44 protein-coding genes (1 of these 44 running past the window's edge) are annotated in these 57,096 nt (G+C 71.3%); 26 read left to right on the forward strand and 18 right to left on the reverse strand.

The window, feature by feature from the left end; translation table 11 throughout:
* Positions 1 to 37: 37 nt before the first annotated feature.
* Both ACWTPI_RS24775 and ACWTPI_RS24780 read right to left on the reverse strand, forming a co-directional pair.
* Positions 38 to 1,300, reverse strand: a complete 1,263-nt coding sequence (locus tag ACWTPI_RS24775; RefSeq protein ID WP_020201524.1) for an MFS transporter — start codon at positions 1,298 to 1,300, stop codon at positions 38 to 40.
* Positions 1,301 to 1,656: 356 nt separating this feature from the next.
* The gene (locus ACWTPI_RS24780) at positions 1,657 to 2,517 is read right to left on the reverse strand and encodes a fumarylacetoacetate hydrolase family protein (RefSeq protein ID WP_454733028.1); all 861 of its coding nucleotides are present in this window, start codon (positions 2,515 to 2,517) and stop codon (positions 1,657 to 1,659) included.
* A 286-nt stretch (positions 2,518 to 2,803) separates the two neighbouring features.
* Between ACWTPI_RS24780 and ACWTPI_RS24785 the strand changes: the two genes are divergently transcribed.
* From ACWTPI_RS24785 to ACWTPI_RS24800, 4 genes are all read left to right on the forward strand, one after another.
* A complete protein-coding gene (locus ACWTPI_RS24785) occupies positions 2,804 to 4,024 on the forward strand; it encodes a CaiB/BaiF CoA transferase family protein (RefSeq protein WP_020201522.1) in 1,221 nt (406 codons plus the stop codon).
* Positions 4,025 to 4,076: 52 nt separating this feature from the next.
* Positions 4,077 to 5,057, forward strand: coding sequence for a Bug family tripartite tricarboxylate transporter substrate binding protein (locus ACWTPI_RS24790; protein ID WP_231401564.1), 981 nt, complete (start codon positions 4,077 to 4,079; stop codon positions 5,055 to 5,057).
* A 9-nt stretch (positions 5,058 to 5,066) separates the two neighbouring features.
* Positions 5,067 to 5,891 carry an HpcH/HpaI aldolase/citrate lyase family protein gene (locus ACWTPI_RS24795; protein WP_454733029.1) on the forward strand — a complete coding sequence of 275 codons (825 nt, stop codon included), beginning with the start codon at positions 5,067 to 5,069 and terminating at the stop codon, positions 5,889 to 5,891.
* Between the two features lie 178 nt (positions 5,892 to 6,069).
* The gene (locus tag ACWTPI_RS24800) at positions 6,070 to 6,957 is read left to right on the forward strand and encodes a LysR family transcriptional regulator (protein WP_020201519.1); all 888 of its coding nucleotides are present in this window, start codon (positions 6,070 to 6,072) and stop codon (positions 6,955 to 6,957) included.
* 25 nt (positions 6,958 to 6,982) lie between these two features.
* Here ACWTPI_RS24800 and ACWTPI_RS24805 read toward each other — a convergent pair whose 3' ends face one another.
* On the reverse strand, positions 6,983 to 7,894 hold the full coding sequence (locus ACWTPI_RS24805; protein WP_020201518.1) for a LysR family transcriptional regulator: 912 nt from the start codon (positions 7,892 to 7,894) through the stop codon (positions 6,983 to 6,985).
* Between the two features lie 130 nt (positions 7,895 to 8,024).
* On the opposite strand from ACWTPI_RS24805, the gene ACWTPI_RS24810 reads away from it, so the two are divergent.
* The 3 genes from ACWTPI_RS24810 (at position 8,025) to ACWTPI_RS24820 (ending at position 12,914) form a co-directional block, all read left to right on the forward strand.
* Positions 8,025 to 9,707 (forward strand): GMC family oxidoreductase, encoded by a 1,683-nt coding sequence (locus ACWTPI_RS24810; protein WP_082079925.1) that lies wholly within the window; start codon positions 8,025 to 8,027, stop codon positions 9,705 to 9,707.
* A 306-nt stretch (positions 9,708 to 10,013) separates the two neighbouring features.
* On the forward strand, positions 10,014 to 11,786 hold the full coding sequence (locus ACWTPI_RS24815) for a GGDEF domain-containing protein (protein ID WP_059413982.1): 1,773 nt from the start codon (positions 10,014 to 10,016) through the stop codon (positions 11,784 to 11,786).
* Between the two features lie 198 nt (positions 11,787 to 11,984).
* On the forward strand, positions 11,985 to 12,914 hold the full coding sequence (locus tag ACWTPI_RS24820; protein ID WP_454733030.1) for a GntR family transcriptional regulator: 930 nt from the start codon (positions 11,985 to 11,987) through the stop codon (positions 12,912 to 12,914).
* Positions 12,915 to 12,957: 43 nt separating this feature from the next.
* Here the strand turns inward: ACWTPI_RS24820 and ACWTPI_RS24825 are convergent, their stop codons facing one another.
* Positions 12,958 to 13,383 (reverse strand): Lrp/AsnC family transcriptional regulator, encoded by a 426-nt coding sequence (locus ACWTPI_RS24825; RefSeq protein ID WP_454733031.1) that lies wholly within the window; start codon positions 13,381 to 13,383, stop codon positions 12,958 to 12,960.
* A 147-nt stretch (positions 13,384 to 13,530) separates the two neighbouring features.
* Here ACWTPI_RS24825 and ACWTPI_RS24830 point away from each other — a divergent pair, with 147 nt between their 5' ends.
* From ACWTPI_RS24830 to ACWTPI_RS24840, 3 genes are all read left to right on the forward strand, one after another.
* A complete protein-coding gene (locus tag ACWTPI_RS24830) occupies positions 13,531 to 14,595 on the forward strand; it encodes an ornithine cyclodeaminase (RefSeq protein WP_454733032.1) in 1,065 nt (354 codons plus the stop codon).
* The gene (acnA, locus tag ACWTPI_RS24835; RefSeq protein WP_454733033.1) at positions 14,595 to 17,240 is read left to right on the forward strand and encodes an aconitate hydratase AcnA; all 2,646 of its coding nucleotides are present in this window, start codon (positions 14,595 to 14,597) and stop codon (positions 17,238 to 17,240) included. The genes ACWTPI_RS24830 and acnA overlap by 1 nt, the downstream gene beginning before the upstream one ends.
* Before the next feature lie 73 nt (positions 17,241 to 17,313).
* Entirely contained in the window at positions 17,314 to 18,432 is a 1,119-nt protein-coding gene (locus ACWTPI_RS24840) for a succinylglutamate desuccinylase/aspartoacylase family protein (protein WP_454733034.1), read from the forward strand.
* Positions 18,433 to 18,495: 63 nt separating this feature from the next.
* Here the strand turns inward: ACWTPI_RS24840 and ACWTPI_RS24845 are convergent, their stop codons facing one another.
* The gene (locus ACWTPI_RS24845; protein ID WP_454733035.1) at positions 18,496 to 19,845 is read right to left on the reverse strand and encodes a tail fiber protein; all 1,350 of its coding nucleotides are present in this window, start codon (positions 19,843 to 19,845) and stop codon (positions 18,496 to 18,498) included.
* Positions 19,846 to 20,328: 483 nt separating this feature from the next.
* Between ACWTPI_RS24845 and ACWTPI_RS24850 the strand changes: the two genes are divergently transcribed.
* From ACWTPI_RS24850 to ACWTPI_RS24860, 3 genes are all read left to right on the forward strand, one after another.
* Positions 20,329 to 21,195 (forward strand): alpha/beta fold hydrolase, encoded by an 867-nt coding sequence (locus ACWTPI_RS24850; RefSeq protein ID WP_454733036.1) that lies wholly within the window; start codon positions 20,329 to 20,331, stop codon positions 21,193 to 21,195.
* Positions 21,196 to 21,300: 105 nt separating this feature from the next.
* Complete coding sequence (locus ACWTPI_RS24855; protein WP_454733037.1) at positions 21,301 to 21,603, forward strand: YciI family protein; 303 nt, start codon at positions 21,301 to 21,303, stop codon at positions 21,601 to 21,603.
* Between the two features lie 232 nt (positions 21,604 to 21,835).
* Positions 21,836 to 23,398, forward strand: coding sequence for a class I adenylate-forming enzyme family protein (locus ACWTPI_RS24860; protein WP_454733038.1), 1,563 nt, complete (start codon positions 21,836 to 21,838; stop codon positions 23,396 to 23,398).
* 519 nt (positions 23,399 to 23,917) lie between these two features.
* Here the strand turns inward: ACWTPI_RS24860 and ACWTPI_RS24865 are convergent.
* Positions 23,918 to 24,094: a hypothetical protein gene (locus ACWTPI_RS24865; RefSeq protein WP_454733039.1), complete on the reverse strand. Its 177-nt coding sequence runs from the start codon at positions 24,092 to 24,094 to the stop codon at positions 23,918 to 23,920.
* A gap of 72 nt (positions 24,095 to 24,166) precedes the next feature.
* Between ACWTPI_RS24865 and ACWTPI_RS24870 the strand changes: the two genes are divergently transcribed.
* Positions 24,167 to 24,889, forward strand: coding sequence for a helix-turn-helix transcriptional regulator (locus ACWTPI_RS24870; protein WP_020201506.1), 723 nt, complete (start codon positions 24,167 to 24,169; stop codon positions 24,887 to 24,889).
* A gap of 50 nt (positions 24,890 to 24,939) precedes the next feature.
* Complete coding sequence (locus ACWTPI_RS24875; protein WP_059414000.1) at positions 24,940 to 25,215, forward strand: hypothetical protein; 276 nt, start codon at positions 24,940 to 24,942, stop codon at positions 25,213 to 25,215.
* 30 nt (positions 25,216 to 25,245) lie between these two features.
* Here the strand turns inward: ACWTPI_RS24875 and ACWTPI_RS24880 are convergent, their stop codons facing one another.
* From ACWTPI_RS24880 to ACWTPI_RS24925, 10 genes are all read right to left on the reverse strand, one after another.
* On the reverse strand, positions 25,246 to 26,469 hold the full coding sequence (locus ACWTPI_RS24880; RefSeq protein ID WP_454733040.1) for a hypothetical protein: 1,224 nt from the start codon (positions 26,467 to 26,469) through the stop codon (positions 25,246 to 25,248).
* A gap of 2 nt (positions 26,470 to 26,471) precedes the next feature.
* Entirely contained in the window at positions 26,472 to 28,301 is a 1,830-nt protein-coding gene (gene glmS / locus ACWTPI_RS24885; RefSeq protein WP_454733041.1) for a glutamine--fructose-6-phosphate transaminase (isomerizing), read from the reverse strand.
* Between the two features lie 84 nt (positions 28,302 to 28,385).
* Positions 28,386 to 28,829, reverse strand: coding sequence for a hypothetical protein (locus ACWTPI_RS24890; RefSeq protein WP_020201502.1), 444 nt, complete (start codon positions 28,827 to 28,829; stop codon positions 28,386 to 28,388).
* A 13-nt stretch (positions 28,830 to 28,842) separates the two neighbouring features.
* A complete protein-coding gene (pgaC, locus tag ACWTPI_RS24895) occupies positions 28,843 to 30,165 on the reverse strand; it encodes a poly-beta-1,6-N-acetyl-D-glucosamine synthase (protein WP_059414004.1) in 1,323 nt (440 codons plus the stop codon).
* 29 nt (positions 30,166 to 30,194) lie between these two features.
* On the reverse strand, positions 30,195 to 32,240 hold the full coding sequence (pgaB, locus tag ACWTPI_RS24900) for a poly-beta-1,6-N-acetyl-D-glucosamine N-deacetylase PgaB (protein ID WP_454733042.1): 2,046 nt from the start codon (positions 32,238 to 32,240) through the stop codon (positions 30,195 to 30,197).
* Positions 32,241 to 32,246: 6 nt separating this feature from the next.
* Entirely contained in the window at positions 32,247 to 34,292 is a 2,046-nt protein-coding gene (gene pgaA / locus ACWTPI_RS24905; RefSeq protein WP_454733043.1) for a poly-beta-1,6 N-acetyl-D-glucosamine export porin PgaA, read from the reverse strand.
* Between the two features lie 686 nt (positions 34,293 to 34,978).
* Entirely contained in the window at positions 34,979 to 35,128 is a 150-nt protein-coding gene (locus ACWTPI_RS24910) for a hypothetical protein (protein ID WP_156173960.1), read from the reverse strand.
* A 60-nt stretch (positions 35,129 to 35,188) separates the two neighbouring features.
* Positions 35,189 to 36,022: a hypothetical protein gene (locus ACWTPI_RS24915; protein WP_059414008.1), complete on the reverse strand. Its 834-nt coding sequence runs from the start codon at positions 36,020 to 36,022 to the stop codon at positions 35,189 to 35,191.
* Positions 36,023 to 36,240: 218 nt separating this feature from the next.
* A complete protein-coding gene (locus ACWTPI_RS24920) occupies positions 36,241 to 37,476 on the reverse strand; it encodes an SGNH/GDSL hydrolase family protein (RefSeq protein ID WP_454733044.1) in 1,236 nt (411 codons plus the stop codon).
* Between the two features lie 270 nt (positions 37,477 to 37,746).
* On the reverse strand, positions 37,747 to 38,640 hold the full coding sequence (locus tag ACWTPI_RS24925; RefSeq protein ID WP_020201497.1) for a LysR substrate-binding domain-containing protein: 894 nt from the start codon (positions 38,638 to 38,640) through the stop codon (positions 37,747 to 37,749).
* Between the two features lie 104 nt (positions 38,641 to 38,744).
* On the opposite strand from ACWTPI_RS24925, the gene purB reads away from it, so the two are divergent.
* The 4 genes from purB (at position 38,745) to ACWTPI_RS24945 (ending at position 43,558) form a co-directional block, all read left to right on the forward strand.
* Positions 38,745 to 40,109, forward strand: a complete 1,365-nt coding sequence (gene purB / locus ACWTPI_RS24930) for an adenylosuccinate lyase (protein ID WP_454733045.1) — start codon at positions 38,745 to 38,747, stop codon at positions 40,107 to 40,109.
* 63 nt (positions 40,110 to 40,172) lie between these two features.
* Complete coding sequence (locus ACWTPI_RS24935; RefSeq protein ID WP_029043284.1) at positions 40,173 to 41,162, forward strand: Bug family tripartite tricarboxylate transporter substrate binding protein; 990 nt, start codon at positions 40,173 to 40,175, stop codon at positions 41,160 to 41,162.
* A gap of 61 nt (positions 41,163 to 41,223) precedes the next feature.
* On the forward strand, positions 41,224 to 42,333 hold the full coding sequence (locus tag ACWTPI_RS24940) for a mandelate racemase/muconate lactonizing enzyme family protein (protein ID WP_020201494.1): 1,110 nt from the start codon (positions 41,224 to 41,226) through the stop codon (positions 42,331 to 42,333).
* A gap of 163 nt (positions 42,334 to 42,496) precedes the next feature.
* Positions 42,497 to 43,558 (forward strand): alpha/beta fold hydrolase, encoded by a 1,062-nt coding sequence (locus tag ACWTPI_RS24945; RefSeq protein WP_454733046.1) that lies wholly within the window; start codon positions 42,497 to 42,499, stop codon positions 43,556 to 43,558.
* Positions 43,559 to 43,634: 76 nt separating this feature from the next.
* Here ACWTPI_RS24945 and ACWTPI_RS24950 read toward each other — a convergent pair whose 3' ends face one another.
* Both ACWTPI_RS24950 and ACWTPI_RS24955 read right to left on the reverse strand, forming a co-directional pair.
* Positions 43,635 to 45,440, reverse strand: a complete 1,806-nt coding sequence (locus ACWTPI_RS24950) for an IlvD/Edd family dehydratase (RefSeq protein WP_454733047.1) — start codon at positions 45,438 to 45,440, stop codon at positions 43,635 to 43,637.
* A gap of 177 nt (positions 45,441 to 45,617) precedes the next feature.
* Positions 45,618 to 46,307, reverse strand: coding sequence for a GntR family transcriptional regulator (locus tag ACWTPI_RS24955; RefSeq protein WP_059414019.1), 690 nt, complete (start codon positions 46,305 to 46,307; stop codon positions 45,618 to 45,620).
* A gap of 318 nt (positions 46,308 to 46,625) precedes the next feature.
* On the opposite strand from ACWTPI_RS24955, the gene ACWTPI_RS24960 reads away from it, so the two are divergent.
* The 7 genes from ACWTPI_RS24960 to ACWTPI_RS24990 form a co-directional block, all read left to right on the forward strand.
* Positions 46,626 to 48,071 carry an NAD-dependent succinate-semialdehyde dehydrogenase gene (locus tag ACWTPI_RS24960; RefSeq protein WP_454733048.1) on the forward strand — a complete coding sequence of 482 codons (1,446 nt, stop codon included), beginning with the start codon at positions 46,626 to 46,628 and terminating at the stop codon, positions 48,069 to 48,071.
* A 273-nt stretch (positions 48,072 to 48,344) separates the two neighbouring features.
* The gene (locus tag ACWTPI_RS24965) at positions 48,345 to 49,298 is read left to right on the forward strand and encodes a Bug family tripartite tricarboxylate transporter substrate binding protein (protein ID WP_454733049.1); all 954 of its coding nucleotides are present in this window, start codon (positions 48,345 to 48,347) and stop codon (positions 49,296 to 49,298) included.
* Position 49,299: 1 nt separating this feature from the next.
* Positions 49,300 to 50,079 (forward strand): HpcH/HpaI aldolase family protein, encoded by a 780-nt coding sequence (locus ACWTPI_RS24970; protein ID WP_029043283.1) that lies wholly within the window; start codon positions 49,300 to 49,302, stop codon positions 50,077 to 50,079.
* A 12-nt stretch (positions 50,080 to 50,091) separates the two neighbouring features.
* The gene (gene araD / locus ACWTPI_RS24975) at positions 50,092 to 51,831 is read left to right on the forward strand and encodes an L-arabinonate dehydratase (RefSeq protein ID WP_454733050.1); all 1,740 of its coding nucleotides are present in this window, start codon (positions 50,092 to 50,094) and stop codon (positions 51,829 to 51,831) included.
* A gap of 282 nt (positions 51,832 to 52,113) precedes the next feature.
* Positions 52,114 to 53,019, forward strand: a complete 906-nt coding sequence (imuA, locus tag ACWTPI_RS24980; RefSeq protein ID WP_454733051.1) for a translesion DNA synthesis-associated protein ImuA — start codon at positions 52,114 to 52,116, stop codon at positions 53,017 to 53,019.
* Positions 52,952 to 54,505, forward strand: coding sequence for a Y-family DNA polymerase (locus ACWTPI_RS24985; RefSeq protein ID WP_454733052.1), 1,554 nt, complete (start codon positions 52,952 to 52,954; stop codon positions 54,503 to 54,505). Before imuA ends, ACWTPI_RS24985 begins: the two co-directional genes overlap by 68 nt.
* Before the next feature lie 196 nt (positions 54,506 to 54,701).
* Positions 54,702 to 57,096: the 5' portion of an error-prone DNA polymerase gene (locus ACWTPI_RS24990; RefSeq protein WP_454733053.1), read on the forward strand. Its footprint extends 1,166 nt past the window's final position; 2,395 of the gene's 3,561 nt are visible here — the first part of the coding sequence; it begins with the start codon at positions 54,702 to 54,704; its stop codon lies off the right edge, out of view.

The following is a 57,096-nucleotide window of genomic DNA, read 5'->3' on the forward strand; positions in this document are numbered from 1 at the left end:
GGCAGGTTGGAATGAAGAGGCGAGGGCCCGGCGGCGCTCATGCGATGCCCGGCTCGAACCGCGGCTGGCGCTTGGGCGTGCGCACGCAGACCGCCACCAGGATCGCGCCGAGCGCGGCAATGAGGCCCGTGAGCAGGAACGCGCTCTTGAAGTTGCCCGACCACTGCACCAGGAAGCCCGTCAGCGCCGGCGCGACGATGCCCGCGAGGTTGGCGATGAAGTGGATGAAGCCGCCGATGGCGCCAACCCGGTCCTTCTCGACCGTATCGAGCACGATCGCGAAGTAGGTGTTGTACGAGGCGTACATGAAGAACACCCCGGTCGCCATCAGCGCCACGGCGCTGGTGAGTTCCGTGACGGTGCCCGTGGCCGCGATGCAGGCCGCGCCGGCGCCGAGACTGGTGATCAGCACGACCTTGCGCGCGAAGATCGCCCGGCCGGTGCGCCGGAACAGGTAGTCGCACACCACGCCGCCGGCGATCAGGCCGGTGGCGCCCACCGCCCACGGAATCACGCTGACCACCGCCATCTTCTGGATGCTCAGGTGATGCGCCATCGTCAGGTAGCTGGGGAACCACGACAGGAAGAAGTAGAGGATGTAGGCGTAGCCGAAGAACGCGAACGCGGTGGCGAGAATGGCGGGCTGCAGCAGGTACTCGCGCAGCGGCGTGACGGTGCCCGGGGTGGTCTCGCGCGGCGCTTCCGCGCTGGCCGTGGCGGGCTCGTCGGGCGCGACTTCGGGGTTGTCCTTGGCCATCAGCAGCCAGCTTATCACCCACAGCAGGCCGACCGAGGCGATGATGACGAACGACACGCGCCAGCCGACGCTGACCGCGAGGAAGCCGACGATCGGGCCGGCCAGCGCCGCGCCCAGCGACTGTCCCGAGTTGGCGATGCCGATCGCGCTGGCTTGCTGCGCGCGCGGGAACCAGTTCGAGACGAGCTTGTTGATGTTGGCGCAGAACGGCCCTTCGCCCATGCCGAAGACCACGCGCACGGCCAGCAGGCTGGCCAACCCGACCGTGGTCGCGGTGAGGCCGCAGAACAGCGACCAGACCAGCATCGACACGGTCAGCACGCGCTTCGGGCCGAAGCGGTCGGCCGCGTATCCGCCGACGAAGCAGAACAGCGCGTAGCCGACGAAAAAGCTGCTGAAGACGATGCCCAGTTGCGCCGGGTCCAGATGCAGTTCCTGCGCGACCAGCGGCGCCGTGATCGACAGCGCCGCGCGGTCGAGATAGCTGATCGCCCCGCCCACGAACAGCAACCATATGAGCGTCCAGCGCGAGCGTGTCTCCATGAGTGTCTCCTTTGTTGACTGCTTTGTTGACTGCTTTATCGGCAGATGCGCTGCCTGCGTCTTGATGTTATTTGGTACATTGCATCCAATGTGCATTCAGAGTAATGACGGGGTCGCGGGATGTCAATGTGGCGATGGCTAGTGATTACCCTTGGTGCGTGTCCGGATGCCTGCCGGGGGATGCCATGCGCCGTGGTTTGCGCGGTTTGCGCGGACGTGACGGAGCAGCGGCCCGCGCAGGTGCGCGGGCCGCCGCCGTTGTGCTCCCCCGTCCAGTTGTAGTCGTTTTGGCGGTTCTTGCCGCGTATTGCCGTATTGCCGTATCGCCGTATCGCCGTATTGCCGTGCCGGCGAGGTCAGCGCGCCACTGCCGCGCCGAACGCCACCACGGTCGAGCGCTGCTCGCCGAGGCCGGCGATGCCGACGGTCATGGTCTGTCCCGGCTGGAGATAGACGGGCGGCTTCAGGCCCATGCCGACGCCGGCCGGCGTGCCGGTCGCGATCACGTCGCCCGGCTGCAGGCTCATGAACTGGCTGATGTACGACACCAACTCCGCCGCGCCGAAGATCATGTCGCGCGTGCTGCCGTCCTGGCGCCGCACGCCGTCGACCTCCAGCCACAGCGCCAGCGCCTGCGGGTCGGGCACCTCGTCGGCGGTGACGAGCCACGGGCCCAGCGGGCCGAAGGTGTCCGCCGCCTTGCCCTTGTCCCACTGCCCGCCGCGCTCGAGCTGGAAGGCGCGCTCGGAGACGTCGTTCACCACGCAGTAGCCGGCCACGTGCGCCAGCGCGTCTTCCTTCGTCACGTAGCGCGCGGTCTTGCCGATCACGATGCCGAGCTCGACTTCCCAGTCGACCTTCTGCGCGTCGCGCGGGATCTCGACCGGATCGAACGGCCCGTTGATCGAGCTGGTCGCCTTCAGGAACAGGATCGGCTCCTTGGGCGCCGCCATGTTGGCTTCCTTCGCGTGGTCCGTGTAGTTCAGGCCGACGCAGACGAGCTTGCCGACCGCGCCGACGCACGGCCCGAGCCGCTCGCCCGGCGCGACCGCCGGCAGCGTGCGCGGGTCGAGCGCCGCGACGCGCGCGAGCGAGCCGTCCGCGAGCGCCGCGCCATGCCAGTCGTCGACCACGCCGACGAGGCTGCGCACCTGTCCTTCGTTATCCAGCACGCCCGGCTTCTCGGCGCCGGGCTGTCCCCACCGTACCAGCTTCATGTCCGCTCCTGTCTCTCTCTGTTGGTCTTTCGTGGCTTTAAATGTACATCGTGTGCAATGTGCGTTTCGAAGGTTATCGGCTGGAAAATCCGGTGTCAAGGAACATTTCGCGCGCGCTTCGCCGGACGGCATGTCGGCCAGCCCGGCCGGCCAGCCCGGCGGGCGATGCCGCAACGGCTTCTTAAGCATCGTTGATAAAGCTATTCATGGAATGTCATTGGACCGCCCCGACAGCGCTGCCTAGAATCCTGCCAACCGCAAGGCTTTGCGGCAAAAGACAGAGAACATGACAGAGCAGACATCCCAGAAGAACCAGGCACAGGCACTGGATGGCATCCGGGTCCTCGATCTCGGCACGTTCGTCGCCGGCCCTTTCTGCACGACCATCCTGGCGGAATTCGGCGCCGAGGTCATCAAGGTGGAGCCGCCCGGAACGGGCGATTCGCTGCGGCGCTTCGGCACCCATACCGACTGCGGCGACACGCTGATGTGGCTCAACGAGAGCCGCAACAAGAAGTGCGTGACGCTCAATCTGCGCGACCCCAAGGGGCAGGAAGTCCTCAAGCGCCTGGCCGCGCGCAGCGACGTGATCGTGGAGAACTACCGGCCCGGCGTGCTGGAGCGCTGGGGCCTGCCGTGGGAAGAGATCCAGCGGCTCAACCCGCGCGCCATCCTGGTGCGCATCTCGGCCTATGGCCAGGAAGGCCCGTACCGCGGCCGGCCGGGTTTCGCGCGGGTGGCGCACGCCTTCTCGGGGCTCGCCTATCTCGCCGGCGAGCCGGGCCGCACGCCGGTCACGCCCGGGTCCACGTCGCTGGCCGACTACGGCTCGGGTCTGTACGGCGCGGTCGGCGTGCTGCTGGCGCTGCGCGCGCGGGAGAGCACGGGCGTGGGGCAGGTGGTCGATCTCGCGCTCTACGAATCCATGTTCCGCGTCCTGGACGAGATGGTGCCGGTCTACCAGCAGACCGGCATGGTGCGCGAGCGGCAGGGCGCCGACACGGTGAACGTGGTGCCGCACAGCCACTACCAGACCCGCGACGGCAAGTGGGTGGCCATCGCCTGCACCAACGACAAGATCTTCGCGCGGCTGGCGGCGGTCATGGGCGAGCCGGAACTGGCGGCGCCCGAGCGCTGGGGCCCGGTCGGGCACCGCCTGGCGGAGCGCGCGGCGGTCAATGCGCGCGTGGCGTCGTGGGCCGCGTCGATCGATTGCGCCGACCTGCTCGCGCGGTGCGACGCCGGCGGCGTGCCGGCCGCCACGCTGTACAGCGTGGCCGACATCTTCGAAGACCCGCAGTACGCGCTGCGCGAGAACATCAAGACGGTGCCGTCGCGCGCGGGGCCGGTGGCGGTGCAGAACGTCATCCCCAAGCTGTCCGGCACGCCGGGCGGCATCAAGTGGCTGGGCCCGGCGCTGGGGGAACACAACGACGCGGTCTTCCAGGAACTGCTCGGCATGACGGCCGGCGAGCTCGACGCCATGCGGGAGGCCGGCATCATGTGACGCAGGCACGCGGCGGCGCCCGGACACATAAAAAAACATCAGGAGACAAACCATGAAGAGACGCAGGTTCATGCAGGCCACGGCCGCGGCGCTGGCCGCGCCGCTCGGCCAGTGGGCGGCGCAGGCGCAGACCTGGCCGGACAAGCCGGTCAGGCTGCTGGTTCCCACGCCGCCCGGCAACGCCCTCGACATCTCGGCGCGGCTGCTGGGCGACCGGCTGACGCAGCGCTGGAAGCAGGCGGTGGTGGTCGACAACCGGCCCGGCGGCAGCGGCCTGCCCGCCATGATCGCCGGCAAGACCGCCGCGCCGGACGGGTACACCATCATCGTGGCGCCGTCGTCCACGATGGCCATCAACCCCGGCCTCTATCCCAAGCTGCCCTACGATCCGCGCGAGAATTTCGACACGGTGGGCGGCATCTACCTCGCGCCGATCATGCTGGTGGCCGGCAATGCCTCGCCATACCATTCGCTGGCCGACGTCGTGGCCGCGGCGCGCAAGGAGCCCGGCAAGCTGGCCATCGCCATCGGCGGGCCGCCGGGCACCACGCAGCATCTCTCGGCCGAGCTGTTCCGCTTCCGCGCGGGCCTGCAGGTCATCAACGTGCCCTACAAGGGCAGCGGCCCGGCCATGCAGGACCTGCTGGGCGGGCAGGTCGGGCTGCTGTTCGACAGCGTGGCCTCGGCGCTGCCGCAGATCAAGGCCGGCGCGCTGCGCCCCATCGCGGTGGCCAGCGCGCAGCGCATGCCCCAGCTGCCGAACGTGCCGACCATCGCCGAACTGGGCTATCCCGGCTTCGAGGCGGTGAGCTGGGGCGGGCTGGCCGTGCCCAAGGGCACGCCGCGGGCCATCATCGAGCGCATCGGCGAGGACACCCGCGCCATCGTCAACGACCCGGCGGTGCGCGAGCAGATGCTCTCGCGCGGCCTGCTGCCCGACGCGCGCGGCGCGGCCGACTGGAGCCGCTTCATCGATTCGGAAATCGTCAAGTGGGGCGAGCTCATCAAGGCCGCCCACATCACCGTGGAGTAGCGCACAGACATGCCGGCCCAGCATTCCTTCCTGTTTGTCCCCGCCACGCAGCCGCAGCGTTTTCCCAAGGCGGCCGCGAGCGGCGCGCACGCCGTGATCGTCGACCTCGAGGACGCCGTGGCGCCGCCCGACAAGGCGCGCGCGCGCGCCATCCTCGCGGGCGAGGCCGCGGCCCTGCGCGCCTTGTGCGACGGTGCGGGCTGCGAGCTGCTGGTGCGCATCAACGCCCACGGCAGCGCGTGGCACGCGCAGGACGTGCAGGCCTGCGCCGGCCTGCCGGTGCACGGCGTGGTGGTGCCCAAGCCGGACGACCTCGTCGTGCTGGCGGCGCTGGCGCGCGCCGTGGGAGGCGCCCGCGCGCTCTACCTGCTGGTCGAGTCGGCCGCCGGCTTCCTGCATCTGGCCGACATCGCGCGCGCGCCCGGCGTGCGCCGGCTGATGCTGGGCGCGGCCGACCTGATGCTCGACATCGGCCTGCCCGACGACGACGCGCCGCTGCACTATTTCCGCTCGCAACTGGCGATGCATTCGCGGCTGGCCGGGCTGCCGCCGCCGGTGGACGGCGTCTGCCTGGCGCTGGACGATGCCCGGCGGCTGGAGCACGAGGTCGAGCGCGCCAAGCGCTTCGGCTTCGGCGCCAAGCTGTGCGTCCATCCCACGCAGATCGAGGCCGTCAACCGCGGCTTCCTGCCGCCGGCGGCCGAATGCGAATGGGCGCGCCGCGTGATCGAGGCGGCGGCCGGCGCCGGCGGGGCGGCGGTCAGGGTCGATGGCCGGCTGGTCGATGCGCCGATCATCGAGCAGGCGCGCCGCGTGCTGGCGGCGGCGGGATAACCGCCGGGCTGTCCAGCCGCCTGTTGGGGGATGCCCGGCTTTGCAGGCCCGGGAAGTTGTCCCAGAATGGCGCGCAGCGGTCCCGCGCGGGCGCTGCGCGGCACTTGCCGTGCCGCGCAGCGGCGCCGGGATCTTCCCGAACCGACTTCCGACATCTCCCTCCCGCATGGGAACGCCTGTGGACCTACAGCACTTACGCGCCTTCGAGGCGATCGCGCGTGAGGGCAATCTCACCCGCGCGGCCGAAAGCCTGCACCTGACGCAGCCCGCGGTGAGCATGCAGATCAAGAGCCTGCAGGAACTGCTGCAGGTGACGCTGTTCGTGCGCACCGGGCGCGGGCTCATGCTCAGCGCGCACGGCCGGGCGCTGGTGCCCGCGGCCCGCAAGATCCTGGAGGCCGTGGAGGAATTCGGCCGCGCCGCCGAGGCCATGCGCAGCGCCGCCTACGGCACGCTCGGCCTGGGCACCATCCTCAACCCCGAGGCCATCCGCCTGGGCGCCTGCCTGCAATACCTGGTCGAGCATCATCCGAACGTGCAGCCGCGGCTGCGGCACGGCATGTCGGGCTGGGTCCTGAGCCAGATCCGCGGCGGCGCGCTGGACGCGGCGTTCTATCTCGGCCCGCCGGGCGAGGTCGGCTCGGGCGACGACATCTGCGCGCTCAAGCTGCGCGCCATCCACTATTACGTGATCGCGCCGCGCGGCTGGGACGCGCGCGTGGCCGGCAAGAGCTGGGCCGAGGTGGCGCTGCTGCCGTGGGTCTGGACGCACGAGCATTCGACCCACCACCGCATGCTGAGCCGCAAGTTCGACGAGCTCGGCGTGCGCCCGCTGGTGGCCGCCGAAGTGGACCTGGAGGCGTCGATGGTGGACCTGGTGGTGTCGGGCGTCGGCCTCTCGCTGGCGCGCGACTCGGTGGCGCTGCGCGTGGCCCAGTCGCACGGGCTGGTGGTGGCGCAGACGCTCACGCTGACCGCCGATCTCTCATTCATCGCGCTGGCCAGGCGCATGGAGGACCCGGTGGTGAGCGCGGCCTTCGCCGCCGTGCGCGCCACCTATGGCTGAAGCGCGCCGGCGCCGGCGCCGCCCGTCAGTCCAGCCACACCCGGTTCAGCGCGCCCAGCGCCTCCACGATCAGCGCCTCCTCCAGCCTGGACGCCAGGCAGACGAACTGCAGCTCGCAGCCGATGCGGACCCGGTCCGCCACGGCCAGCCCTGACGTCTGGCTCTCGCGCATGGCGGTGGCATCGCGCACCAGGCTGAGCCCGACCCCCGACTTGATGAGATCGAGCATGGACGGCTCCTGGTCCACCAGCGCGGCGCGGCGCGGCGCCAGCCCGCGCGGGCCGAAGATGCCCGCCAGCAGGCGCGAATGCACGGATTCCGGCGGCGTCGCCAGCCAGGGCAGGGTGGCCAGCGCTTCCCAGTCGCAGCCCGTCACCTGCGGCCCCCAGCCGGCCGGCGCCACCACCCGGTACTCGAAGCGCGTCAGCGTGCGCACCGCCAGGTCCGGCTGCAACTGGTGCGTGGCTTCGCGGTCGGGGCTCAGGTAGAAGCAGACGTCCAGGCTGCCCTGCTGCAACTGGGCCATCACGCTGCCGCTCATGCCGTGGCGCAGTTCGGTCTCGATCTGCGGCGCCGACTGCACCAGTTGCCCGAGCCAGTCGCCCAGGCGGATGAACGACGGCTCCAGGATGGTGCCGATGCGCAGCTTGCCGCGCACGGTGCCGTGCAGCCGGCTCACGGCATTGGCCACGTCCTGGATGGCATGCAGGGCGCGCTCGGCCTGGGGCAGCAGCGCGGCGCCGTCGGCGCTCAGCACCAGCCCGTGGGCGGTGCGGTGGAACAGCGTCAGGCCCGTGATCTCCGCCATGCGCTTGAGCTGGAGGCTGACGGCCGGCTGCGAGCGGTGCATCTGCTCGGCCGCCTTGGAGACATTGCCCTCGCGCGCCACCGCGACGAACACCCGCAGCGTCTGCAGATCAAGATTGGCCGGATTCATATTTGTGAAACCTATATCTCAGATTGCCGAAACTCAATGGATTTCGGAATACCCCGGGAGGAAACTACGCGCACTCGCCACAACAATTTTAGCGCGGCAAATAAAGCTCGCGTTCCGGAGACACAGCGTCGTGACCCACAGCACCGATCCCGCTTTCGACTACATCGTCATCGGCGCCGGCACCGCCGGCGCGCTGATGGCCAACCGGCTCAGCGCCGACAAGGACCGGCGCGTGCTGCTGATCGAGGCCGGCGGCAAGGATGACTACCACTGGATCCACATCCCGGTCGGCTATCTCTACTGCATCGGCAACCCGCGCACCGACTGGCTCTACCGCACCGAGCCCGACGCGGGCCTCAACGGCCGCCAGTTGCGCTACCCGCGCGGCAAGACGCTCGGCGGCTGCTCCAGCATCAACGGCATGATCTACATGCGCGGCCAGTCGCGCGACTACGAGCAGTGGGCGCAGCGCACCGGCGACGACACCTGGCGCTGGGACAACGTGCTGCCGGCCTTCCGCCAGCACGAAGACCACTATCTCGGCGACACCCCGGAGCACGACGCGGCCTTCGCCGACTACCACGGCCACGGCGGCGAGTGGCGCGTGGAAAAGCAGCGCCTGCGCTGGGACATCCTCGACGCCTTCGCCGAAGCCGCGGCGCAGGCCGGCGTGCCGCACACCGGCGATTTCAACCGCGGCGACAACGAGGGCGTGGGCTACTTCCAGGTCAACCAGAAAGCCGGCTGGCGCTGGAACAGCGCCAAGGCGTTCCTGCGTCCCGCCTGCAGCGGCCGGCCCAATTTCGAACTGTGGACCGGCGCGCAGGTCGCGCGCCTGCTGGTCGAGCCGCGGGCCGACGGCAGCCTGCGCTGCACCGGCGCACGGGTGTGGGACGGCCGGCAGTTCGTCACCGTGCGCGCCGCATGCGAGGTGATCCTGTGCGCGGGCAGCATCGGCTCGCCGCAGATCCTGCAGCTCTCGGGCCTGGGCCCGGGCGCGCTGCTGCGCGAGCACGGCATCGAGGTGCTGGCCGACTTGCCCGGCGTGGGCGGCAACCTGCAGGATCACCTGCAGATCCGCGCCGTGTACCGGATCGAGGGCGCGGCCACGCTCAACGTGCTGGCGTCCAGCCTGTGGGGCAAGGCGCGCATCGGCCTGCAATACCTGCTCTCGCGCAGCGGCCCCATGAGCATGGCGCCGTCGCAGCTGGGCGCCTTCACGCGCAGCTCGCCGGAGCAGGCCTGGCCCAACATCCAGTACCACGTCCAGCCGCTCTCGCTGGAGGCGTTCGGCGAGCCGCTGCATGCCTTCCCGGCCTTCACGGCCAGCGTCTGCAACCTGAACCCCACCAGCCGCGGCACCGTGCGCATCCGCAGCGAGGACTTCCGCCAGGCGCCGGCCATCGCGCCCAACTACCTGTCCACCGCCGAGGACCGGCAGGTGGCGGCGGACTCGCTGCGCGTGACCCGCCGCATCGTCGCGCAGCCGGCGCTGGCCCGCTACAAGCCGCAGGAATACAAGCCCGGCCCGCAATACCGGACGGACGAGGACCTGGCGCGGCTGGCCGGCGACATCGCCACCACCATCTTCCACCCCGTGGGCACCGCGGCGATGGGCCGCGACGGCGACCCCGCGGCCGTGCTGGACAGCCGCATGCGGGTGCGCGACGGGCGCGGCGGCCGCATCGCCGGCCTGCGCGTGGTCGATGCCAGCGCGATGCCGTCGATCACCAGCGGCAACACCAACAGCCCCACGCTGATGATGGCCGAGAAGGCCGCGGGCTGGGTGCGCGCGGACGCCGGGCGGGGCTGAACGCCCGCGGCGCCGGTGGTCATTCCGGGGGGAGTGGCCGCCGCACCGGGCGAGGGGCCGGGCAAGGCGCGGTGCCGGGCATCCGGCGCAAATTGTGTCCAAGTCACCCCGCACCCGTGGGGTCGGGCCAGATCTGCAACACCGCGGGGGCGGCGCCCGCTAGAATGCAGGCCTTGTTCCGAGGATTTTCGACATTGCGGCCCGCCGGGCGGCAACGCCCGGATGCGGGCGCCGCGCGACCTCGACACGCCACGAAGCCCTGGCCCGGTGCCGCGCGCAGCGCTTGCGCCGGCGCCCCGTCCCACGATGCTAAAGATCCCCCTGCCAGCCTCGCCGCTGGAACGCCGCTTTGCGCTGCTCGCCGCCACCCTGGGCTTTGTCCTGCTGGCGCTGTCCATCTGGCTGTTTCGATACCAGTGGGTGGCTTATGCGAATGCCGAGCACGCGCTTACCGACCTGCGCATCTTTCGCGCGATCCTGCTCGCGATGGAGCAGGTCTCGGTCGAGCGCGGCCCCAGCAACGCCGCGCTCGGAGAGGCGCTGCCGCTGCCGCCGGCGCAAGGGCAGGCGCTGCTGGACGCGCGCGCGGAAAGCGACCGGCGCATCGCCGGGCTGCTGGGCCAGCTCGAAGCGCCGGAGTGCGGCAACTGCCTCAGCGAGCGCGACACGGTGCTGCGCGCGCGCGACGATCTCGCCCGCGCGCGCGCCGAGGTCGACGGCCTGCTGCGCCAGCCGCACGGCCAGCGCACCGGCGAGGCGCTGCACCGCGCGGCGGACGGCATGATCCGGGTGATGCCGCCGTTGTCCGCCATCGCCGACGTCAGCGCCGCCAGGGTCGACCGGGGCGTGCCCGGCGCGCTCAGCCGCCTGCTGGCGGCGCGGCTGGCGGCGCTGCTGCGGGAGCAGGCCGGGCTGCTCGGCTCGCAGCTCACGCCCGCGCTGGGCACCAACCGGCAGCTGAACAGCACCGAGCAGTTCGCCATCGAGCGCACGCTGGGCACCATCGCGCAGCTGCGCGCGCTGCTCCAGCCGCGCGTGCTGAGCGATCCGGAGCTGCCGCAAGGGGCGTTCCAGGTGGTGGAGCGGCAGTATTTCGGCGCGGGCCTGGAGTATTTCTCGCGCGTGCACGCGCTGGCGAGCCTGCCCGGCGACGCGGGCGTCTCGAGCGCCGAATTCGTCGATCACTATGTGCCCTCGATGGGCGCGATCACGCGCTTTCGCGACGAGATTCTCGATCTGGTCGAGCGGCAGGTGCGGGCTCAGCGCGACACCCGGCTGGCGTGGCTGGGCGGCATCGTCGCCATCCTCTCGGCGGTGATCGTGTTCCTGTTCCTCGGCGTGTGGCTGTTCCGCCGGCAGGTGGTCCGGCCGTTCGCGGACGCCGCGCGCGCGATCCGCGCCATCGCGGCCGGCAACCTCGCCGTGACGCTGTCGTCCAGACCGTACCGCGGAGAGATCCGCGAGCTGTTCGATGCCGTGCAGGTGCTGCGCGGCAACGCCGTCGAGCGCGCCAGGCTGGAGCGCGAGCGCCGCCAGTTGATCGCCGAGCTGTCGCGCATGGCGCAAACCGATGCGCTCACCGGGCTGTTCAACCGCGGCGCCTTCGACATCAGGCTGAAGGACGCCTGTTCCGGCGCGGGACGGCGCGCGGGCGGGCAGCTGCTGTCGCTGACGCTGTTCGACATCGATCACTTCAAGCGCGTCAACGACAAGTACGGTCATGCCACGGGCGACCGCGCGCTGCGGCGGATCGCCGAGCTGAGCCGCGAGGTATGGCGCGAGGGCGACATCGTGGCGCGCATCGGCGGCGAGGAATTCGCGGTGCTGGCCAGCGTGCCGGCCTGCCAGGATGCGCTGGACATGGCGCAGCAGCTGCGCGCGCGCCTGGCGGCGACGCCGCTCGTGGCCGACAGCGGCGAACGGTTCAGCATCCAGGCCAGTTTCGGCACCGCCTTCGTCATGCCGGGCGAGGCGCAGGACGCGGACGGGCTGATGCGGCGCGCCGATCTGCTGCTGTACCAGGCCAAGCAGGGCGGCCGCGACCGGATCGTGGCCGAGACGGTACCGCCGCGGCCATGACCGGCTGAAGCGGGCGGGGCTGTCCCGGCAAGACGACAAGAACGAGACCGGCCGGACCAGCCCGCACGGCACTTTCCGGCTAAGCTTGCGGCTGGCCGCCCTGTCCGCACGCGGATGGCGGGCGCGTGCCGCGGGCCAGGTTGTCCGCGCGGCGGTAATGTACAATTGTAAGTGTATTTTGATGAAACAAAAAAATAAATGAGCATGCCGAACGAGTCGGTGGGCCGCTCGCGCCTGGCGCTGCGGGACCGGATCGCCCAGTGGATCCGCGACGAGGCCCTGGCGGCGGGCGACCGCCTCAACGAGCAGAAGCTGGCGGAGTCGCTGGGGGTGTCGCGCACGCCGATCCGCGCGGCGCTGGACCAGCTCGAGGCGCAGGGTTTCGTCGAGCGGCGCCGCAACAAGGGCGTGGCGCTGCTGTCGGTGCCGCCGGTGGCGCAGGCCGACGAGACCGCGCCGGCCGACGAAGACCAACTGCTCACGCGCATCGCCCACGACCGGCAGCGCGGCGCGCTGGCCGACGAAGTGTCCGAGCGCGACCTGATGCAGACCTACGGCGAGACGCGCGCCACCATCAAGCAGGCGCTGGTGCGGCTGGCCGACCTTGGCATCGTCGAGCGGCGGCTGGGCTACCGCTGGAAATTCCAGGACGCGATGTGGCACCGCGAGGCGCGCATCGAGGGCTACCGCTTCCGCATGGTCATCGAGCCGGCGGCCATCCTGGAGCCGAGCTTCCAGCTCTCGCCCGAATGGGCCGCGCACATGCGGATCCAGCATTCGGCGTTCCTGACGCAGCCGTGGACCGAGGCCTCGCCGGTGGCGTTCTTCGAGACCAACGCGGCGTTCCACGAAGGGCTCGCGATGGCCTCGGGCAACCGCTTCTTCGTCGACGCGATCCGCCGCCTGAACCGCATGCGGCGGCTGTCCAACTATGACTGGAAGCACGGCCGCGAGCGCGTGGAAGTGAGCTGCCACGAGCACCTCGGCATCCTGGCGGCGCTGGAGTCCGGCAACCGCGACGGCGCCGCCGACCTGATGCGCCGGCACCTGGACGTGGCGAGCCGCCTGCGCCGCCCGGCTGCGAGCGAGGCCGCCCCGGCGGAAGAGGCGCCGCCGGCGGGGGCCTGACCGGTCCCGCCCGGCCGCGCAATCTCCCGGCCGCGGCCACGCCTCACGACAGCTTGTAGCTGGTCAGGTGGATGCTGGTCTCCGTCGCGCTGATGCCGCGGATCAGCCGCACGCGCTCGAGCACGGAGGCCAGCCCGTCGAGCGTGGCGGCGCGCACTTCGGCCAGCAGGTCCCAGCGCCCGTTGGTGTCGTGCAGGGCGACCACGCCGGGCTCGCCCAGCAGGCTGGCAATCACCTCCCGCGCCTGGTTCCCGTCCACGGCGATGCTCATCCACGCGGCAATCGCGTCGCGCCGCGCCGCCGGGCGCAGCTGCACCGTGTAGCCGACGATCACCCCCGCTTTTTCCAGGCGCGTCATCCGGTTGGTGATGGTGGTGCGCGCCACCCCGAGTCGGTGCGCCAGCAGGGCAACGCTGGCCCGGGCATCGGCGCGCAGCAGCCCCAGCAGCTTGTGGTCGAAGTCATCCATGTGTCGGAACCATGTGTCGAAATGAAAGTCGTTGTGCTCGGTTTGACGTGATGATAGTATTTTGTGCACACAATAACCACTTCATTTTGGGTGCCACGGCGGTGAGAATGGTCCGCAACTTTCCAGACCCGCTCACCGGAGCCACAGATGACGCCATTTCTTTCCACCCAGCACGTATCCCGCATCATCGCCGCGCGCGGCATCGCGCATGCCCTGCGCGGCATGGCCGGCTACATCGAGGACGACTTCCGCCGCTGGCGGGAGTTCGACAAGTCCGCCCGCTCGGCCAGCCACTCGCCGGCCGGCGTGATCGAGCTGATGCCCACGGCCGACGCCAGCCTCTACAGCTTCAAGTACGTCAACGGCCATCCGGGCAACACGCGCGGCGGCCTGCCCACGGTGATGGCGTTCGGCGTGCTGGCCGAGGTGGCCACCGGCATGCCGCTGCTGCTCAGTGAGCTGACGCTGACCACGGCGCTGCGCACGGCGGCCACGTCGGTGGTGGCGGCGCGCCGGCTGGCGCGGGCCGACGCCGCCACGATGGCGCTGGTCGGCAACGGCGCGCAGAGCGAATTCCAGGCGCTGGCGTTCTATCACCTGCTGGGCGTCCGCCGCATCCAGGCCTACGACGTGGATGCCGCCGCCACCGCCAGGCTGCGCCGCAATCTCGCCGACGTGCCCGGCCTCGAATTGCGCGTGTGCGCCAGCACCGCCGAAGCCGTGCGCGGCGCCGACATCGTCACCACGGTCACGGCCGACAAGGCCTACGCGACCATCGTCACGCCGGAGATGCTCGAGCCCGGCATGCACCTCAATGCCGTGGGCGGCGATTGCCCGGGCAAGACCGAGCTGCACCCGGACGTGCTGCGCCGCGCCAGCGTGTTCGTCGAATACGAGCCGCAGAGCCGCATCGAAGGCGACGTGCAGCAGATGCCGGCGGACTTCGCCGTGACCGAGCTCTGGCGCGTGCTCGAGGGCCAGGCGCCCGGCCGCCGCGGCGCCGGCGAGATCACGGTGTTCGACTCGGTCGGCTTCGCGCTGGAAGACTTCTCCGCGCTGCGCTACCTGCGCGACCAGGCCGCGCTGCTCCAGATCGGCGAGCGCATCGCGCTGATCCCGGTGCTGGACGACCCCAAGAACCTGTTCGCGCAGTTGTCGCAGGCACCGCGGGCGCCGGCGCCCGCCGCCGAGCTGGCCTACCCGCTGCCCTGATGACGCACTGCCGCCCCCTTGCCGGCGAGTTCCACTCCGGCGGCCTGACATACCGCTGCGTCGACCTGCCGGCGATGCTCGGCGAGCGGCTGCCGCGCCTGCCCGTGGTGCTGCGCCTGCTGCTGGAGAACGTCGCGCGCAACATGGCGGGAGCGGAGCGCGACGCCGCCATCGACGCCATCGCGGCGTGGCCGGACCACGGCACCAGCACGGCCGAGATCGCGTTCCAGCCGGGCCGCGTGCTGATGCACGACACCACCAGCACGCCGGCGCTGGTCGACATCGCCGCCATGCGCGATGCGCTGGCCGAGGCCGGCGTCGATCCCGCCGTGCTCAATCCCGGGCTGCCGGTGGACGTGTCCGTGGACCACTCGCTGGCCGTGGAAGCGTTCGCCCGGCCCGATGCCGCGGCGATCAACCTGGAGACCGAGGGCCGGCGCAACGCCGAGCGCTACGGTTTCCTGCGCTGGGCGTCGCAGGCGCTGCGCGGCGTGCGCATCCATCCGCCGGGCACCGGCATCATGCACACCATCAACCTCGAGCAGCTGGCCACGGTGGTGACCACGGTGCAGCGCGACGGCCAGGCCTGGGCCGTGCCCGACACGCTGATCGGCACCGACAGCCACACGCCGATGATCAACGGCATCGGCGTGCTCGGCTGGGGCGTGGGCGGGCTGGAGGCGCAGACCGTGATGTTCGGCATGCCGGTGATGCAGCGCCTGCCCGACGTCACCGGCGTGCGGCTGACCGGCGCGCTGCCGCCGTGGGCGCTGGCCACCGACCTCGCGCTGACGGTGACGCAGCGCCTGCGCGCGCTCGGCGTGGCGGGCGAGTTCGTCGAGTTCTTCGGCCCCGGCGTGGCGACGCTGAGCGCGGGCGAGCGCGCGGTGGTGGCCAACATGGCGCCCGAGTACGGGGCCACCACCGGCTTTTTTCCCATCGACGCGCGCACGCTGGACTACCTGCGCGCCACCGGCCGCGGCGAAGCCGGCGTGGCGCTGGTCGGCGACTACGCCCGGCGCGCCGGCCTGTGGTTCGAGCCGGATGCCGCGCCGCGCTACACGCGCGTGCTCGACCTCGACCTGTCGGCGGTCCGCATGCACGTGGCCGGCCCGCGGCGGCCGCAGGACCTGCTGTCCTATACCGAGACCGCCCGCGCGCTCGCGCCGTTCGCACCGGAGCCGGCGGGGCGGGAGCATGGCCTGCCGCGCCACCCGGTGGCCATCGCGGCCATCACGAGCTGCACCAATACGTCGGACCCGGCCCTGCTGATCGCGGCGGGCCTGCTGGCCCGCAAGGCGCGCGCGCTCGGGCTGTCGGCGCCGCCGTGGGTCAAGACCTCGCTGGCGCCGGGCTCGCCGGCGGCGGCCATCTACCTGGAGCGCGGCGGCCTGCTGGGCGATCTGTCGGCGCTCGGCTTCGACATCGTCGGCTTCGGCTGCACCACCTGCATCGGCAACGCGGGGCCGCTGACCGCGCCGATCCGCGACGCCATCGCGCGGCGGGCGGCGCGCCCGGTGGCGATGCTGTCCGGCAACCGCAATTTCCCGGGCCGCGTGCATCCCGATCTCGACCTCGGCTTCATCATGTCGCCGCCGCTGGTGGTGGCGTTCGCGCTGGCCGGCGACGCGGCGCGCGACCTGGGCCGCGACCCGGTGCAGATCGCGCCGGACGGCACGCCGGTGTACCTGAAGGACCTGTGGCCCACGCGCGCGGAGGTGGCGGCCTGCGTGGCCGCCGGCACGCAGGCCGCCGACTATCGGCCCGCGTTCGCCGCGGCTTCGCGCAACCCGGTGTGGGACAGCCTGCCTTTCGCCGACACGCCGCGCTATCCGTGGGACGCGCGCTCGACGGCGCTGCGCCGCCCGCCGTTCGCCGCGGCGGACCAGGGCACGCAGCTGGGCGACTACGGCGCCTATGCGCTGCTGGTGCTCGGCGACGACGTGACCACCGACCACATCTCGCCCGCCAGCGCGATCCCGAAGGACTGCCACGTCGCCGATTTCCTGGTCAGCCGCGGCGACGACCGCGACGACCTGAACGTGTTCGCCTCGCGGCGCGGCAACTGGGAAGTGATGGTGCGCGCGGCGTTCTACAACAAGACGCTGGTCAACCTGCTCGAGCCCGACGCGCCGGCCGCGCATACCGTCCACGCGCCCAGCGGCACCGTGCTGCCGGTTTTCGAAGCGGCCCGGCGCTACGCCGAGGAGGGCGACGCCGTGGTGCTGGTCGCCGGCGAGCGCTACGGCACCGGCTCGTCGCGCGACTGGGCGGCCAAGGGCCAGCGCCTGCTGGGCATCCGCGCCGTGCTGGCGTGCAGCTTCGAGCGGATTCACCGCGCCAACCTGATCGGCATGGGCATCCTGCCGCTGCGCATGCCCGCGGGCATGCATCCGCGCACGCTGGCCATCCGGCCCGGCGACCGCATCCACGTGGGCGCGCCGCCGGAGCGGCTGGCGCCGCGCTGCGCGGTGCCGGTGCGCATCGTGCGCGGCGACGGCACGGTGGCATCGTTCGACGCCACGGCCGCGGTGGAGACCCGGCTCGAAGTCGAACTGCTGCGGCACGGCGGCGTGATCCCGGCGATCCTGCGCCAGACGCTGGCACGGCACGGGCAGCAGGGCGGCACCGCCGCCGCGCCATGAGCGGGCATCCGCGCAAGCCACGGACCGAACATCAACCGCGCACATCAATCAAGCGCCAACCGAGCGACCCCATATGCAAAGCCAGATCCATCCCCTGATTGCCCCGGCGCCGGGCCTTGCCCTGCAACTCGCCAGCCACCATTTCGGCGACGCCGGCGCCGCGCGCAAGATCTACGTGCAGGCCGGCCTGCATGCCGACGAGATTCCCGCCATGCTGGTGGCCGTCACGCTCAAGGCCCGCCTGCGGGAGCTCGAAGCGCAGGGCCGCCTGCGCGCGCAGGTGGTGCTGGTCAGCGCCGCCAACCCGATCGGCCTGGGCCAGGCGGTGCTGGGCGGCTTCATCGGCCGCTTCGAATTGTCGAGCGGCAACAATTTCAACCGCGGTTTCCCGATGCTGTTCAAGCCGGTCGCGGCGGCGGTGGAGGACAAGCTCACGCAGGATGGCGCGCACAACCTGCGCGTCATCCGCGCGGCCTGGCGCGAGGCGCTGCTGGCGCAGCCGCCGGTGAACGCCTTCCAGTCGCTGCAGCAGGCGCTGATGCTGCTGGCGCACGACGCCGAGGTGGTGCTCGACCTGCACTGCTCGCGCGAGGCGGCCATGCACGTGTACACCGGCGACGCGATCTGGCCCGAGGTGGAGCCGCTGGCGCGCTATCTCGGCGCCACCGCCAGCCTGCTGGCGCTCGACTCCGGCGCGCACTCGTTCGACGAGGCGCACAGCTATACGTGGTGGCAGTTGCAGCAGGAGTTCGGCGCGCGCTTCCCGATCCCGCACGGCAGCATCGCCGTGACGGTGGAGCACCGCGGCCAGCGCGACGTGACCGACGCGCTCGCGCAGCAGGACACCCAGGCGCTGCTCGACTACCTGACCCACATCGGCGCCATCGCCGGCGAGGCGCCGCCGCTGCCCCCGCTGCCGCAGCCCGCCACGCCGCTGGCCGGCAGCGAGCAGCTGGTGGCGGGCGCGGCGGGCCTGCTGGTGTATCGCGCGCAGGTGGGCGAGCGGGTGACGGCCGGGCAGCCGCTGTTCGACATCGTCGATCCGGTCGAAGGCACGCGCGCCACCACCGTCAGCCATACCGACGGTGTGTTCTACATGGGACGGGAGGTGCGCTACGTGAAGCCGGGCGACCAGATCGGCCGTGTGTCCGGCGCGCGGGCGTTCCGCACGGGGAAGCTGCTGAGTCCGTGAGGAGGCCGGCGGCAGCCGGCGCGGGCGGATGATCCTGGCATGGCCATCCGCCCGTTGCGCCGGCTAGTTGACGCGCGAGGGGAAGACGCCGTCGACGCAGATCATGTAGGTCAGCCCGTTCGGCGTGACGGACGACAGGTTCGGCAATGCAAAATTGGTGACGCCGTCGCCGCCGAAGTTGGTGCCCAGCAAGCTGAACAGCGCCATATACGCGTTGATCGGCAGCAGCCGGCCATCCGCGGCCATGCCTTCTCCCACCGTGGCTGCTGTCAGCCAGACGGTACCGATCGTGCACATGCCGCTGCCATTGCCGTCGGCGGCATGACTTGGCGTGCCCAGGCCAGGCACGCTGCCCGTGGCGCCGGTCGCGCCGGTGGCGCCAGTTGCGCCGGCCGCCCCCGTAGGACCGGTGGCCCCCGTGGCGCCGGTCACGCCGGTCGCCCCCGTACTACCCTGGGCGCCGGTCGCCCCCGTGGCGCCTTGCGTGCCGGGAGAGCCCTGGGGGCCGGTGACGCCCGTCGCGCCGGTGGTGCCGGTCGGTCCGGTGACGCCCGTGCTGCCGGTCGCGCCGACCGCCCCCGTCGCCCCCGTGGGACCGGTCGCGCCGTTGTTGCCGCCGACGCCGGTCGCGCCGGTCGCACCGACCGGCCCCGTGCTGCCTTGCGGGCCGGTCGCGCCGGTGGCGCCCGGAACACCGGGCGCGCCGTCGGCACCCGTGGCGCCCGCCGCGCCGGTGGCCCCGGTCGCGCCTTGCGCCCCCGGCGCGCCCACGTCGCCGCGGGCGAGGTCCTGCGCCACCGTGGTCAGCGTGGCGTTGGTGGCCTTCAGGCGCACGATCAGCGCTTCGAGCTTGTCGTCGTAGGCGTCGCCGGCCTGGGGCTGGAACGCCTGGTTCATCAGGTTGAGCGTGTCCACCGAGACGCCGAGGTTGGCCAGCCGCTGCCTGGTCAGCGTCAGCGCGGTCGGCAGGCGGTTGATGGCGGCGTTGCCCGAGGTCGTGGAGAAGGTGTTGAAGAAGGCTTCGGTGTCCGGGTTCTGGGCGGCGCTCGCCACCACCAGTTCGGTGATGGGCGTGATGTTGGTGGTGCCGGGTCCGGTGATGAGCGTGTGCAGCACGCCGCTCGGGCCGGTCACGCGCGCCGCGCAGGGCACGGCCAGGCCGGCTGCCGAGACGCTCCATGCGCCGGTGGCGGAGGTGGTGGCGGTGGCCGTGCCGGCCGCGCACCGGATGTCGACCACGGCATTGGCGATGGGCGCGCCGGTGGCGGCCACGCCCGAGATGGTGGCCGGCGGCGGCGCGGTGCCGGCGGAGGCGCCCGCGGACTGGGCGCCGTCGTCGCCGCCGCCGCAGGCGCTCAGCACCGCGGCTGCGATGACCGACAGATAGATCGAACGTGTCCTGGCTTGCTTCATGATATTCCCCTGGTTTCCCGATTGGCTGCGCGCCCGGCGATCGAGGGCCGGACGTCTGTGTTCTTGCCGTGTTGGTGTTTGGCGCGCCGGGTGGCGCAGTGACCCTGCTGGGCCGGCAGTCCCGGACGGGGCTTCGGCCCGGAAGCCATCCGGCCCAGCAGGCGAAGCGGTGGGCAGGCGGCGTTCCGGGGCGGTATTCTATCGGCGCCGCCGGGCGCCATGATGAAATTGCGCCACATGGCCGCGCCGGCATCGACCGCGCGGCCCGCGAACCGTTGCGCCTGCCCGCTCGCGAGAATCCAATCCCCTCTTCGGTTGGGTGTTGGTCCGGCGCCATTGGCGCAAGTCCGGGCATCTTCGACGCAACCGCGCGGCCTGGCGGCACATGGCGCTACACTGCCGCCTGGCTCGCCGGCCGCCCGTGCCGGCGGATATTCCTGGTTCGTTCGTCGCTCGTTCAGCGCTTTTTTCCGCAGGCTCGCCATGCAAGGCACGGTTCCCGATCTTTCCCTTCCATCCGCCGAGGCCGCCGCAGCCGCCTCGCTTGCCATCGCGGCGCTCGAGCGCCAGGCCCGGCGCGTCGTCACCGAGGCCGGCGGCTGCCGCGTGGTGTGGCGCGGCTTCGGCCAGGGCCGCCCGCTGGTGCTGCTGCACGGCGGGCACGGCAGTTGGCTGCACTGGCTGCGCAATATCGAGGCGCTGGCCGCGCGGCGCACCGTCTGGGCGCCGGACATGCCGGGCTTCGGCGAATCCGGCGACGTGCCCAGCGAGCTGCCGGCGATCGTCGGCGCGCTGGCCGCGGCGGCCGGCCAGTTGCCGGGCTGCGCGGACGGCTTCGACCTCGCCGGCTTCTCGTTCGGCGGGCTGGTGGCGGCGCACGTGGCCGCCGCGCGCGTCGGCGTGAACCGGCTGGCGCTGCTCGGCCCGGGTGGGCACGGCGGCGCGCGCCGCCAGCAGCAGGCGCTGGTGGACTGGCGCCGCGCGCCGGACGACGCCGCGCTGGCGCAGGCCATGCGCCACAACCTCGCCGCGTTCATGATCGCCGACCCGGACAAGATCGACGCCGTGGCCTTGCACGCGCATACCGTGTCCTGCCGCCACACGCGCTTTCGCAGCAAGCCGATCTCGCGCGCGGGCGGCCTGCGCGAGGCGCTCGACACCTTCGGCGGCGACGTGCTGCTGGCCTGGGGCGAGCATGACGTGACGGCCGACCCGGTGCCGGCGGGCCAGGCCATGACGCAGGGCAGCGCGCGGCGGCAGGTGCGCATCGTGCCCGGGGCCGGGCACTGGGTCCAGTACGAGGCGCCCGCGGAGGTCAACGCGCTGCTGGACGGGTGGCTGGCGGCGTAGCGCCCGCCGCTGCTTCCGCCAGCCTCGAGATCGATTTCATCCTCAACCCGGCGCCGGCCGCGCCGGCCGCAACCTTATCCAACCCATCCAGGCGGAGGTCATCCCATGCTGTTCGTATTTCATCTGCTCGACAAGCCCGGCACCGGCGAACTGCGCGCCAGGGTGCGTCCCGAGCACAAGGCCTATCTGGGCGCCAAGGCGGACAGCATCGCCTTCGCCGGCCCGCTGCTCGGCGACGACGGCCAGACGATGGTCGGCAGCCTGCTGGTGATCGACTTTCCCTCGCAGGCGGAGGCGCGCGCGTGGCTGGCGGCCGAGCCGTTCACGCAGGCCGGCGTGTACGGGCAGTCCACCATCCACGCCTTCGCCAACCTGTGGCCGCAGAAGGTGGGTTTTCCGCCGGCCTGAGCGTTCCCGCGAGAAGGCCCCGGGTCTGCCCCGGGGCCTTGCCGTCTCCGCAGCCCCAAAAATATAACGCCGCGCCCATGCGAGAATCCCGCGGGTCCGCCGCAGCCGGGCGGACGCACGGACGAACGGCGCGGCCCCTTGCCCGTTCGACGACATGAATCCGTTCGCGAAAGCCGCCGCGGCCCCGTGCCGCCGCGGCCGATCGCGGCATCCAATGGAGACAGGACTTCTCATGGGCATCACAGAACTTCTCGCGCAGCCGGTCGGCAATCTGGCCGACTGCGTGCGGCTGCACGCCGCCGAGCGGCCCGCGCACGTGGCGGTGATCGACAGCCGCCGCACGCTGACCTACGCCGGATTCGACGCGCTGGCCGACCAGGTGGCCAGCGCCTTGCAGCGCGACGGCCTGCGGCCCGGCGCGGCGCTGGCGATCTGCGCGGCGGCTTCGATCGAGTACGCGGCGCTGCTGGTCGGCGGCCTGCGCGCGGGCGTGGCGCTGGTGCCGCTGGCGCCGTCCTCGACGCCGGCCAGCCTGGCCGGCATGGTGGCCGATTCCGATGCCCGGCTGCTGTTCGTGGACGCGGACGTGCTGCGCGAGCTGGCGCCGGTGCGCGACCGCATCGCGGTGCCGCTGGTCGGGCTGGCGGGCGCGCCCGCCGGGCAGTCGTTCGAGGCGTGGCTTGCGCCCGCGGGCAGCCGCCCGCAAGAGCGCCCGGTCGAGCCGGAGCAGGTCTTCAACATCATCTACTCGTCGGGCACCACGGGCACGCCCAAGGGCATCGTGCACGCGCACGCGCTGCGCTGGAACCAGATCCGCCGCGTGCAGGAAAGCAGCGGCTACGGCCCGGACGCCATCACGCTGATCTCCACGCCGCTGTATTCCAACACCACGCTGGTGAGCTTCCTGCCCACGCTGGCGCTGGGCGGCACCGCGATCCTGATGCCCAAGTTCGACGCGCAGCGCTACCTGGAGCTGGCCGCGGCGCACCGCGTCACGCACAGCATGCTGGTGCCGGTGCAGTACCAGCGCCTGCTGGCGCGCCCGGATTTCGACAGCTACGACTTGTCCTCCTACCGCATGAAGTTCTCCACCAGCGCGCCGCTGAGCGCCGCGCTCAAGGCCGACGTGCTCAGGCGCTGGCCGGGCGGGCTGGTGGAGTACTACGGCATGACCGAGGGCGGCGGCAGCTGCGTGCTGGCCGCGCATGAGTTCCCCGGCAAGCTCCATACCGTGGGCCGGCCGATGGAAGGGCACGACATCCGCCTGATCGACGACGAGGGCAGGGAAGTGCCGGTGGGCGAGATCGGTGAAGTGGTGGGCAGCTCCAGCACCATCATGAGCGGCTACCACAAGCAGCCCGAGAAGACCGCCGCCGCGCACTGGCGCGATGCCAGCGGCAAGCTGTTCATCCGCACCGGCGACGTGGGCCGCTTCGACGAGGACGGCTTCCTCACGCTGATGGACCGCAAGAAGGACATGATCATCAGCGGCGGCTTCAACATCTATCCGAGCGACCTGGAGGCGGTCCTGCAGCAGCATCCCGCGGTGGCGGATTGCGCCGTGGTGGGCGTGCCTTCGCCGCGCTGGGGCGAGACGCCGGTGGCCTTCGTGGTGCTGCGCGACGGCGTGGACGTGTCCGCCGAAGCGCTGATGGCATGGGCCAACGGGCAGGTCGGCAAGACCCAGCGCCTGGCCGCGCTGGAGCTGGTGGACACGCTGCCGCGCAGCGCCATCGGCAAGGTGCTCAAGCGCGAATTGCGCGACGCGTTCAGCCCGGCGCGCGTGCTGGACTGAGGCCGCGGCGCGGGCGCCTCGCGGTGCCCGCGCGCCCTGCGCGCATGGCGCAACGGCAAATGCCCGCGATCGCGGCCAGCGCGTATGCCCTCGCTCGTGTTCCGCTTTTGCCGAAACTCGCGCCGAAAATCCATCTCATCCTTAAAACTTCCAGAAACCCCGCCTTAGTGGGGAGAAAAACCTCTGGCTGCCGCATATTCTTTTGCATGTAAAGATAACAATTCTTTAATTGAATTGATTATCCGGTGCCGCGCAAAGACGGGCACGAAATGGCATGAGAAGCGACAGGAGGCGAATGGTGCTTTACTGATTGCGGTCGATGATGACGGATTGCGGGCGGGTGGATGAGCGAAGGGCCGACCGATAACGGCTCAGGTTCCAAAAATGAAACGACGGGAGAGCGGGGCGCAGGCCCGCCTCCCCGGCCGCCGGCCTCGCGGGCCGGCGGCATCCGGTCCGCCAGGAAGGCGCGCATGGCGCGGCTTCCGGCCGGCGTGCGGAAAACGAGCGCACGCTTTTTCACGCAATCCCGATGCCGGCAACGGGGCGGGCTTTTCGCCGCCGCCGGGGCCGCGCGCGCATGTCATCCTCACGATTTTCCGATTTTCGAACGCGGCAATGCCGGCGCGCGCCGGCTTTATTTTCCTCCGGAAAAATACAGGCAATGTCCGTGCCTGGAGATAAATCGAATTCCATGACGGATGCCGATTGTATTTTTCCGATTATCGCAGGGCATCGGGTCGAGCCGAGCCATAAGGGGCAGAGCATATGAGAACCGAAATCATTGGCCAGGGCACCGTGAATGCATTGCTGATCGAAGACAATGCATTGCTGCGGCTGGGATTGCTCCACATCCTGGGCAACATCGAAGGCGTGGGCGAGGTGATCTGCGTGGCGCCGGCCGAGCTGGCGATGCTGCGCGGCCCGGTCGGCGACATCGCGCTGGTGATCCTGGGCGTGCCGGCCGAGGCGGAGCGCCAGCGGTGGCTGCTGGAAACCGCCTGCGAGCTGCTGTCGCCGCAATGCCTGCTGCTGTTCGCCGATTCCATGCAGCCCGGCATCCTGCCGGCGGGGCTGGCGCGCGGCAGTTGCACGTGGCTGCCGCGCTCGGCGTCGCTCGGCGCGATCGAGGCGGTGATCCGGCTGGCGCTGGCCGGCAAGGCGCGCGGCCACGGCGAGGCCGGTCCGCAGCGGCGCCTGTCGCTGGCGACGCTGTCCCCGCAGGACGGCGGCCCCGACCTGATCGGCGAGGCCCGGCTGCTGCAGCTCACGCCGCGCCAGTACGAGGTGCTGGTGCTGCTGTCGCAGGGTTATCCGATCAAGACGGTCAGCCGCATGCTCAATATCTCGGTGGCCACCGTGAAAAGCCACGTGGCGCTGATCTACCAGCGCCTGCAGGTGCGCAACAAGACCGAGGCCATCTACGCCGCGCGCCAGCGCGGGGCCAGGCTGGAGGCCGACCGGCGCGAGTCGCGGGCGGTCAACGGCTGAACCGCGCCGGCGCGGCCGCCGGTGAACGAGGGAACGGACGAGGAACGGACATGCGCACGAGGTACTTTGCCTATCGCGGCTTCGAGGTCCGGGCGTTCGCGCAGCGCGGCGCCACGGGTTTGTGGATCAGCGTGTACGAGGCGTTCGCGGTCAGCGGGCCGGGCGCGATCGACCTGGACTCCGTGCTCTGCGGCAGGTTCGTCTGCGACGGCCTCGACCACCGGCTGGCGCTGGACGAGGACGAGGCCATCGAGGAAGCGGTGGCGCTCGCGCGCGCGGCCATCGACACGCGCGAGATCCTGGCGTCGTGGGGGCCGCGCGAATAGCGCCGGGCGGCACTGTTCGCACTGTTCGTGCTATTCGCAGCGGTCGGCCGCGGACGGCGGCGTGGCCGCGCGCAGGTCGAAATCCGCTTCGCGCAGGCCCTCCGGCGTGAGCGAGACCCAGTGCAGCGAGGTGGCCGAATGCGCGAGCCCGAGGCTGCCCTGGATGCGCCACGGCACCGGCGAGGGCTGGCTGCCGGCCAGCGCGATGGCATCGGCGGACAACTGGAGATGGAGCAGGCGGCCGTCCTGCGCCGGCGTGAAGGCCTTGTCGCCGATCACCGCGATGCCGGCCTCGCGCACGCTGGCCGGCATGCAGCGCAGCGAGGCGGTGACGCGGCCCGCGGTGTCCAGCAGATGGGCGAAGCCGCGGCCGCCGGCGCCGGTGCCGACCACGAGGAAGCGCGCGAGCGCCGGCACGTAGGCTACGCCGTAGGTGTAGTAGGCCAGGCGCTCGTCGAGCACCCGCGGCGCGCCGGGCGCGGCCGCGCCGGGCCGGTAGACCGCCGTGCGCAGGCGCGCGTAGGTGCGGCCCGGCACGAACTCCTGCCAGACCAGCAGCGCCTCGTTGTCCGAGGCGGCCAGCAGCGGCCACCACTGCCGCGTGTTCCTGGCCACGTCGGCGCTGCGCAGCAGCCGGCCGGCGCTGTCGTAGGTCTTGAGGTACACGCCGTTGCCGGTGCCGAGATCGTCCACGCCGCCGCCGTCGACCCAGTCGTCCGAGTAGAACACCACGAAGCGGTTGCCGACCGCGGCGACGTGGCCGGAATGGCCGCCGGCGCGCACGTCGCGCGCGCCGGCCTGCCGCGGGCGCAGGTCGGGGCCGTAGACCAGGTAGCGCTGGCTGACGTTGCGGGCGGTGTTCCAGCCGTCCTCGAAGCTGAGCATGATGCGGCCGTCGGCGGTCCGCGCGGCGGAGACCGGCTCCTGCGCCTCGTTGCGCGCGTACAGCACGCGCGGCTCGCCGAGCGCGGCCTGCCCGGGCTTCCAGCTGGCGACGTAGATGTCGTGGGTCCAGTTGCGGTCGCGCCCCGGGCCGCGCGGCGGCAGGCCCGAGCTGCTGAAGAAGACGTAGGTCAGGCCGGCGGGCCCCGCCACCGCGCCGATGCCGTGCATGTACGCGCGCGGGTCGGGGCCGGGCTTGGGGCCGACTGCGGGATCGACTTCGGGCCCGGCCGCCGCCGGCCCCGCGCACAGCGCGCCGGCCAGCAGCAGCGGCAGCAAACCGGACGGGCGGCGCATCGCTTGCCGGCGCATGCTCATTCCACCGTGACCGACTTGGCCAGGTTGCGCGGCTTGTCCACGTCGGTGCCGCGCGCGCACGCGGTGTGGTAGGCCAGCAATTGCAGCGGCACCACGTGCAGGAGCGGCGAGAGCCGGCCGTAGTGCTCGGGCATGCGGATGACGTGCAGCCCGGGCGCGCTCTCGATCATGGTGCCGGCGTCGGCGAACACGTAGAGCTCGCCGCCGCGCGTGCGCACCTCTTCCAGGTTGGACTTGAGCTTTTCCAGCAGCGCGTTGTTGGGCGCGACCGCGATGACCGGCATCTTCTCCGTCACCAGCGCCAGCGGGCCATGCTTGAGCTCGCCGGCCGGATAGGCCTCGGCGTGGATGTACGAGATTTCCTTGAGCTTGAGCGCGCCTTCGAGCGCGATCGGGTAGTGGATGCCGCGGCCGAGGAACAGCGCATTCTCGTGGCGCGACAGCACCGCGGCCCAGGCCTTGATCTGCGGCTCCAGCGCCAGCACGCCGTTGAGCGCCGCGGGCAGGTGGTGCAGCTGCTGCAGCATGACCGCTTCCTGCCACGCGCCGAGCCAGCCGCGGCACCTGGCCAGCGTGGCGGTGAGCACGAACAGCGCCGCCAGCTGCGTGGTGAAGGCCTTGGTGGACGCCACGCCGATCTCCGCGCCGGCGCACGTGAGAAAGCGCAGGCGCGCCTGGCGCGTGATGGCGCTGCCGGCCACGTTGCAGATCGCCAGCGTGTGGCGGTGGCCGAGCCGCTGCGCGTGCCGCAGCGCGGCCAGGGTGTCGGCGGTCTCGCCGGACTGCGAGATCGCCAGCACCAGGCACCGCGGGTTCGGCACGCTGTCGCGATAGCGGTATTCGCTGGCGATCTCCACGCTGGTGGGAATCTGCGCCATCGACTCCAGCCAGTAGCGGGCGGTCAGTCCGGCGTGGTAGCTGGTGCCGCAGGCCAGGATCAGCACCGAGTCGATGCGCGCGAACAGGTCGGCCGCATCGGCGCCGAACAGCGCCGGCTCGAAGGCGTCGAGGCGCTCGGTGGCATCGGCGATCACGGCCGGCTGCTCGAAGATCTCCTTGTGCATGTAGTGCTGGTAGGGCCCGAGCTCGACGGCGGACTCGGTGGCGGCCAGCTCGTGGGTCTCGCGCGTGGCCGGCTCGCCGTTCTGGTTGACGATCGCGATGCCGTCGCGCGACAGCGAGACCAGGTCGCCTTCCTCCAGGTAGATGAAGCGCCCGGCGTAGCCCGTGAGCGCCAGCGTGTCCGAGGCCAGGTAGTTGCCGTCCTCGCCCAGGCCGACCACCAGCGGCGAGCCGCAGCGCGTGCCGATCACCAGTTCCGGCTGGCTGCGCGCGAACACGGCGATGGCGTAGGCGCCGCGCAGCTGCGCGCGCGCGAGCTGCACGGCGCGGCACAGGTCGCCGTCGCCCTGCTGGTGGAAGCAGTGGTGGATCAGGTGGGCGATCACCTCGGTGTCGGTCTGCGACTCGAACGCGTAGCCGCGCGCGCGCAGGGTCTCGCGCAGCGCTTCGTGGTTCTCGATGATGCCGTTATGCACCAGCGCGATCTCGCCGCTGGAGAAGATCGGGTGGGCGTTGTGGGTGAGCGGCGCGCCGTGCGTGGCCCAGCGCGTGTGGGCGATGCCCACCGTGCCTTCCAGCCGGCTGCGGTGCACCTGCTGCGCCAGGTTGGTCACGCGCGACACGCTGCGCGCGCGCCGCGGCTCGCCTTCCTGCAGCACGGCGATGCCGCACGAATCGTAGCCGCGGTATTCGAGGCGCCGCAGCCCTTCGAGCAGGACCGGCGTCACGTTGCGTTGAGAGACTGCACCGACAATGCCACACATGATGATTTCCCCCGGATAGCTGAGTTCATGCTCGGTGAAGGCGCGCGCGGCCGGCGGCCGCGCGCGCGGGACGGGCCTCGCGGCTCAGGCGAGTTCCTGCTGCAGCGGCGCGACGCGCGAGATCAGGCCGTCGTCGTCGTGGTAGGCCACCAGGCGGCGGCTCGGCCCCACCGCCAGCACCACGTCGCGGGCCAGGTCCAGCGTCGTGGCGGGCACCGCGCGCGCCGGGCGCATCGCGCCGGAGACGCTCTGCTCGAGGCGGCGCACCGTGGTCCACAGCGTGAGCGAGGCGATCATGCCGAGCACCACCAGCACGTCCGGCACGATGCCGCGCAGCGTGAATTCGTTGCTGCCGGCCGAGGTGACGCACCAGCCGATGTAGAGCGCCGCCATGACCCAGATCGAGGCCACCAGCAGCGGCCGCGCCAGGCGGTACCAGAGATAGCGCCGCAGCGCCTCGCTGCGCGCGTGGCGCTGCAGGTAATGGCCGAGCGTGGCGTTCGATGCGTCGATGATCGGGTTTTCCATGATCGTTTCCTCCTCAGTGGTGCTGCTCGAGTGGCGCAGCGTGCGACGGTGCCGGCACGGGTGGCTGCGGCGGCGCGGATGCCGGCGTGTCCGCGCGGATGCCCCGGTCGGGGCTGACCCACCTGGCCCGGGTGCGGCGCTGGTGCAGCAGCACGCTGGGCAGGGCGATCACCGATGCGACCATGCTGATGGTCCAGAACGCGACCGGGTACCAGATCGTGTCCAGCAGATAGCGCAGCAGCCGCGTGTCGTAGCGGTGGTCGATGGCGCAGCCGACCAGGATCTGCAGGCAGCAGGTCAGGAACAGGAACACCCCCGCGCCGCGCGGCATGCTGGCGAAGCGCCAGGAGTCGGGCAGGGTGAACAGCGCGGTGGCGGCGGTCATGGCCAGCGTGAACAGCATGCAGTAGGCCCACACCACGCTGACCGAGTATTCGAGGAAGATCGGCCACAGCATCGGCCGCCGGCGGGCGACGATGGGCGCGGCGTAGCGGCGCAGCACCTGGATGCCGCCGCGCGCCCAGCGCAGGCGCTGGCGGAACAGGCCGCGCAGGGTCTCCGGCATCAGGATCCAGCTCAGCGCGCGCGGCTCGAAGTGCAGGCGCCAGCCGTGGACCTGCAGCTTCCAGCTGATGTCGATGTCCTCGGTGAGCATGTCGGGGCTCCAGTAGCCCACGCTGCGCAGCGCGCTCTTGCGGAACATGCAGATCACGCCGGACACGGTGAGCAGGCGGCCGTACATTTCCTGCGTGCGCTTGATCAGCCCGACGATGGAGGAGAACTCGCCGACCTGCATGCGCCCCAGCAGCGAGGTGCGGTTGCGGATGCGCGGGTTGCCGGTGACGGCGCCCACGCCGGGGTCCTTGAGGAAGTGGCGCAGCATCCAGCCGATCGCGTCGGGGTCGGGCAGCGAGTCGCCGTCGATGCACAGCAGGTACTCGGCATCGGTCAGCATGGTGGCCGTGGTCAGGCCGATGGCCTTGCCCTCGTTGTTGTTCTGGTGGATCACCAGCAACTGCGGGTACTGCTCGGTCAACTCGTTGAGGATGGCGCCGGTGGCGTCGCGGCTGCCGTCGTTGACGGCGATGATGTTGTAGTTGGGGTAGTGCAGCCGCGCCAGGTTGGCGATGACCTCGCGCACGTTGTCCTGCTCGTTGTAGCAGGGCACGATGACCGAGACCTTGGGGAACTCGGGCGGGTCGTCGGCGCGCAGCTTCTTGCGCTCGCGCCGCTCGATCAGGAAGTAGTGCAGCAGGCCGCCGGTCATCCACAGGTACGACATGAACAGCGGGTAGTAGAAGACGAAGTTCGAGATCAGGCTCGCGGTGTTTTTCATGGTATCTCCCAGCTTCGTTCGGTGGCCGCCTAGGCCCGGATGCCCGCGCGCGGCCGCACCAGGTTCTGCATGGACATGACGTCGCGCAGCACGGCGAGGTCGGGCTGGCCGGACATGAACTGGTCCGGGCAGTAGCCGAGGTGCTTCGCGCCGGCTACGCGCAGGCGCTCCATCTGCGCGCGCAGCGTCGTGCTGGGCACCGGCGCGTGCGTGCGCGCGTCCAGCGTGAGCAGCGCGAAGATGGTCCTGGCCAGCGCGCCCGGGTGCGCCGCCACGGCGGCGGCCAGGCTGTCCAGCCACGGCGCGGGCGGCGCGCCGCCGCCCGGGTCGGGATAGGCCAGCAGGTTGACGAAGTCGTAGTGCGCGGCGAACGCGTCGAGGTCCTGGCCCAGGCGCGGCGCCGCGCCGGGGCGCAGCACGGCGTCGGCCGGCAGGCTGCGCACGGTCAGCACGTTGCCGCCGCCCTGGTAGTCCTTGATGGCGTCGGCCAGTTGCCCGGTGAAGCGGACGAGGTGGTCGAGGCGGGCGTCCGACCAGCGCCGCAGCAGTTCGGGGTCGGCGTGGATGGCGGCGAGGTCGCGCGGCAGCCCCCAGTCCGCATAGGCCGCCAGCGCGGCTTCGCCGGCGTCTTCGTGCATGCCCAGGCTCGCGTCGTCGCCGAACACGATGCCGTTGAAGCTGGTGTAGCGCGCGAGGTCGTCGTAGATCTCGCGGATCGCACGCCGCGCGAGCGGGTCGAACGGGCTGAGCCGCGTGCGCTGGCGCGGGCCGCTGCCGTCCTGCAACGTGCCCGGCGTGGAGAGCACCAGGCGCGACGCCGCCGGATGGCCGGCCGGCAGCCGGAAGGCGAGCACCGGCATGGCGGCGTAGACCTGCACGCCGGCGCGCGTGATCAGCTGCCACGCGGCGCGCGAGAACAGGTCGGCGCGCACCGGCATGTGGCGGTTGGGGAAGTAGAGCGCCTGCGCCGTGCCGCTGCCGTCGGGGTCGTGGTAGGCCTGCAGGTAGACCGACTTCGGCTCCAGGTCCTTGATGCGGTCGAGCAGCCGCGACAGGCGCGCCTCCTGGCGCTCGGGGTCGGGGTCGTACACGTCGTCGAGCGCGACGTTGACCACGCGCTCGACCGGCTCGCTGTCGCCGCGGTAGGCCGACTGCTGGCGGAACTGGCCGAGCATGATGCCGGCGTCCCAGTCGTAGGAGACCAGCAGCCGGCGGATCTTGCTCAGCGGCACGTCGGGCGTGTTGGGGCCGTCGTCGAGCGTGAAATGCACGTGCATGCCGAGCTTGCGCGAGGCGCCGATCAGCACCGCGTTGTACATGCCGTAGGGCCACACCATCGAGCGCGGGCCGACGCCGGTGTTGGCGCGGATCAGCTCGGCGCTCTGCCGCAGGTCGGCGCCCACGCGGTCTTCGTACTCGGCGTCGGTCTCGTAGCGCCGCAGGGCGGCGAGATAGAGATGGGTGCTGGCCGCGGGCAGCTCGTTGCCCTGCGGGTTGGCCACCGCGCCGTAGTGCATGTCGTGCGTGTGCGAGGCGATCTCCACCAGCCCGGACTGCGCCATCTCGCGCAGGTTGCTCCAGCTCATGAAGTAGCCGCGCGGCATCAGCGACTTGTGGCTGATGCGCACCGGCCCCTGCGGCGACGCGTTGGTCCAGCTCGACACCACCGCCACCAGCGCCGGGTAGCCGTACTGCCGCAGCAGCGGGAAGGCCTTGCTGTACTGGCTTTCGTAGGCGTCGTCGAAGGTCAGCAGCACGGCGCGCGGCGGCAGCGGCGCGCCGCCGCGGCGCGAGGCGATGATCTGGTCGACGCTGACCGGATGGAAGCCGTTGCCCTTGAGCCAGGCGAAGATGTTGTTGAGCGTGGCGGTGCTGATCGCGCAGGTGTCGGCCACGGTGTCCACGTCGGCGCGCAGGTCGTCGCGGATGTCGTGGAAGGCGAGCACGCGGAAGGTCAGTCCGTCGTCGCGGTCCGGCGGCGGCAGCAGCGGCAGGCCGTAGCGGGCGTGGACACTCTGGGCCACCGACAGCGCGCCGGCGAAGCCAAGGAATTTTCGGCGATTGAATTGGCTCATGATGACCTATAGCGGAACGTTGAGGTTGAGGTAGATCAGCTTGGTGGTCTCGCGCGTGCCGTCGTAGCGCTTGCTGCCCACGCCGATGCCGTAGGCCAGCGACGCCTTGCGGCCAAGCTGCCAGTACTGTTCGAGGCGGGCCTCCCACAGCATGCTGGTGCCGAAGTCGTTCTGGCGGTAGCCGCCGACGGTGGCGTAGACGCGCTGGCTGAACGATTTCTCGGCGTAGCGCCACGGCGTCCACTGGTACATGGAGCGCAGCTGCGCGGTGTAGTCGCGGCGCGGGTTGAAGTACGCGGTGTCGGCCAGCGTGTTGCTGCTGGTGCCCACGTCGAGCCAGAACGAGACCTGGTGGCGCGGCTGGTTCATCAGCCGCTGGTACCAGGTGCCTTCCCACAACTGGTGCAGGTTGGTGTCGCTGTAGCGCCCGACGCCGTACATCACGTTGAAGTAGCGCGCGTCGTCCTGCATGTAGCGCGCCGAGGCGGTGGCGCTGCGGCCGGTGACGCCGGCCTGGTAGGCCTTCCACGGCAGCGTGTTGTCGTCGGAGTCCACGCCCGCGCCGAAGCGCCAGTGGTCGCTGGGGCGGAACGCCACCGTGCCGGTGCCGCCGGTGCGGCCGTTGCCGCCGGCGGACTGGTGCACCTCGGCGGCGGCTTCCCAGCCGTCGCGGCGGAAGTCGCCGCCGATGCCGTTGCGCACGCGGCTGACGCTCTGGCCGTCGCCGGTGCTGGCGCGCCCGGAGAACTGGTGGGCGAACACGCGCCAGTAGCCCGCCAGCGGCTGCGAGTAGAGCTGCGCGTCGATGCTCCAGGCGGTGTCGGCGAGCACCGAGTTGCCGTGCTCGACGCCGGCGTTGACGATGAGCTGCGGGCTGTCGTAGGCGCGGTACTCGCGCTGGAAGTTCTTGACCGCGTTGTTGTCGGGGAAGCTGGCGCCGAACGCCGTGGCCACGGCGCCGGCCTTGTCGTACTGATGGATCTGCAGCGCGCTCTTGCCGAGCCCGGCCAGGCTTTCGACGTCGCCGGGGTGGTCGGCCTGGGCCTGCTCGTAGAGCGCCAGCGAGCCGTAGGGGCGCTCCAGCACCAGCGCGCCGTCGGCGCGCGCGCTCAGCAGGGTGGGGTCGAACGGCGCGTCCTTGCGCAATGCCTCCAGCGCCGCCACGCCTTCGGCGACGCGGTTGGTGTAGAGCAGGTATTGCGCCTGCAGCTTCTGCACGCGGCCGTACTCGGGGTTGACCTTGTCGGCGTCTTCGGAGAGCGCGTCGTGCTGCGGCGTCTTGCCCGCCATGGTGGCGATCAGCGCGCGCGCGGCCTCGTAGTGGCCCTGGTCGAGGTAGGCGAAGAACAGGCTTTCCTCCACGTCCGGCAGCGACAGCGCGTAGGGCTCGGGGGTCTCCTTGAGCGGATCGACCTGGCTTTGCAGCGCCTGCTCGTAGGCGCGCGCGGCGGGGCCGGGCTGGTCGAGGTAGCTGTAGGCGTCGCCGGCGGCGGCGTAGGCGGGCGCCGGCAGTGGCGCCGGCGCCTGCGAGAGCTGCGCGTACAGCGCGGTGGCCTCCTTCATGCGCCCGCGCACGGCCAGCGCGACGAGGCGGTCGGTCAGCGCGGCGCGGCGCACCGCGTCGTACTCGGCTTCGTCGGGGATGCGGGCCAGCAGCGCGTCGGCGGCGGCCAGCGCGCGGTCGGCCGCGTCCAGCCGGTCGGGGTCGTTGGAGGCGTTGGCCTGCTGGCGCGCCCAGCGCAGTTGCTGGGCCAGGCGCAGGTGCTCGAGCAGCAGCAGGTCGCGCGTGCCGAACACGTCGGGCCGCGCGGCGGCCTGCTCCAGCGCCAGGGCCGGCGAGCCGCCCTCGGCGAGGTCGAACAGGCGCTGCCTGAGCTGGTCGGGTCCGTCGGGCGCGGCGGGCTGCGCCATGCCGGGCGCGGGTGGCTGGGCCGGCGCCGGCTGTCTTGCCGCGGCGGTTGCGCATTGTTCGCGGGCGAACAGCGCCAGCAGGACGGCGGTCGTCCTGAGCGTGGTTCGCAAGCGCTTGCGGCTGTGCTGCGATGAGTTCACGTTGTTTCCCCCGGAGTGCGCTGCGACTACAGAAAAAGCGTCCCCGTCGGTGCGCGGCATATGCTTGCCGGCGCCGCTGCGGTGAGGCGAGGGGACGGTGCTGGCCCGGCGGCGCGGCGTGCCGCCCGCGCTGCCGGACCATGACTGCTGGCATCGACCAGATGCGAAGGCGCCGCCGGCTGGTGCCGGCCACGCCCGTGTTTCCCATCCAAGGCCGGCGCGGCCCGCGCGCGCCCTGCATCGTGGCGCCGCGGGCAGTTGCCTGCCGCTTGCTGCTTGCCTGCCGTGCCTGCGTGATCGCTTGCCGCCCGTGGGCGGGTGTCACGTTGCTGGCACACGCGAAGCAGTATTTGGCGATGCGGCGGGGCAGCGGCAGAGGCCATAAGCACTAGGCTCGCGGATGGCTGGCACGGTGGAGGCGTCCGCGCGGGGCGGGCCGCGCCGGCGCCGTTGCCTGGCGCGGCGCCGCGGGCATGCCGGCCCGCCATCGGTGGCGGCGGTCCGGTGCCGGGGATGGTTGGCGCCGGGCACTCGGATGGTCCCGCGCCGGCGCCGGGGTGGAATTGTGCGGATGAGGGTCATCCGGATGGACTACCTGCCGGGAGGGCCGCCGTGTTTCAAAACCGTGGCGGTCGTGTGCTTCGCCTGAAGGAAATGCGCGGCGCGCGATGGCGGCGAGGTGAAAATCAAAAAAAATACCCCACCGAGCTACTAAGTTGTTTTACGGTAAATATTGGAAAAAATACGCGATCGGCATCGATGCCGATATCAATGCCGATGCCGGATCGGCATTGCGGCGCGCGCAATCCGTTGCCGGACCGGTTTGCTTCCGGCATGCCGCGCCGTGCCACCGGGCGGTGGCATGGCGGCATCGGTCGGGGGAGCGTGCGGGGGGGCTACGTGCAGCAGTGGCCGCCGGCATCCTCGGGCGCGGGCTGCCGCCGCGTCCCGCGCGCAGCCGGCGCGTCGCCGCGGGCGGCGCCGAAGCTGGTGGCCAGCAGCTTGCCGAACGCGTTGAGCAGCACGTCCGAGTTCAGGCCGTTGGCGCCGGCCAGCGCGGGGCAGATGATCCAGGTGGTGCCGTCGCCGCGGAACACGCGCAGCGACATCACCAGGTCGGCCGGCTGCAGCTGCCATTCGTCCGCCACGGTCTTGCCGAGCCCGAACGCGCGGATGAAGTCCTGCGTGTGGCGCTGGCCGAAGCAGACCACCACCTTGGGCTGCCAGCACGCGCAGATGCGGGCCAGGAAGCGAAAGCGCCCGCCGAAGCGGCACAGGTCGAGGTAGCGCTCCTTGGGCAGCAGCGCGGGCTGGCCGCGGAACACGGTCGACCACCGGGCGACGCCGTCGAGCTGGTCCGGCACGGGGAACAGGTTGAGCTTGAACTCGGCGCCGTCGGGGCTGAACAGTTCCTGCTCGAAATACGGCTTCCAGTCGGTGTCGCTCAGGCGCCGGCCCAGCACCTCGGCGCGAGCCGCGGCCATGATGCGCGCGATGCGCTGGTAGCTCAGCCATCGGGCCATGCTGTCGCGGTGCTCGGCGCGGAAGGCCGCGTCCCAGGCGTGCGGCGCCAGGCGCGGCAGCAGCGGCGCGCGCAGCGGCTCGGTCCAGCGCTGCGGGCTGCTGTCGCAGAACCAGACCGCCGCCGCCGGGTTGCCGCCTTCCATCCCCACGTAGGAGGAAAAATAGGTATCCAGTTCCTGGCTCGTGAACACGGTCGTATCTTTCATGCGTCTCCTCGGATGGCGTGGTACGGGCTGTGCGGGTTGCCGGCCGCGCCGCGCAGGCGGCCTCCTGGAAGTCGTTTCAAGATGAAGCGAAGCGGTCCTGGCCAGGCGCGCGGCCGCGGACAGTACAAGCGGTACTTGCCGTGCCGCGCAACGACGCCAGGATCTTCTTGAAGCGACGCCTTATGCAAGAAGCCCACCGGCGGTGGGCTCCTGGCGGCTCATGGCGAAAGCAGCGGGGGAAAGGCCGTGGCCCCGGGATCCGGCAGCAGCGAGCGCAGGCCGAGCTGGTCAGCGAGGTAGGGGCCTATCAGGCGGTTGCCCGCATCGCCGGGATGCTCGTCGTCCGCCATGTAGCCGCTGGCGGTGGCCTGCGCGAACGAGCCGAGCAGCGCGCGCAGGTCGACGTAGCCGGCGCCGGTCTGCGTGGCGACGCTCTGCTTGCGCGGCGCGAACGCGGCCAGCGCGGAGACCTGCCAGTCGCGCGTCTCGCCGGACTGCACCACCAGGATGCGCGTGGCCGGGCTGGCGGCGACGATGTCCTGGATGACGGCGAGCAGGTCGGACTCGTGCTGCTGCGCGGTGCGGGAATAGCGGTCGTTGAGGCCGCCGTTGAGCAGGTAGGCGGCGGGCTTGAGCGCGGCGAACCATTGCCGGCGCATGTCGCTGTCCTGCGCGGCCACCGCGGCTAGGCGCCGGCCGCGCTGGCCGGTGTTGCCGAGCTGGATGCCGAGGCTGCCGAGCGAGAACAGCGCGCCGAACACCGTCACCTTGCCGGTGATCTGGCTGCAGCCCACGCCCACGCCGCCACCGCCGGCGGCCGGCTGGTAGGCCAGGTCGATCCACGCCAGCGTGTTGGCGGCGGCGTCGGTCTGCACGGCCTGCCCGGCGTCGCCCGCGTTGGTGGTCCGGCACTGCATGGCGCCGCCGCCGGGCTGCCGGAGGTAGAACAGCCGCGCGCTCGACCACAGGCTGGGCGGGGTCAGCGAGAAGGCGGCGGTGCCGGTGCCCGCGTCGGTGGCGATGCCGCGCCCGTCGAGCGAGAGCCTGCCCATCGGGTCATGGATGTGGAGGCGGCGCAGGTCGGCGGTCCTGGTGGCGGCGAGGTCGTCGAACGGCAGGTAGCCGGGCCCGCCGTCGCCGAGGCCGCCGCGCGTGGCGGCGAGGAAATAAGCGCGCCACGTACTGCCGTGCGCGCCCGCGGTGAGCCCGTCGATGCCGGCGAGCACCAGGGTGTGCGCCTGCGCGTCGGCGCCGCCGGGCGGTGGCGTGGAAGGGGGATTGGCCGGATTGGCCGGGTTGGCGGGGTTGCCGGCGACGGGTGCCGGCGAGCCGCTGGCGTCGGCGGTGCCGGCGTGGCCGCCGCCGCCGCCGTCGCCGCCGCAACCGCCCAGCGCGGTTGCCGCCGCGAGCACGATGAATGCCAGAAGCCTGCTGAATTGCGCGTTCAATTGCATCTGTGTCTCCCCCGGTTCAATTGCGTCGGATTGCGTCGAATTGCGGTGGGCCTTTTAATGCAAGGCGGAATCCTGCTAATGACCAGATGATTTTGTCTGCAAAAAATCGTATTTCAAACAGATTCTAGTTTTAGGGTATTCGTGTAAAAAGCACATGCACCAGAAATCCCCACATACGAGTGGTATTTCATCTACGATGCCGGCGCGAGGCGGGAAGGAGAGAGGCGGGAAGGGGAAATGCGGGAGGGCGTGCCGGGAATGGCCGCGGTTTCAGCGGCGCCCGCCCGCCGCGATCATGTCGATGAAGTCCTGCATGTAGCCGCGCACGTACTGGTCCTCTCGCAGGCTGACCGAGGCCATCGACGGCGGGAACAGCTCGCCGGTGTCGATCACGGCGAGGTCGGTGTCGCGCCGCGGCTCCACCGCCATCTGCTGCACCACCGCCACGCCGAGGCCGGCGGCCACGTAGGCCTTGATCACGTTGGCGTCGGTGGCGCGCACCACCACGCGCGGCGACAGGCCGCGGCGCTGGAACTCGCGCGTGACCATCCATCCCGAATTGAAGTGCTCGTCGTAGGTCACGAGCGGATAGCGCGCGATGTCCTCCACGCTCACGCGCGCGAGCTTGAGCAGCGGATGGCGGCGCGGCACGATCAGGCAGCGCGGGATGGGATAGGCCGGCAGCGCGACGATGCCTTCGGGCGTGTTGTCCGGCAGCGTGGAGATGCCGAGGTCCACCGCGTTGTCGCTGACCCACTGCACGATCTGCGCGGGATGGCCCTGCAGCAACTCGAGGTTGACCGCCGGATGGGCCTTGCTGAAGCGGCGGATCACGTCCGGCAGGCCGTAGCGCGCGTGGATGTGGGTGGTGCCCACGCGCAGCGTGCCGCTGCCGCCGGCCTGCCCCGCGCCGGCCAGGCCCGCGAGCGCGCGCGTGTCGTTGAGCACGCGGCGCGACAGCGCCTGCGCTTCCTGGCCCGCGTCGGTCAGACCGACCAGCCGGTTGCCGCGGCGCACGAACAGTTCCACGCCGATCTCGTTTTCGAGCGAACGGATCAGCTTGCTGACCGCCGGCTGGGTGGTGTGCAGCGCATCCGCGGCGCGCGAGATGCTGAGCTGACTGGCGATGACCGCCTGCAGGCAGCGCAATTGCTGGAGGGTCATATCATGCCATTCCGGTAATGATTGTCTACGAACATGTCATTTTACAGAAAGAAGCCGGAAGCCCAGAATGGCCCCACCGATCGAGGAGACAAGGGCTTCCCGCCATGACAAGCAGCGTGTTCGACCAGCCGCTCCAGCAGCACATGTGGAGTACCGATGAAATGCGCGCGGTGTTCTCGGAAGAGAACCGCGTGCAGAAGTGGTTCGACTTCGAGGCCGCGCTGGCGGCCGCGCAGGCGGAGCTCGGCATGATTCCCGCGGCCGCGGCCGCCGAGATCGGCGCGAAGGCGCGCGTGGCGGACATCGACCTGCCCGCGCTGGCCGCCGAGACGCGCCGCGTGAAGCACCCGCTGGTGCCGGCGGTGCGCGCGCTGCAGCGCCAGTGCGCGGGCGGGCTGGGCGAGTTCGTGCATTTCGGCCCGACCTCGCAGGACGTCTACGACACCGGCATGATGCTCCAGGTGCGGCAGGCCCACGCCATCCTGATGCGGGACCTGACCGCGGTGTCGCGCGAGCTGTACCGGCTGGCCGACGAGCACAAGCACACGCCGATGGCCGGGCGCACGCACGGCGTGCAGGCCCTGCCGATTACCTTCGGCCACAAGTGCGCGATCTGGCTGTCGGAGCTGGGCCGCCACCACGAGCGCATGCGCGCGCTGGAGCCGCGCACCTTCGTCGGCCAGATGGTGGGCGCGGTGGGCACGCAGGCGTCGTTCGGCGAGCAGGCCGGTGCGCTGGAGGCGCGCCTGATGGCGCGCCTCGGGCTGGGCGTGGCGCCGATCAGCTGGCAGCCGGCGCGCGACCGCCTGGGCGAGTACGTGAGCGTGCTCGGCCTGATCGGCGCCTCGCTGGGCAAGATCGCCAACGAGATCATGAACCTGGAGGGCGACGAGACCGGCGAGCTGGCCGAGCCGTTCAGCGAGGGCAAGGTCGGTTCCTCCACCATGCCGCACAAGCGCAACCCGGCCGTGGTGGAAACCGTGGTCACGCTCAGCCGCGCGATCCGCTACAGCGTGGCGATGATGCACGACGCGCAGATGGCCGAGCACGAGCGCGACGTGGCCGCGGTGCGCATGGAGTGGAAGGCGGTGCCGGAGGCCTGCATGATGGCCGCGGCGATGCTGCAGATGATGCAGTACGCGCTGTCCGGCCTCACCGTGAACGCCGCGCGCATGCGCGCCAACCTCGACCTGCTGGGCGGCTTCCTGATGTCGGAGCGCGTGATGTTCGCGCTGGCCGACAAGGTCGGCAAGCAGAGCGCGCACGAGCAGGTCTACGCCGCCGCCATGCAGGGCATGGAGGGCGGCATCACCTTCGAGCAGGCGCTGTCGCGCGACCCGGCGATCCGCGCCGCGCTGGAGCCGGCCGCGCTCAAGGCGCTGCTCGATCCCGCCACCTACGTCGGCCAGGCGCCGCGCATCGTCGAGCGCTTCCTGGCCGAGACCCGGGCCAGCGGCTGGCTCGACTGACGGCGCGCGCCGCATCCAGACGACACATAACAAACACACGTCACACAGACAGGAGACACAACCATGAACCGGATTGCCAGGATATCGAGACGCATGGCCGCGCTGGCGCTGCTGTGCACGGGCGCCGCGCTGGCGGCCCCCGCGCAGGCCGACGGCTACCCGAACCACCCCGTGCGGCTGGTGGTGCCCTATCCGGTGGGCGGCGGCGGCGACACCGTGGCGCGCCCGCTGACGATGTACATGTCGGAACACATGGGCCAGCGCATCATCGTGGACAACCGCGGCGGCGCCAACGGCAACATCGGCATGGACCTGGTGGCCAAGTCCGATCCGGACGGCTATACGCTGGCGCTGGCGCTGACCTCGCAGCTTGCCGTCAACCCGAGCCTGTACCGCCACCTGTCGTATGACCCGGTCAAGGATTTCGAGCCGGTCTCGCTGCTGGCCTCGGCGCCGTATTTCCTGGTGGTCAATCCCTCCGTGCCGGCCAAGACCCTGGCCGAGTTCATCAAGCTGGTCAAGGCGAACCCGGGCAAGTACACCTATGGCTCGTCCGGCAACGGCAGCGGGCCGCACCTGTCGATGGAGCTGCTCAAGTCGATGGCCGGGCTCAACCTCGTGCACGTGCCGTACAAGGGCACGGGGCCGGCCATGCCGGCGCTGCTGGCCGGGGAGGTCAGCGCGATGTTCGCCAGCTACGGCGTGGCGTCGCAGCAGATCAAGGCCGGCAAGCTGCGCGTGCTGGCCGTGTCCACCGCGCAGCGCGCGGCCTCCATGCCCGACGTGCCGACCATCGCCGAGGCCGGCGTGCCCGGCTACGAGTCCAACGTGTGGTACGCGCTGCTGGCGCCGCGCGGCACGCCGCGGCCCATCATCGACAAGCTCAGCGCGGAGATCGCCGAGCTGATCAAGAGCTCGGACCTGCGCAAGCGCTTCATGTTCGACGGCATCGTGCCGGTGGGCTCCACGCCCGAGGCGCTGGGCGCCTACATCCAGTCCGAGAGCGTCAAGTGGTCGGCCATCGTCAAGCGCTCGGGCGCGACGATCGACTGAGCCTTGCCGCCCCGACATTCCTTCATACGAAAACATAGCCAGGATCAAAGGAATTCCAACAATGAAGATCGAACGCGTAGAGGCCATCGCCGTCCGCATCCCGCTCAACAAGGTGTTTTCCGGCAGCTCGTACAAGGTCGACAGCCGCGCCACGGTGATCACCCGCATCCACACCAGTTCCGGGCTGGTGAGCGAGGTCTACAACGGCGACCCGCGCGAGCACGGCCCCGAGATCGCGCGCATGATCGAGCAGGACATGGCGCCGCTGCTGATCGGCGAATCGGTGCATGCCAGCGAGCGCATCTGGGAAAAGCTGTTTCGCCTGACCATCCGCGCGGCCGACCGGCCGCTGGTGATGAACGCCATCGCCTGCGTCGATTCGGCGGTGTGGGACCTGGCCGGCAAGGCGCTCGGCATCAACGTGTGCCGGCTGATGGGCGGCTACCGCCAGGAACTGCCCATCATCGCCATCGCCGGCTATTACCTGCCCGGCAAGACGCCGGCCGACCTCGCCGGCGAGATGGCGTGGCTGCGCTCGGTGGGCATGGCCGGCTGCAAGGTCAAGGTGGGCGGCGCGACGCCCGAGGTGGACGCCGAGCGCGTGAAGTACGCGCGCGAAGGCGGCGGCGACGACTTCCTGCTGGCGGTGGACGCCAACCGTGGCTGGAGCGTGGAGGAAGCCACGCGCTTCGCCCGCCTCGTCGAGCGCTACGACATCGCGTGGTTCGAGGAACCGTGCCACTGGCACGACGACGTGCGCGGCATGGCCGAGGTGCGGCGCGCCACCTCGATCCCCATCAACGCGGGCCAGAGCGAGGTCAGCGCGGCGGGCGTGCGCCGCCTGCTCGACGCCGGCGCGGTGGACATCGTCAACTTCGACGCCTCGGAGGGCGGCGGCATCACCGAATGGCGCCGCGCGGCGGCGGCCTGCGCGCTGGCCGGCGTGCGCATGGCGCACCACGAGGAGCCGCAGATCGCCTCGCACATGCTCGGCGCGCTGCCGCACGGCATCTGCGTGGAGTGCTTCCCGGACCCGGACCGCGATCCGATCTTCCCCGGCATGTGGGCCAACCCGCCGCACATCAAGGACGGCATCATGGCGATCCCGCAAGGCCCGGGCTTCGGCATCGAGCTGGACTGGGACATGGTCAAGCGGTACCGCATCAACTGAACCATCGGGCGGCCGGCGGGCGATGTCATGCTGTGGGACAATCGCCGCGTGATGCACAAGACCACCACGCGGGAGCTGCCCGCCGCCATGCGCCACGCCATCTGTCGCATCACCGCGATGGGCGGGCGGCCGCCCTGGCAGCTCCCATGTCCATGAATCTCCCATGTCCATGAGCGAGTCCACCAGCCAGACGCCATTCCCGATGTCATCCGTCGCCAGCGCGGCGGGTATTGCCACGTTCGACAGCCTGCCGCTGGACGGCGGCGGCGCGCTCTCGCCGGTGCGCCTGGCGTGGTCGCGCTACGGGCCGGAGCCCGCGCAAGCGCGTTCGGTGGTGCTGCTGCTGCACGGCATTTCAGGCAGCCATCACGCGCTGCCGCCCGCCAGCGGCCCGGCGCATCCCGATGCCGGCTGGGCCAGCGCCTGGCTGGGGCCGGACGCGCTTCTCGACACGCGGCAGACCTGCGTGCTGGTGCCCAACGCGCTGGGCTCCTGCTTCGGCAGCAGCGGCCCGGCCGATTCTCCTGCCGCGTCTGCTACATCTGCCACGTCTGCCGCGGATTTCCCGCCGGTTTCCATCGCGGACACGGTGCGCCTGCAGGGGCTGTGGCTGCGCTCGCTCGGCGTGGCGCGCCTGGACGCCGTGCTCGGTTTTTCCTATGGCGGATACCAGGCGTTCCAGTGGGCGGTGGCCGGACCCGTGCCGGCGGCGCGGGTGGTGGTGCTGGCCTCGGCGCCGCGCGGCAACGGCACCGCGCAGGATGTGACCCAGCTGCGCCAGCTCGCCGCCGCGCTCGACGCGGGCGTGCCGGCCGCGCGCGAAGCCTGGGTCGCCATGCGGCGCGCGACCTTGCAGCGCTACGGCTACGCCGCGTGGCTCGCCGACCGTCAGCCGCATGACATGAATGCCGTGGAAGCCCGCCTGCGGGGCGAGGCCGAAGCCTGGGCCACGCGCTTTTCGCCGTGGTCGCTGGCGGCCCTGCGCGATGCCGCCCGCCGCTTCGACGCGAGCGCGGCGCTGGCGGCCGCGCCCATGCCGGTCCACTGGCTGCGCTGTACCTCCGACGTATTGTTTCCTCCCGACGACGATGCCGCGGCAGCGGCGGCCCGCGCGGACTATCCGGCCTCCGTCGTGCGCGCCACCGTGCACGGGCGCTACGGACATCTGTCGCCGTTGCTGGAAGCGGAGGCCTGGCAGGCGCCGCTGCGTCTGGCATTGCGGTAGCGCCGGTCCCGTCGCCGCGCCTGGCATGACTGGCCGCGCCCTGGGCGCGGCCTTGTTCATTTGTGCCTGGCCCGGGTCATTTCTGGTCCGGCGCATCCGCGGCATCCGCTGCATCCGCCGCATGGCCCGGCACGCGGCCGACCATCTCGGTGGCGCGCAGGAACGCGAAATCGCAGCCTTTGTCGGCCTGCGTGATCTGCTCGAGGAACAGCTTGCGGTAGCCGCGCAGGGGGGCCGCCGGCGCCGCCGGCGCGGGCTGCTGCGTCAGCGCCTCGCGGCGGCGCGCGAGTTCTGCGTCCGATACCAGCAGCGCGATGCTGCGCGCCGATACGCTCAGGCGGATGCGGTCGCCGCTGCGCACCAGCGCGAGCGGCCCGCCGAGCGCCGCCTCGGGCGTGACGTGCAGCACGATGGTGCCGGCCGCGGTGCCGCTCATGCGGCCGTCGGAGATGCGCACCATGTCCTTGACGCCGGTGCTGGCCAGCTTCTTGGGAATGGGCAGGTAGCCGGCCTCGGGCATGCCCGGCGCGCCGGCTGGGCCGATGTGCTTGAGCACCAGGATGTCGTCGGCGTGGACGTCGAGCTCGGGGTCGTCGATGCGGCTGGCGAGATCCGCCGAATCCTCGAACACCACGGCGCGGCCTTCGTGCTCCATCAGTTCCGGGTTGGCGGCGGACTGCTTGATGATGGCGCCGCCGGGCGCGAGGTTACCGCGCAGGAAGGCGATGCCGCCGGCCGGGTAGATCGGGTCGGCGATGGGCCGCACCACGGTCTGCGGGAACGGCCGGAACGCATCGATCTCCTCGCCGAGCGTGCGGCCGGTGACGGTCAGCGCGTCGAGATGCAGCAGCGGGCGCAGCTCGCGCAGCACCGCGGGCATGCCGCCGGCGAAATGCAGGTCTTCCATGTAGTGCTGGCCGGACGGCTTGAGGTCGACCAGCACCGGCGTCTCGCGGCTCATGCGGTCGAAGGCGTCGAGGTCCACCTCGAAGCCCATGCGGCCGGCGATGGCGGTCAGGTGGATGATGCCGTTGGTCGAGCCGCCGATGGCGAGCAGCACGCGCAGGGCGTTCTCGAACGCCTTGGCGGTGAGGATGCGGTCCGGCGTGAGGCCCGTGCGCGCGATCTCGACGGCCTGCCTGCCGCTGAGCTCGGCGATGCGGATGCGGTCGGAGGTGACGGCCGGCGGCGAGGCGCCGCCCGGCATGACGATGCCGAGCGCCTCGCCCAGGCACGCCATCGTGCTGGCCGTGCCCATCACCGAGCAGGTGCCGACGCTGGCCACCAGCTTGCCGTTGACCTCGGTGATCTCCTGCTCGTCGATCTCCTGGGCGCGGAAGCGCCCCCAGTAGCGGCGGCAGTCGGTGCACGCGCCCACGCGCTCGCCACGATGGCCGCCGGTCAGCATCGAGCCGGTGATGAGCTGCACCATCGGGATGTTGGCCGAGGCCGCGCCCATCAGCTGCGCCGGCACGGTCTTGTCGCAGCCGCCGATCAGCACCACCGCGTCCATCGGCTGCGCGCGGATCATTTCCTCGGTGTCCATCGACATGAGGTTGCGCAGGTACATGCTGGTGGGCGCGGAAAAGCTCTCGGCGATCGAGATGGTGGGGAAGTCGATCGCCAGCCCGCCGGCCATCATCACGCCGCGCTTGACCGCCTCGATCAGTTGCGGCGCGTTGCCGTGGCACGGGTTGTAGCCGCTGCCGGTGTTGACCACGCCGACGATGGTGCGGTCGAGCGCCTCGTCGGTGTAGCCGGCGCCCTTGATGAACGCCTTGCGCAGGAACAGGGAGAAGCCGGTGTCACCGTAGTTGGTGAGGCCCTTGCGAAGGCCGCGCGGCAGGACGACGGTGGTGCCGTCCTTGGGAGTCTGAGGCATGGTGAACGCTCTCCGGATAATTATCAATAATACTATTGACGGATTCTGGCACGAACGCCGGGGCTTGTCGAGCGGAGATCGCCGGGGAGCGGAATAGGGTGAGGGCTGGCGCGGCCAGCCGGCGTGGCCGGCGCGTGTGACCGGCGTGGTGTCAGGGGCGCGTGGTGCCGCGCGGTTTCAGGCGCCGGCGAACAGATGCCGGTTCAGCGCAAGGTAGGCGTCGCGCGACGGCGCGAGGTGATTGCGGCACAACGTGACGAGGTCGTCGCGGCGCCCTTCGCGCAGGGCGTCGATGATGGCCCAGTGCTCGTCGCGCGCGCGCGCGCGGTAGGCCGGGTCGACCAGCGAGCTGAAGCGGATCGGGTGCGTCTGGCGCGCGTATTCCTGGATCGCGCGCTGCAGCGTGGCGTTCTCGCAGAAGCCGAACAGCGTCTCGTGAAAGCGCTGGTTGCTGCGGAACACCGCGCGCGGGTCGTTCGCGGCGACGGCGGCATCGTGCTCGCGCTGGATCTCGATGAGGCGCTGCAGGCCTTCCTCGGGCAGCGGGCAGGGCAGGATGCGCGCGGCCTCGCTCTCGAGCAGCTCGCGCAACTGGTACAGCTCGGCCACTTCGCGCGCGCTGAACGCGCGCACCTCGCAGCCGATGTTCTTGCGGCGCTCGACCAGCCCGAGGCGGGCCAGCTCGGAGAGCGTCTCGCGCGCGGCGTGCCGCTTGAGGTCGAAGCGGCGCATCAGGTCGTCTTCGATCAGCCGTTCGCGCGGGTGCAGCCGGCCGAGCACGATGTCCTCTTCCAGTTCGCACACGGCGGCGGGAACGTCGAAGGGTTTGCTGGCGGATTCGATATGGCGGTTTTGCGCGACGGACATGAATGGATCGTAAGTAAGACGGGACAGGGCGCGGCGCCGCGCGCCGCGTCGCACGCCTTCCCGCAGGGACGTGGATCGCGGCAATTCTACATGCGCCCCGGAGAGAGGTTACGCGGGGCCGCGGCGGGCGGTCAATGCGGCGCGGCGACTGCGTCCATATTAATATCAATACTATTATTGACAATCAGATCGGGGCGTCCCAGAATCGCGGCACGGACGCCCCGCGTCCTCTCCACCCCGCCAGACCCGACCGGATGTCTTGCCAGGCATGAGCCTGCCGCGGCGCATCCCCGTCCCAACGATCCACAGAGAGGCATCATGTACAAGACACCCACACACTTCATCGACGGGGCCGAGGTCCTGGCCGCGGCTGTCGATGCCCCCGCCATTCCGGTCATCGATCCCGCCACCGAGACGCTGCTCGGCACCGTGGCCGGCGCCGGCGAGGCGGAAGTCGGCGCCGCGCTGCGGGCCGCGCAGCGCGGCCTGGAGCGCTGGAGCGGGACGGCGCCGTGGGCGCGCTCCGACGTGCTGCGGGAGGTCGGCCGCCTGATGCGCGAGCGCCAGGAGGAACTGGCGCGCCTGCTGACGCTGGAAGTCGGCAAGACGCTGGCCGAGGCGCGCGCCGAGGTGGCGGTCTCCGCCGAGCATTTCGAGTGGTGCGCCGACGAGGCCCGGCGCCTCTACGGCCTGGTGCTGGGCGGGCGCACGGCGGCCAGCCGGCTGGAGGTGCGCTACGAGCCGGTGGGTGTCGTGCTGGCGCTGACGGCGTGGAATTTCCCGGTCAACCTGGCCGCGCGCAAGCTGGCGATGGCGCTGGCGGCCGGCTGCGCGGTCATCGTGCGGCCGGCCGAGGAAGCGCCGGGCAGCGTGGCCGCGCTGGTGCGGTGCTGCCACGACGCGGGCGTGCCCGCGGGCGCGGTCAACCTGCTGATCGGCACGCCCGACGACGTGGTCGCGCCGCTGATGGCCGCGCCGGCGGTGCGCAAGATCAGTTTCACCGGCTCGACCCGCGTCGGCCAGTTGCTGATCCGCCAGAGCGCGGATACCGTCAAGCGCCTGACGATGGAACTGGGCGGGCATGCGCCGTTCATCGTCCTCGACGATGCCGACGTCGAGGCCGCGGCGGCGGCCGCGGTGCAGGCCAAGTTCCGCAACGCCGGCCAGGTGTGCGTGTCGCCGGGCCGCTTCTTCGTCGCGCGTCCGGTGATGGCGGCCTTCGAGGCCGCGGTGGTGGCCCGCGCCCGGCGCCTGCGCGTCGGCAACGGCCAGCAGGAGAACGTCGACATGGGGCCGCTGGCCACCGAGCGGCAGCGGGTGCGCACCGAGCGGCTGGTGCGCGATGCGCTGTCCCGCGGCGCGCGGCTGCTGTGCGGCGGGCGGCGTCCGCCCGAACTGGTCCGCGGCTATTTCTACGAACCCACGGTGCTGGCCGACGTGCCGGACGACGCCGAGATCCTCCACGAGGAGCCGTTCGCGCCGGTGATGGCGATCGTTCCCGTCGACGATGCCGACGAGGCCATCGCGCGCGCGAACGCGCTGGAGGCGGGGCTGGCCGCCTATCTGTACACGCGCTCGGCCGAGGCCGCGGACCGCGTGGCGAACGCGCTCGAGTCCGGCATGGTGGGCGTGAACACCACGGCGGTGGCCACGCCGGAGGCGCCGTTCGGCGGCATCAAGCAAAGCGGCTTCGGCCGCGAGGGCGGCGAGATCGGCGTGCGGGAATACCTGAACACCAAGTTCGTGCACCGGTACGCGGCGTAGGGCGACATAAGGCGGCATGGGGCGGCACAAGAGCGCCACAAGCTCGCCCAAGGTCCGCCACAAGAGCGGCATCGGGCACCGCCGCTTCCGGCCTTGCCGGGCCGCTGCGCAACGACCTTCTTTTTCCCCGCGGTATGTGCTACCCGCCCCGGCGCGACCCCGCCGGGCAGGCCAGGCTGTCGGCCCGTTAAATTATCGATTAGATTATTGACAATCCATGAGGGCACACCTAGACTTTCCGTGCTCACCTATAAAAACCATCCGGAGACATTCATGAAGCGCTTATTGGCCTGCGTGGCCATGCTGTGGGCCACCGTGGCCGCGGCCCAGTATCCCGACAAGCCGGTCAAGCTGGTGGTGCCGTTCGCGCCCGGCGGCAACATCGACTTCATCGCCCGCACCCTGCAATCGAAGCTGTCCGAATACCTGGGCGTGTCGGTGGTGATCGACAACCGGCCCGGCGCGGGCGGCATTCTCGGCGCCGCCTACGCGGCCCGCCAGCCGGCGGACGGTTACACGCTGCTGCTGGCCAATACCGGCGTCATCGTGATCTACCCGGCCATCTACAAGCAGCTTTCGTATGATCCGCTGAAGGATTTCGTGCCGGTGGCCCGCGCCACCACCAACGAGCTGGTGGCCGTGGTCAACCCCGGCGTGCCCGCGCGCGACCTGAAGGAATTCATTGCCTACAGCAAGTCGAGCGGCGGCAAGATCAGCGCGGCCGTGGCCGGCGTCGGCTCGTCGCAGCATTTCGCCATGGAGATGGTCAAGCGCAGCGCCGGCGTCGACATGCTGATGGTGCCGTACAAGGCCAGCGTGCCCGCGCTCAACGACGTGCTCGGCGGGCAGGTCCAGTTCATGGTCGACGCGCCGCCCGTGGTGCAGTCGTTCGTCCAGACCGGCCGCCTGCGCGCGCTGGCCGTCACCGGCAGCAAGCGGCTGGCCACGCTGCCCAACGTGCCGACCTTCACCGAGGCCGGCCTGCCGGGCATCGATGCCACCGGTTTCCAGGGCTTCCTCGCGCCGGCGGGCACGCCCGACGCGATCGTCAACACGGTGTCGCGCGCGGTGCTCAAGGCGCTGCAGCAGCCCGAGGTGGTCCAGCAACTGCGCGGCCAGGGGCTGGAGCCCGCGGGCATGGACGCCAGGGCATTCAATGCCTTCGTGCACACCGAAGCGCCCAAGTGGGCAAATCTCGCCAAAGCCGCCAACATCAAGGCCGACTGACATGAAAACACCTGAAACCCTGCGACCGAACCGCTTCAAGGAAGGCTTGCGCGAGGGGCGCAAGCAGCCCGGCCTGTGGCTCACGCTCGAAAGCCCCCACGTCACCGAGGTGGTGGCCGGCTCCGGCTACGACTGGCTGCTGCTCGACATGGAGCACGCCTGCGTCGACGTCTCCCAGGTCGTCGACCACCTGCGCGCCGCGCAGGGCGGCACGGCGGAACTGGTGGTGCGCATCCCGGCCAACGAGCCGGTCGTGTTCAAGCGCCTGCTCGACGCCGGCATCCGCTCGTTCATGGTGCCGTTCGTGCAGTCCGCCGAGGAAGCGCGGCAGGCCGTGGCCGCCACGCGCTACCCGCCGCACGGCATCCGCGGCGTGAGCGGCAACATGCGCGCCAACGGCTTCTCGCGCATCAAGGACTACGGCCAGCGCTACGCCGAGGCGCAGTGCATCGTGGTGCAGATCGAATCGCCGGCGGCCGCCGCGGCCGTGCGCGAGATCGGCGCGGTCGACGGCGTGGACGGCCTGTTCGTCGGCCCCAACGACCTGGCCGCCAACATGGGGCTGTACGGCCAGCCGGGCGCGCCCGAGGTGACGGCGGCGATCGCGCGCATCCTGGCCGACATCCGCGCGGCCGGCAAGGCGCCGGGCATCCTCAACTTCAACCCCGCGCAGGCGCGCGAACTGCTGGCGCAGGGCTACGACTTCGTCGCGGTGGGCTCCGACCTGTCGATCCTGGCGCGGCGCAGCGAAGCCCTGCTCGCGGAAATCACCGCCGCCTGAGAGCCATTCCCCATGAGCAGAAAGCGAATTGAACTGTCCCAGCTGCGCAGCCAGCGCTGGTTCGGCGCGGCCGGCCAGCCCGGCAACCACAAGTCGTACCGCACCAAGCAGATGGGCTACACCAGCGAGGACTTCCAGGGCAAGCCGGTCATCGGCATCCTCAGCACGTGGTCGGACCTCAACAGTTGCCACACGCATTTCCCGCAGCGCATCGAGGAGGTCAAGCGCGGCGTCTGGCAGGCCGGCGGCTTCCCGGTGGTGATGCCGACGCTGAGCGTGGGCGAGACCTACGTGCGCCCCAGCACGCTGATCTACCGCAACCTGCTGGCGATGGACGCGGAAGAGATCCTGCGCTCGCACCCGATCGACGGCGCCGTGCTGCTGGGCGGCTGCGACAAGACCACGCCGGGGTTGCTGATGGCGGCCGCATCGATGAATATCCCGGCCATCTTCGTGCCCGCCGGCGCGATGCTGCGCGGGCACTGGCGCGGCCAGCAGATGCTGGGCACCGGCTCCAGCACCTGGCAGGCCCTGGCCGACTACCGCGCCGGCAAGCTCGACGAAAAATCGTGGCGGCAGGTCGGCGAGGGCACGGCGCGCTCGCCGGGCACCTGCAACACGATGGGCACCGCCTCGACCATGACCAGCATGGCCGACGCGCTGGGGCTGACCCTGCCGGGCGCCAGCTCGATCCCCGCGGTCGACGCCACGCATTCGCAGATGGCGTCGATGTCCGGGCGCCGCATCGTCGAGATGGTGTGGGAAGACCTGCGGCCGAAGGACATCGTCACGCGCCAGAGCTTCCTGAACGCCGTGGTCACGGACATGGCGCTGTCGGGCTCGACCAACTCCCTCATCCACCTCGTGGCGATGGCGCGCCGCCTCGGCGTCGAACTGTCGCTCGACGATTTCTCGCGCGCCAGCGAGACGGTGCCGGTGCTGTGCAACCTGCAGCCCAGCGGCACCTACCTGATGGAGGACCTGTTCTACGCGGGCGGGCTGCTGGCGCTGCTCAAGCGCATCGCCGGGCACCTCGACCTGTCCTGCCAGACCGTCACCGGCCGCACGCTGGGCGAGAACATCGAGCAGGCCGAGGTCTACAACGACGACGTCATCCGCACCGAGGAAAACCCGGTCTACGGGGCCGGCGGGCTGGTGGTGCTGCGCGGCAACCTGGCGCCGCGCGGCGCGGTGCTCAAGCGCGCCGCCGCCGAGCCGCGCCTGCTCCAGCACACCGGCCCGGCCGTGGTGTTCCGCAACTTCCAGGACATGCTCGCGCGCGTGGACGACCCCGACCTCGCCGTGACCGCGGACAGCGTGCTGGTGCTGCAGGACAGCGGCCCGACCGGCGCGCCCGGCATGCCGGAATGGGGCATGCTGCCGATCCCCAAGAAGCTGCTGGCGGCCGGCGTGCGCGACATGGTGCGGATCTCCGACGCGCGCATGAGCGGCACCAGCTACGGCACCTGCGTCCTGCACGTCTGCCCGGAAAGCCGCGTGGGCGGGCTGCTGGGGCTGGTGCGCGACGGCGACCTGGTGCGCCTCGACACCGAAGGCCGCCGGCTCGACCTGCTGGTGGACGAGGCCGAGATCGAGGCGCGGCGCAAGGCCTGGGTCGCGCCGCCGCCGCACTACGAGCGCGGCTTCGGCCTGCTGCACATCGAGCACGTGCTGCAGGCGGACGAAGGCTGCGACCTCGATTTCCTCGCCAGGCAGGGCAACGTGCCCGATCCGGAAGCGCGCTTCTCGTAGCGCAAATCGGGCCGGGACACCGTTGCCGCGATGCCCGCGGCGGCTGTGTCCCGGCCGCCATCCCGTCACGATCCCGTCACGATCCCGCCACGATCCCGCCACGATCCCGCCACCGTCCCGCCGCGGGGCGGCGATCCCGGCACTCCCTGCTTCTCCCCCTTGCGTCCGCCGCGATACTGTATAAACATACAGTATTCGGAGATTCCGCCTATCCCGCCTTGTCCCACCTTATCCCGCCGCCTTGCCGCGCGGATAAGGCTGTCACAAGGCCGCAAGCATCACATGAGTTCCCTCGTTTCCTCCGGCTCGCACGCGCCGCCCGTTGATCCACCCGTGCCACCCGTGGCCCAGCCCGCCGAGGCCGGCCGCCAGGCGGCGCTGGAGGCGCTCGCGCAGCGCCATCCCGGCCTGTGGCGCGCCGGGCAGCTCGGCCGCGCGGGGCAGGCGGGCAGCGTGCCGGCGCTGGAAACCGGCCATGCGGCGCTGTCGGCCGAATTGCCGGGCGGCGGCTGGCCGCTGGGGGCGCTGACCGAGCTGCTGCTGGCCGAGCCCGGCGTGGGCGAGCTGCGCCTGCTGCGCCCGGCGCTGGCCGCGCTGGCGGCGGCGCCGCGGCGCCTGGCGCTGGTGGGGCCGCCGCACCTGCCGAACGCGGCGTGCCTGGCCGGCTGGGGGCTGCCGGCGCGGCAGGTGTTCTGGGTGCGCGCGCCGGCCGGCGCCGGCAAGGCCGCGGCGCAGGCCGACCTGCTGTGGGCGGCCGAGCAGGTGCTGCGCAGCCAGGCCTTCGGCGGGGTCGTGGTGTGGCTGCCCGCGGCGCGGCCCGAGGCGCTGCGCCGCCTGCAGGTGCTGGCGCAGGCGGGCGACGCGGTGGCGTGGGCCGTGCGCCCGGCCGGCGTGCTGCGCGAGTCGTCGCCGGCGGTGCTGCGCCTGCTGCTGGCGCCGGCACCGGGCAATGCGGTGTCGATCACCTTCCACAAGCGGCGCGGCCCGGTGCGCGAGCAGCCGCTGGTGCTGCCGCTCGACGAGATGGCGGCGGTGCCGGGCCGTCCGTCCGCGCCGCGGCCCGCGCCTGCGGAGGCGCCGTTGCCGCGGGTTTCACAGGCCGTTGCGGGAGAGCAAGACCATGTCGTACTGGATCGCGGTGCATCTGCCGCGCCTGTCGCTGGACGCGCTGCAGCCGAACTGGCCTGAGCCGGACGCTGCCGCCGCGGTCCCCGGCGTGCTGCATCACGGCGTGCCGGTGGCGGTGATGGAGCGCGAGCGCGTGGTGCTGGCCAATACCCCGGCGGTGGCGCTGGGCGTGCAGGCCGGCATGCGGCGCGGCGGGGTGCAGGCCCTGTCGGCGCAGGTGGTGCAACTGGAGCGCGAGCCGGCGGCGGAGGCGCAACTGATGACGGCGCTGGCGCTGGCGCTGCTGCATTTCTCGCCGCACGTGAGCCTGCACCCGGAGCCCGACGCGGCCACGGTGATGATCGACGCGGGCGCCAGCGTGCGGCTGTTCGGCGGGCATCGCGCGCTGTGCCGCGCGGTGTATGCGCGGGTGCGCCGGCTGGGCGTGTTCCTCCAACTGGGCTGCGCGCCGACCGCCTTCGGCGCGGCGTGGCTGGCGGCGCAGCCGTTCCGGCGCGACCGGCACGGCCGCATGGTGCGCCCGGCGCGGCGCGCGCTGCGCCCGGCGCGCATGGCGCGGCTGCTGGACCGCCTGCCGGTGGCCATGCTGCGCAACGTGGCCGACGAAGGCTGGCTCGACGGCATCGGCTGCCGCACCGTGGGCGAGGTGCGCGGCCTGCCGCGCGCGGGTTTGCAGCGCCGCCTCGGCGCGGACGTGCTGGCGCGGCTGGACCAGGCCTATGGCGAGGTGCCGGTGCGCTTCGCCTGGTTCGCCGCGCCGCCCGAGTTCGCGCAGCGCATGGAGCTGCCGGGCCGCACCGAATCGGTCCAGGGCGTGATGGCCGGCGCGCAGCGCCTGCTGCTGGCGCTGGGCGGCTGGCTGGCGGTGCGGCAGGCCGGCGTGACGCGCCTGGCGCTGCGGCTCGAGCATGAGCGCTACCGCCTGGGCTGCGAGACCCCGGCCACGCCGGTGACGGTAAGCCTGGCCGAGCCCAGCCGCGACCCGGCGCACTTGTGCCGGCTGCTGCAGGAGCGCCTGGACAAGGTGCAGTTCACCGTGCCGGCGGTGGGGCTGCTGCTGGTGGTGGAGGCCATGCAGGAATGCCTGCCGCGCAGCGAGGCGCTGTTTCCCGAGCCGGGCGGCACGCCGGCCGGGCTGGGCCGCCTGCTCGACACCTTGATGGCGCGCCTGGGCCGCGAGAACGTGCTGCAGCCCCTGCCGCTGGCGGACCACCGGCCCGAGCGCGCCAGCCGCTGGTGCCCGGTGGACGAGATGCCCGCGCGCGCGCCGGCGGCACCCGCGCAGGCCTGGCCCGCGCGCCCGCCGTGGCTGCTGGCGCAGCCGCTGCCGCTGGCCGTGCAGCGCCACCGGCCCTGCCACGGCGGGCCGCTGGCGCTGCTGTCGCGGCCCGAGCGCATCGAGTCCGGCTGGTGGGACGACGCGCTCGCCACGCGCGACTATTTCGTCGCCGAGCGCGCCGACGGCCTGCGCTGCTGGGTCTACCGCCAGCGCCCGGGGCGCGAGGAGGGCGGCGAATACCGCTGGTTCCTGCACGGGCTGTTCTGAGCCGGCTGCACCGAGCGCGCCCGCGCCGCGCGCCATCCGGCCCGGTCCGGTTGCATCCCGCTCCGTCTTGCCCGGCTTCGTTTCCCAGCTTCGTTTCCCGGCTTCGTTGCGCTTGGCTTCGTCCGGCTCCATCCGGCTTCATTTGGCTTCACCTCGTTCGACCTGGCCTCACCCTGTTTCATATCCGTCTTCGATCATGTCCAGCCTGCCCGCCGCGCCTTCGTTTTCCGCCCTGCCGCCCGCGCTCTCGGCGCTGCTGCCGGCCTTGCCCGATTACGTGGAGCTGCACTGCATCTCGAACTTCACCTTCCTCGAAGGCGCCTCGCATCCGGTCGAGCTGATCGAGCGCGCGTTCGCGCTGGGTTATGGCGGCCTCGCGCTCACCGACGAATGCTCGGTGGCCGGCACGGCGCGCGCGCACCACGCGCTCAAGGACCTGCGCGAGCGCGCCAGCGCCGCGCTCGCGCGCAGCGCGGCGCGGCTGGCCGCCGGCCTCGACGCGGGCGAGGAAGACGACGAAGACGAGGATGACCTCGAAGCCCTGGCCGCGGAGGAGGCGGAAGACGGCGAAGGCCACGACCCCGGCGCGCAGGACGTCCTGCTGCAAGCCGCCGGCCCCGGCGAGGCCGCCGAGGCCCGCCTGCGGCGCCATGAAAAACTCTCCGCCATCGCCGCCGCCGCGCAGGCCTTCCGCCTGCTGATCGGCAGCCGCTTCACGCTGACCGGCCAGGATGGCAAGGACGGTCAGAACGATGATCCGGCCCTGCGCCTGGTGCTGCTGGCGCAGGACCGCGAAGGCTTCGGCAATCTCTGCGAGTTCATCACGCTGGGCCGCCGGCGCGCGGAGAAGGGCGCCTACCGCCTGCGCCCGGAGGACATCGCCGCGCCCGCAGCGGAACACGCGCACCTGCGCGGCATGCCCCGCTGCGTGGCGCTGCTGTTGCCCGCGTACTGCCCCGAGCCGCAAGCGCTGCTGCGGCAGGCGCGCTGGATGCGGCAGGTCTTCGGCGAGCGCGCCTGGATCGCGCTCGAGCAACTGCAGGGCCATGCCGACGCGCTGCACCGGCAGCGGCTGGAGGACGCCGCGGCGCAGGCCGGCGTGCCGCTGGCCGCGGCGGGCGCCGTGACCATGCACGTGCGCTCGCGCAAGCCGCTGTCCGACGTGCTCAGCGCGATCCGCACCGGGCAGACGCTGGCCGAGTGCGGCATGGCGCTGGCGCCCAATGCCGAGCAGCACCTGCGCATGCGCCAGCGGCTGTCGCGGCTCTACCCGCGCGAGGCGCTGGCGCAGACGCTGCGCATCGCCGCCATGTGCGATTTCTCGCTGGACACGCTGCGCTACGAATATCCGGAGGAACTGGTGCCCGCCGGCCTGACGCCGTTCAGCTACCTGTACAGCGAGACCATGAAGGGCAAGGCGATACGGTTTCCCGACGGCCTCGATCCCAGGTGGGACAAGCAGCTGGCGGACGAGCTCGGCCTGATCCGGGAGAAAGGCTACGCGTCGTTCTTCCTCACCGTGCACGACATCGTGCGCTTCGCGCGCAGCAAGGACATCCTGTGCCAGGGGCGCGGCTCGGCGGCCAACTCGCTGGTCTGCTATTGCCTGTTCATCACCGAGGTCCATCCGGCCGACGCCAACATGCTGTTCGGCCGCTTCCTCTCGCGCGAGCGCGACGAGGCGCCCGACATCGACGTCGACTTCGAGCACCAGCGGCGCGAAGAGGTCATCCAGTACATCTACGGGAAATACGGCCGCGACCGCGCCGCGCTGGCGGCCTCGCTGATCACCTACCGCTCGCGCAGCGCGCTGCGCGACGTGGGCCGTGCGCTCGGCATCGACGCCAGCGTGATCGAGCAGGTGGTCAAGGGGCAGGCGTGGTGGGACGGCCCGCGCGGCTTCATCGAGCGCATCTCGCAATACGGACTGGACCCGGAGTCGCTGGCGGTGCGCCAGTGGGCCAGCCTGACCATGCAGTTGCGCGGCTTTCCGCGCCATCTGTCGCAGCACGTCGGCGGCTTCGTGATCGCGCGGGACAAGCTGTCGCGGCTGGTGCCGATCGAGAACGCGGCGATGGCGGAGCGCAGCGTGATCCAGTGGGACAAGGACGACCTCGAATCGCTCGGCCTGCTCAAGGTGGACGTGCTGGCGCTGGGCATGCTGTCGGCGATCCGGCGCGCGCTGGCAATGATCCCGGGGCCGTCGGGCGGGCCGATGCGCATGGCGGAGATTCCCCGCGAGGACGGCAAGACCTACGACATGATCTGCGCGGCCGACACCATCGGCGTGTTCCAGGTGGAGTCGCGCGCGCAGCAGTCGATGCTGCCGCGCCTGCGGCCGCGCAGCTTCTACGACCTGGTGGTGGAGGTGGCCATCGTGCGGCCCGGCCCGATCCAGGGCGGCATGGTGCATCCCTTCCTCAAGCGGCGCGAAGTGGTGCGGCGCACCGGCAAGCAGCCCGTGTACCACGACAAGATCATCCAGAACGTGCTGGGCCGCACGCTGGGCGTGCCGATCTTCCAGGAGCAGGTCATGCAGCTGGCCATCGACGCGGCCGGCTTCACGCCCGGCGAGGCCGACCATCTGCGCC

It is taken from the genome of Cupriavidus ulmosensis (assembly GCF_977008105.1).

Excerpts from the sequence above, each read along its gene's own strand:
- acnA (WP_454733033.1), top strand. The coding sequence starts at position 14,595 with ATGACGCACTGCCGCCCCCTTGCCGGCGAGTTCCACTCCGGCGGCCTG.
- ACWTPI_RS24955 (WP_059414019.1), bottom strand. The coding sequence starts at position 46,307 with ATGTCCGTCGCGCAAAACCGCCATATCGAATCCGCCAGCAAACCCTTC.
- ACWTPI_RS24875 (WP_059414000.1), top strand. The coding sequence starts at position 24,940 with ATGCGCACGAGGTACTTTGCCTATCGCGGCTTCGAGGTCCGGGCGTTC.
- ACWTPI_RS24855 (WP_454733037.1), top strand. The coding sequence starts at position 21,301 with ATGCTGTTCGTATTTCATCTGCTCGACAAGCCCGGCACCGGCGAACTG.
- ACWTPI_RS24860 (WP_454733038.1), top strand. The coding sequence starts at position 21,836 with ATGGGCATCACAGAACTTCTCGCGCAGCCGGTCGGCAATCTGGCCGAC.
- ACWTPI_RS24785 (WP_020201522.1), top strand. The coding sequence starts at position 2,804 with ATGACAGAGCAGACATCCCAGAAGAACCAGGCACAGGCACTGGATGGC.
- ACWTPI_RS24985 (WP_454733052.1), top strand. The coding sequence starts at position 52,952 with ATGTCGTACTGGATCGCGGTGCATCTGCCGCGCCTGTCGCTGGACGCG.
- ACWTPI_RS24865 (WP_454733039.1), bottom strand. The coding sequence starts at position 24,094 with ATGGAATTCGATTTATCTCCAGGCACGGACATTGCCTGTATTTTTCCG.
- ACWTPI_RS24805 (WP_020201518.1), bottom strand. The coding sequence starts at position 7,894 with ATGAATCCGGCCAATCTTGATCTGCAGACGCTGCGGGTGTTCGTCGCG.
- ACWTPI_RS24790 (WP_231401564.1), top strand. The coding sequence starts at position 4,077 with ATGAAGAGACGCAGGTTCATGCAGGCCACGGCCGCGGCGCTGGCCGCG.
- ACWTPI_RS24880 (WP_454733040.1), bottom strand. The coding sequence starts at position 26,469 with ATGCGCCGGCAAGCGATGCGCCGCCCGTCCGGTTTGCTGCCGCTGCTG.
- ACWTPI_RS24920 (WP_454733044.1), bottom strand. The coding sequence starts at position 37,476 with ATGCAATTGAACGCGCAATTCAGCAGGCTTCTGGCATTCATCGTGCTC.
- ACWTPI_RS24940 (WP_020201494.1), top strand. The coding sequence starts at position 41,224 with ATGAAGATCGAACGCGTAGAGGCCATCGCCGTCCGCATCCCGCTCAAC.
- ACWTPI_RS24870 (WP_020201506.1), top strand. The coding sequence starts at position 24,167 with ATGAGAACCGAAATCATTGGCCAGGGCACCGTGAATGCATTGCTGATC.
- ACWTPI_RS24825 (WP_454733031.1), bottom strand. The coding sequence starts at position 13,383 with ATGGATGACTTCGACCACAAGCTGCTGGGGCTGCTGCGCGCCGATGCC.
- ACWTPI_RS24945 (WP_454733046.1), top strand. The coding sequence starts at position 42,497 with ATGTCCATGAGCGAGTCCACCAGCCAGACGCCATTCCCGATGTCATCC.
- ACWTPI_RS24960 (WP_454733048.1), top strand. The coding sequence starts at position 46,626 with ATGTACAAGACACCCACACACTTCATCGACGGGGCCGAGGTCCTGGCC.
- imuA (WP_454733051.1), top strand. The coding sequence starts at position 52,114 with ATGAGTTCCCTCGTTTCCTCCGGCTCGCACGCGCCGCCCGTTGATCCA.
- ACWTPI_RS24950 (WP_454733047.1), bottom strand. The coding sequence starts at position 45,440 with ATGCCTCAGACTCCCAAGGACGGCACCACCGTCGTCCTGCCGCGCGGC.
- ACWTPI_RS24780 (WP_454733028.1), bottom strand. The coding sequence starts at position 2,517 with ATGAAGCTGGTACGGTGGGGACAGCCCGGCGCCGAGAAGCCGGGCGTG.
- ACWTPI_RS24850 (WP_454733036.1), top strand. The coding sequence starts at position 20,329 with ATGCAAGGCACGGTTCCCGATCTTTCCCTTCCATCCGCCGAGGCCGCC.
- pgaB (WP_454733042.1), bottom strand. The coding sequence starts at position 32,240 with ATGAGCCAATTCAATCGCCGAAAATTCCTTGGCTTCGCCGGCGCGCTG.
- araD (WP_454733050.1), top strand. The coding sequence starts at position 50,092 with ATGAGCAGAAAGCGAATTGAACTGTCCCAGCTGCGCAGCCAGCGCTGG.
- ACWTPI_RS24820 (WP_454733030.1), top strand. The coding sequence starts at position 11,985 with ATGAGCATGCCGAACGAGTCGGTGGGCCGCTCGCGCCTGGCGCTGCGG.
- ACWTPI_RS24795 (WP_454733029.1), top strand. The coding sequence starts at position 5,067 with ATGCCGGCCCAGCATTCCTTCCTGTTTGTCCCCGCCACGCAGCCGCAG.
- ACWTPI_RS24815 (WP_059413982.1), top strand. The coding sequence starts at position 10,014 with ATGCTAAAGATCCCCCTGCCAGCCTCGCCGCTGGAACGCCGCTTTGCG.
- ACWTPI_RS24910 (WP_156173960.1), bottom strand. The coding sequence starts at position 35,128 with ATGCCGGAAGCAAACCGGTCCGGCAACGGATTGCGCGCGCCGCAATGC.
- ACWTPI_RS24965 (WP_454733049.1), top strand. The coding sequence starts at position 48,345 with ATGAAGCGCTTATTGGCCTGCGTGGCCATGCTGTGGGCCACCGTGGCC.
- ACWTPI_RS24925 (WP_020201497.1), bottom strand. The coding sequence starts at position 38,640 with ATGACCCTCCAGCAATTGCGCTGCCTGCAGGCGGTCATCGCCAGTCAG.
- ACWTPI_RS24935 (WP_029043284.1), top strand. The coding sequence starts at position 40,173 with ATGAACCGGATTGCCAGGATATCGAGACGCATGGCCGCGCTGGCGCTG.
- purB (WP_454733045.1), top strand. The coding sequence starts at position 38,745 with ATGACAAGCAGCGTGTTCGACCAGCCGCTCCAGCAGCACATGTGGAGT.
- ACWTPI_RS24970 (WP_029043283.1), top strand. The coding sequence starts at position 49,300 with ATGAAAACACCTGAAACCCTGCGACCGAACCGCTTCAAGGAAGGCTTG.
- ACWTPI_RS24775 (WP_020201524.1), bottom strand. The coding sequence starts at position 1,300 with ATGGAGACACGCTCGCGCTGGACGCTCATATGGTTGCTGTTCGTGGGC.
- ACWTPI_RS24890 (WP_020201502.1), bottom strand. The coding sequence starts at position 28,829 with ATGGAAAACCCGATCATCGACGCATCGAACGCCACGCTCGGCCATTAC.
- ACWTPI_RS24915 (WP_059414008.1), bottom strand. The coding sequence starts at position 36,022 with ATGAAAGATACGACCGTGTTCACGAGCCAGGAACTGGATACCTATTTT.
- pgaC (WP_059414004.1), bottom strand. The coding sequence starts at position 30,165 with ATGAAAAACACCGCGAGCCTGATCTCGAACTTCGTCTTCTACTACCCG.
- glmS (WP_454733041.1), bottom strand. The coding sequence starts at position 28,301 with ATGTGTGGCATTGTCGGTGCAGTCTCTCAACGCAACGTGACGCCGGTC.
- ACWTPI_RS24840 (WP_454733034.1), top strand. The coding sequence starts at position 17,314 with ATGCAAAGCCAGATCCATCCCCTGATTGCCCCGGCGCCGGGCCTTGCC.
- ACWTPI_RS24845 (WP_454733035.1), bottom strand. The coding sequence starts at position 19,845 with ATGAAGCAAGCCAGGACACGTTCGATCTATCTGTCGGTCATCGCAGCC.
- ACWTPI_RS24830 (WP_454733032.1), top strand. The coding sequence starts at position 13,531 with ATGACGCCATTTCTTTCCACCCAGCACGTATCCCGCATCATCGCCGCG.